The organism is Gemmatimonas aurantiaca (assembly GCF_037190085.1).
Taxonomy (GTDB): Bacteria; Gemmatimonadota; Gemmatimonadetes; order Gemmatimonadales; family Gemmatimonadaceae; genus Gemmatimonas; species Gemmatimonas aurantiaca_A.
The window spans coordinates 402,485-460,155 of record NZ_JBBCJO010000012.1 but is presented as its reverse complement, the minus strand read 5'-3'; the positions used below and the strand labels follow the sequence as shown (position 1 = coordinate 460,155).

The window sequence follows — 57,671 nt, the reverse complement described above, 5'->3', positions numbered from 1 at the left end:
GGCCATTGCCGGGATTCCGGGGCTCGCCGGTTTCTTCTCGAAGGACGAGATCCTCTGGTATGCCTTCTCGAGCGCATCGGGGGGCGCCCCATGGTTGTGGGGACTCGCCGCGCTGACGGCCCTGATGACCGCCTTCTACATGACGCGACTGCTGTGGCTCACCTTCTTCGGTGCTTCACGCATGAGCCACGAGGTGGAGCATCATGTGCACGAGTCGCCGTTGTCCATGACCGGTGTGCTCATGCTGCTGGCGCTGCTGTCGGTGGTGGGCGGATACATCGCACTGCCACATTTCCTCGAGCCGCAGCTGCCATTGCCCCAGGTGGTGCCGGCGCTCGAACACTACGAACACACCTTGCTTTACGTGTCCATCGCACTGGCACTCGGCGGTGTGGGGCTGGCCGTGTTCATCTACGGCGGACCGGCGTCGCGCGCGGAAGGCCTCGCGCGCACCTTCGCGCCGGTGCACGCGCTGCTGAGCGGCAAGTACTTCGTGGACGAACTCTACGACCGTCTGCTCGGGCGGCCACTGGTGTGGATCTCGGAGAACGTGCTGCTCAAGGGCGGCGACCGCATGCTGCTCGACGGCACTCTCAACGGTATGGGCTCGCTGGCGCATCGCACCGCGGCCGTGCTGGGGCGTGTGCAGACCGGCAGTCTGCATGTGTACGGACTGCTGGTGGTGATCGGCCTGGCCGGTGTCGTGCTCTGGAGCTGGCGTCATGTCTGATGCGGCGATGCTGAACTGGGTGCTGTTCCTGCCACTGCTGGGCGCGGCGGGATTGCTGGTCCTGCGGGGGAATGGCGCCGCCGTGCGGATTGCCACCGTCGCGGTGATGACGGTGCAATTCCTGCTGGCCGCCGTGCTGTATGTGCACTTCGACGCCACGGTGGAGGGACTGCAGTTCGCGACCTCGGTGCCGTGGATCGGTGAATGGGGCGTGTCGTACGCCATCGGCATGGATGGACTCAACGTGCTGCTGGTGCTGCTGACGGCGTTCCTGGGGCCGCTGGTGGTGCTGGGCGCCTGGCATTCCATCGAGCGCGACGTGACGCTGTTCCATGTCATGGTGCTGCTGCTGCAGTTCGCCATGATGGGGGCATTCCTGGCCCAGGATCTCTTCCTGTTCTACGTGTTCTGGGAGGCGATGCTCATCCCGATGTTCCTGATCATCGGGATCTGGGGTGGCGCGCGGCGCAGCTATGCCACTGTGAAGTTCGTGTTGTACACCGCCTTCGGCAGCATTCTCATGCTGGCGGCGGTGATCTACCTGGTGCAGGCACTGCGGAATGCCGGGGGGGTGACTTCGTTTGCCTTCACTGACCTGATGCAGGCGCGACTGCCGCTCGATGTGCAGAGTGTGCTGCTGGCGGCGTTCGCGCTGTCATTCGCGATCAAGGTACCGATGGTGCCACTGCATACGTGGCTGCCCGATGCGCATGTGGAGGCCCCGACGCCCGGGTCGGTGATTCTGGCGGGTGTGCTGCTCAAGATGGGCACCTACGGCTTCATCAAGCTCGGGTTCCCGCTCTTCCCCGATGCCACACGGGCGTTCACGCCGGTGCTCATGACGCTGTCCGTCGTGAGCATCGTGTACGGCGCCTGTCTGGCGCTGGTGCAGACCGACATCAAGAAGATCATCGCCTACTCGTCGATCAGTCATCTGGGCTACGTGATGCTGGGGCTGCTCAGTCTCGATCTGGCCGGCATTCAGGGGGCGATCGTGCAGATGGTGAGTCACGGTCTGGTGGCGGCCGGACTCTTCCTGCTGGTCGGCATGGTGTACGAGCGCTGTCATACCCGCGAACTCGCGGCGTATGGTGGCCTGGCGCGTCAGATGCCCGTGTATGCGGTGTTCTTCGTGATCTTCACGCTGGCATCGGTGGGCTTGCCCACCACGAGCGGATTCACGGGCGAATTCATGGTGCTGCTGGGGGCGTTCAACGCGGCCTGGCCACAGCATCTCGATGGCACGTCGTTGCCACTGGTGCTGGCTGTCACCGCGGTGAGCGGTGTGATTCTCGGTGCGCTCTACATGCTGCGGTTTGCCCTGACGTTCCTCTTCGGACCGGCCAGGGCGCCACATCAGCCGCTCACCGATCTCTCGCTGCGTGAGCGCAGCATCCTCGCCATTCTCGTCGTGTCGATCTTTGCTCTCGGGTTGTTCCCCGATGGGGCGCTTCGCAAGACGGAGCTCGCCGCCAGGGCGTTCCAGGTGCGACTGACCACTTCCCAAGCGGGCACCGCGCAAGCAGGTGCCATGCAAGCGGGTACCGCGGTGGATGCCCATGCCAACTAACGACGCGTTGATGGGCATGCTACCCGAGCATCTGCTGCTCGGAGGCATCGTCGCGGGTATCGTCACGGTGTTGCTGCGGCGCGGGCGGACGCTGGCGTTGCCCGTGTCCATCCTGGCCGTGCTGGCGTCGGCGGGCGCGGCCTTCTGGCTCGGGATGAACGGCACCACGGCGGAGCCGTTCCCGGGGCAGTTCGCCGTGACACCTCCGGTGCTGATGGCCAAGGGCATGCTGTTGCTGCTCGCGGTGCCCGTGCTGCTGATGTCACGCACCGAGTTCGAGGAGGGGGAGTTTTCCATCCTGCTGCTCTCGTCGTTGTACGGCCTGAGTCTGTTGCCGTCGGCGACGAGTGCGCTGGTGCTGTTCCTCGGGCTCGAGTTGATGTCGATTCCGGTGTATGCGCTGATCGTGCTGGCGTTCCGGCGTCCGCAGTCGGCGGAATCGGCCCTCAAGTATCTCGTGCTGAGCGGCGCGGCGTCGGCGATGTTCCTGATGGGGATCTCGCTGCTCTATGGCAGCTCGGGATCGATGTCGGCGGGAACGTTCGCGCAGGCATTGAGCGCCACCGATGCGCTGTCGCGAACGGCGGTGGTGCTGGTGATCGTCGCGCTGTTCCTCAAAGGTGCGGTGGTGCCGTTCCACGCCTGGGCCCCCGACACCTATGAAGGCGCGAGCATTCCCGTCACGGCCTACATGGCGACACTGTCCAAGGCGGGCGTGCTGATCGTGGCGTGGCGGTTGTGCGATGGCGCCGAGCTCAGTGGTCCGCTGGTGTCGATCGTGGCGGTGCTGCCGCTGATCTCGATCGTCTGGGGGAACATCACGGCCATCCGGCAGCAGAGTCTCCGCCGGATGATCGCGTATTCGTCCATCGCGCATGCGGGTTACCTGTTCTACGCCTTGCTCGGCCCGTCGGCGGGGCGCCTGGAGTCGATCACGTTCTACCTGGTGGTGTACGCCGCGTCGAATCTGCTGGCGTTCGCCATGGTGCCGAATACCGGCACCGACGAGGAGCGCGACCGGCTGGATCGGTTGAACGGGCTCTTTCACCGCGATCCCCTAGCAGCTTCTCTCATCGCTGTGGCGATGTTGTCGCTGGCCGGGTTACCGCCCCTTCCCGGTTTCACCGCGAAGTTCCTTATTTTTCAGACGGTGGTTGCCGCGGGGTACAGCGCCTACGCTGTCCTCGGTCTCGTCGGCAGCTTCCTGGGGCTGTATTTCTATCTACGGGTCATTCAGCGGATGTTCATGAATACCGGCGAAGGTGTTCGGACCACCGGCACTGGAGAGGCACTTGCCCGCACGGCGGGCGTGCTCTGTCTTCTCGCCATGGCCGCGTTGACCATCGTGCCAGGGTGGGCCTTGGCACGACTCTGAGATACCTGGAGAAGTCGTGACTGCACCACTACAACCGAAGCGCGGCGCCACGTTGCTGAACGACCCCGTCCTCAACAAGGGGACGGCGTTCTCGTTGGCAGAGCGCGACGCATTCGGGTTGCGCGGCTTGCTGCCGCCGCGCGTGATGACTCAGGAAGAGCAGCTCGAACGCATTCTTCCCGGTGTTCGCTCCCGGCCGACGCCGCTCGATCAGTACGCCTACCTCGTGGCACTGCACGACCGCAACGTCACGCTGTTCTACCGCCTCGTGATGGATCATCTCGAGGAGTTCCTGCCGATTCTCTACACCCCCACGGTGGGGCAGGCGTGTGAGGAGTTCGGACGCATCTTCCGGCGCAGCCGCGGGTTGTACATCACCCTGGAAGACCGCGGTCATGTGCGTGAGGTGCTCGCGAACTGGCCCCAGGACGATGTGCGCATGATCGTCGTCACCGATGGTGAGCGCATTCTCGGTCTGGGCGATCTCGGCGCCAATGGCATGGGCATCCCGCTTGGCAAGCTGACGTTGTACACGGCGTGTGCGGGCGTGTCACCGCATCAGTGCCTGCCCATCACCATCGACGTGGGCACGGACAACACGGCGCTGCGCGAGAGCGCGGCGTACATGGGCATGCGTCATCCCCGCATACGCGGCGAGGAGTACGATGCGTTGCTCAACGAGTTCGTGGAGGCCGTGAGGGAAAGTTTTCCGCTGGCCTGTCTGCAGTTCGAGGACTTCGGCAATCACAACGCGTTCATGCTGCTGGACGCGTGGCGCGATCGGACCTGTACGTTCAACGACGACATCCAGGGCACGGCCTCGGTGACACTGGGCGGCCTGCTGTCGGCGGCGCGTCTCACCGGTGTACCGCTGCGAGAGATGCGCCTGATGTTCCTGGGGGCGGGCGAAGCCGGTATCGGCATCGGCGATCTGGTGGTGCAGGAGATGGTGGCCGAGGGATTGTCCGAAGAGGAAGCCCGTCAGCGCTGCTGGTTCATGGATTCGCGCGGACTGGTGGTGGCGTCGCGCACCGATCTCGCGGACCACAAGCGCCGCTATGCCCACGATCATCCGTCGCTGCCTTCATTGCAGGCGGCGGTGGAGGCGATCAAGCCGCACGCACTGATCGGCGTGTCGGGGCAGCCGAGCACGTTCACGCCGGGCGTGCTGGCCGCGATGGCGGCCAACCACGATCGGCCGATCATCATGGCGCTGTCCAATCCCACGTCGAAGGCGGAGTGCACCGCGCGAGAGGCCTACACCGCCACCGACGGACGCGCCGTGTTCGCCAGTGGCAGTCCCTTCGCTCCCGTGACGTATAAGGAGCGCACGCACGTGCCGGGGCAGGGGAACAACGCCTACATCTTCCCGGGTGTCGGTCTGGGCGTGATCGTCGCGGAGTCCTCGCGGGTGACGGACGAGATGTTCGCCGCTGCCGCACGGACGCTGGCCAGCCTCGTGTCGCCCGAGGATCTGGCGATGGGCCGGATCTATCCGAGTCTGTCGCGCATTCGTGAGGTTTCTCGCGCGATTGCGATCGAGGTGGCACGCATCGCCTTCGATCGGGGACTGGCGCGTGCCGAACGCCCGGATGATATCCCGGCGGCGGTGACCGCGGCGATGTACGAGCCCGTGTATCACACGATGATCTGACACAAACGCCGCGCCCGGTGCGAAGCACCGGGCGCGGCGTTTGTGGATGGAAGCCGGAAGGATGTACCCAAAATCCATTGATCTCCTTCCTGGCCAACTCCCTCCTGCTTCCTCTCGAGATTATGACGAGGTGGAGTCGGAGTCATGGCCGAAGGCCCGGCACACCGTTTCTCCCGCTATCCCCGCTGAAAATCGGGTGTGCGTCATCCGGAGAGTCCCGGCGCCACGGCATCACGATTTCAAGAGGAAGCAGGAAGGAGCTGGTCAGGCGGGAGTTCAATAGTCACCGCGGCCGGTATGCTCGTGCGCGTGTGCCAGGTCTTCAGGGGAGTTGATATTCCGGAAGCTCGCCGCCTCATCCGCCATATCGACAATCAGCGGCTGATGCTCCTCCATGAATCGCTGCACCGAACGCCCACCCTTCGCGAGATAGACGTCGAGTTCAGCCGCGAGTGTGCCGCGCCCCAGCAGAAACAGATGCTGCCCGCGTTGCCCATCATGCGGGTATGCGAGTGAACGCCCATACGTCGTCAGTGCGTGCGCAAGTCTGCCCACAAGATCCGGCATCAGAAAGGGCGCGTCACCCGGACAACAGAAGAACCAGGGCGTCCTGACGACCGCGAGAGCGGCCTGCAGCCCACCCAATGGACCGAGATCGGGCGTGTTGTCCACCACGACGGAGTCCCCCCATTGAGCGTAGGTGTCCCGTTCACGATTCGCACTGATCACGATCGTCGAGACCTGCGGCAGCAACCGCTCCCTGACGTGCGCAACGAGGGGACGTCCATGCAGCAGTTGCAGTGGCTTCTCCACACCGCCCATGCGGCGCGCCTGGCCACCGCACAGGATGATGCCGGTGATGTGCGTGGGGGCGGTCATGAGCACATCCATAGAAACATCGATGGACACATCCATGGCGCGCAAATCGTTCGTGATGTATTCGTCAGGGATCGAGAGACATGAGACGCTGCGCGGCCTGCAATGCCAGCGGGTGCAGATCGCCGACATGGGGCCCTTCCAGGAGCACCACGAGCTCGCTCCGCATCGCGACCGGCCAGAATTTCACGAGATGATTCCGTACTTCGTCGACAGCTTCTTCTTCCGGATAGGGCGCGAAGAACTGCGCGATCTGATTCGCCATCCGGATCGTATCAGCGGCCGACATGGACCGTCTCCTCGAGAGAGTCGAACGGCAGTGACGCAGGCGGTGTGAATCGCACGACTTCCAGTGCATCACCCCGCCCGAGGCAGGTCACGAGGGGGATGCCCAGCTGACCGGCCCAGCGCAGCGCGAGATTGGTGGGAGCGCTGACCGAGACCAGTGCCTGGGCGTTGAGCACGGAGGCCTTGTACACCAGCTCATAGCTGCAACGGCTGCTCATGAGCACGAATCCCTGTTCGGTGAGACGATCGGTCCGGGCCAGGGAACCCACCAGCTTGTCGAGAGCGTTGTGGCGACCCACGTCCTCCCGCACGAGCTGTATCGCTCCGTTCAGCGCGCACCACGCGGCGGCGTGCACCGAATGGGTGGCCGCGTTGAGCGGCTGATGTCCGGGCAACGTCCGCAGAGCCAGACGGATCGCGTCATCGTTCACCGATACGACCGTCTGCCATTCCCCGCGGCGTCGATGCAGATCGGCGAGCGATTCGATGCCACAGAGTCCGCAGGCCGTGTTACTGATCAACGTCCGCGCTCCCAACGCCTCACGATCGATGGCTTCGTCGGGGATTTCCACCGAGACCGTGAATTCGTCCAGCAATTCAGCGACGCGGATACCCGTGATACAGGTGACCGAGTCGATCACATGCTCCGTGAGCAGCATGCCGATGGCCAGCTCCTCGAGATCCGATGGCGTGGCCAGCATCACCGTCCACGGCACACCGTTGATGAGGATGGCGACCGGCGCCTCCACGGCGATGCCCCATGTATCGTCGTGCGTCGCTCCCGTGCGATCGATACGGGTGATGGCGCGATGAATCACGCCGGGATGCTCCCCAGGTTCGACCGCATGTTCGGCAATATGTTCGCTAGTCAACCGGACGGACCTCGACTGCGGTGACCTTGTATTCCGGGCAGTTGGTGGCCCAATCGGAGAATTCGGTGGTCACCACGTTCGTCGCCACCGCCGGGTGATGGAAGGTGGTGTACACCACGCCCTCGGGCACACGCTCGGTGACACGGGCGTGCAGGGTGATCGCCCCCTTGCGACTGGCGAGCATCACACCGTCGCCGGTGCCGATGCCACGCACTTCCGCGTCGGACGGATGGATCTCCAGCACGTCTTCGTCGTGCCAGACCGTGTTCGCCGTGCGACGGGTGGCGGTGCCGGCGTTGTATTGCGTGAGCACCCGACCCGTGGTGAGCAGCAGCGGGAAGCGGCGCGTGGAGCGTTCATCGGTGGGGATGTACTGCGTGATGAGAAACCGTCCCTTGCCCCGCACGAATTGCTCTTCGTGCATCACCCGCGTGCCCATCGGATGTTCGGCATTGCAGGGCCACTGCACGCTGCCCACCCGGTCCAGGAGCGCGAAGGACACGCCGGCAAAGGTGGGCGTGAGCGCCGCGATCTCGTCCATGATCTGCGCGGCGTTGTCGTAGTGCATGGGGTACCCCATCGCCGTCGACAGACGGCAGACGACTTCCCACTCCGCCAGCCCCGTGCGTGACGGCATGGCCGGACGAACGCGGTTGATGCGGCGCTCGGCGTTGGTGAACGTGCCATCCTTCTCCAGAAACGCGGTGCCCGGAAGGAACACATGGGCATACTTCGCCGTTTCATTGAGGAAGAGGTCCTGCACGACCACGCAGTCCATGGCTTCCAATGCGTTCCGCACGTGCGTGCTGTCGGGTTCGGATTGTGCGATGTCCTCGCCCTGCACGAACATGCCACGGAACTGCCCCGCCACGGCCGCGGAGAACATGTTGGGAATGCGCATGCCGGGTTCGTCGTCGAGCGCGATCTGCCAGGCGGCTTCGAAACTGCCCCGCACGGCGTCGTCGGCGATGTGCCGGTACCCCGGGAGTTCGTGCGGAAAGGATCCCATGTCGCACGAGCCCTGCACATTGTTCTGTCCGCGCAGGGGATTCACGCCCGTGCCGTCGCGGCCGATCTGGCCCGTGGCCATGGCGAGATTGGCGATCCCCAGCACCATGGTGCTGCCCTGACTGTGCTCCGTCACGCCGAGGCCGTAGTAGATGGCCGAGTTGCCACCGGTGGCGTAAAGACGCGCTGCGGCCCGCAGATCGCCCGCCGGCACGCCGGTGAAGGCCTCGGTGGCTTCCGGTGCGTGTTCCGGACGTGCAATGAACTCGCGCCACTGTGCAAAAGACGCCTCGTCGCAGCGTTCGGCGACAAAGGCTTCGGCGGTCAGTCCTTCCGTGATCACCACGTGCGCCAGGGCATTGATCACGGCCACGTTGGTCCCGGGGCGCAACTGCAGGTGATGGGCCGCGCGGATGTGCGGCGACTGCACCAGGTCGATGCGTCGCGGGTCGATGACGATGAGCCTGGCGCCCTGACGCAGGCGGCGCTTCATGCGGGCGGCGAACACCGGGTGTGCGTCGGTGGGGTTCGCGCCGATCACCATGATCACGTCGGCGCTGGCCACCGACTTGAAGTCCTGCGTGCCAGCCGATGTGCCCAGCGTCTGCTTGAGACCGTAGCCCGTGGGGGAGTGACACACCCGGGCACAGGTGTCGATGTTGTTGTTGCGGAATGCCGCCCGCACCATCTTCTGCACCACGTACACTTCCTCGTTGGTGCAGCGGGACGAGGACACGCCGCCGATGGCTTCACGGCCATGTTCTGCCTGGATGGACTGGAAACGTGACGCTGCAAAGCCGATGGCGTCGTCCCAGCTCACTTCACGCCAGTCGTCGGTGATGCGTTCGCGGATCATCGGACGCAGCATGCGATCGGCATGCGTGGCATATCCCCACGCGAACCGTCCTTTCACGCAGGAGTGTCCTTCGTTGGCACCGCCTTCCGCCGATGGGGTCATGCGGACGACATCGTTGCCCTTGAGCTCCGCGTCGAACGAACAGCCCACGCCACAGTACGCGCAGGTGGTCTTCACCACCCGATCGGGCTGACCGGCGTCGATGATGGTCTTCTCGGTGAGCGTAGCCGTGGGACAGGCCTGTACACAGGCGCCGCAGGACACACACTCCGAGGCGAGAAAGCCCTCGTCCATGCCGGCACTCACCTTGGACCCGAACCCGCGGTCGGTGATGCTCAACGCGAAGGTGCCCTGGATCTCGTCACAGGCCCGCACACAACGCGAGCAGACGATGCACTTGGCCGGATCGAAGGTGAAGTACGGATTCGATTCGTCCTTCTGTTCCGTCAGGTGATTGGCGCCAGCATATCCATAGCGCACCTCGCGCAGGCCGACCACGCCGGCCATGTCCTGCAGCTCACAATCCCCGTTGGCGGCGCAGGTGAGGCAGTCGAGCGGATGATCGGAGATGTAGAGCTCCATCACATTGCGCCGCACACGCGCCACCTGCGGCGTCTGTGTGCGCACCACCATGCCCTGTTCCACGGGCGTCGTGCATGACGCGGGCAGACCTTTGCGGCCCGCGATATCCACCACACAGAGGCGGCAGGATCCGAACGGCTTGAGCGAGTCGGTGGCGCAGAGATGCGCGATATCGATGCCCACCGTCTTCGCGGCCTGCAGGACCGTCTGGCCCGCCGGCACACGAACATCGATGCCGTCGATGGTCAACTGTACGGATGTGGTGTCGACGGCCGAAGCCGCTGACGACGCACCCGCCGCGGACGACGGGAAATCGGTTGCGGGCCTGATCATCGTCCCACCTCCACGGTGACCGATCCGCCGCCGGCAGAAGGCAGCAGGTCGGCGGAGAAGTGCTTCATCACACTGCGCACGGGCATGGGCGTGAGTCCACCCAGCGCGCAGAGCGAGCCGAATTCCATCGTTTCACACAGCTCTTCGAGCACCTGCCACTGCAACCGGGGATTCTCGCGTCGACGCAGACGCTGAATCACCTCCACGCCGCGCGTGGAGCCGATACGACAGGGTGTGCACTTGCCGCACGATTCGTGCGCGCAGAACGCCATCGCGAACTCGGCCTGCGCGGCCATGTCGACGGTGTCGTCGAAGGCCACGATACCACCATGGCCCAGCATCGCACCGATGGCCGCGAAGTGCTCATAGGTGAGTGGGGTGTCCCACTGCGATGCGGGCAGATAGGCGCCCAGCGGACCGCCCACCTGGATGGCGCGCAGCGGCCGTCCGCTGTAGCTGCCACCACCGAAGCGTTCCAGCAGATCGCGCAGCGTGACGCCGAAGCCCAGTTCGACGACGCCGCCCCGTTGCATGTTGCCACCCAGTTGGAACGGCATGGTGCCAGTGGACCGGTCCACGCCGAGTCCGGCGTAGGCGTGCGCACCGCGCGCCAGCACATCGGTGGCGGCCGCGAAGGTGAGCACGTTGTTGATGACCGTGGGGCATCCGAAGAGCCCCGTCAGCGCCGGCAAGGGCGGCTTGGGGCGCACCGTGCCACGTTTGCCTTCGAGACTTTCGAGCAGCGCCGTCTCTTCGCCACAGATGTAGGCGCCACCGCCCATACGCAGCGTGATGTCGAATGTGTGCGCCGTCCCCAGCACGGACGGCCCGAGCACACCGGCCTCGCGCGCGATAGTGAGTGCGCGGCCGAAGATCTGCGCCGCATGCGGATACTCGGAGCGCAGATAGACGAAGCCCCGCGTGGCTCCAACCGCGAGCGCGGCGATCGTCATCCCTTCGATGAGCTGGAAGGGATCGGCCTCCATGAGCAGTCGATCGGCAAACGTACCCGAGTCGCCTTCGTCGGCATTGCAGACGATGTACTTCTGCGGGGCGTTCGCATTGCGCACGGTGTTCCACTTGATGCCGGCGGGAAATGCCGCGCCGCCCCGTCCACGCAGTCCCGATACCGTGACCTCGTCCACGATCGCCTTGGCGTCCATGGTGCACCCCCGCTCGAGACCGGCGAAACCACCAAGCGCGCGATAGTCGCTCAACGACAACGGATCGATGCGGCCGACCCGCGCGAACGTGAGGCGCGTCTGGCCGGCGAACCAGGGCAGGGCGTCCACCACACCGAGGCATTTTGCATGGGTCTGATCGGGGAGACCATCGGCAAAGAGCCCCGCGACATCGTCGACCGTGACATTGGCGAAGCCGATGCGCCCACTCGGCGTGTCGATCTCGACGAGCGGTTCGAGCCAGTACGCTCCGCGCGAGCCGTTCCGCACGATGGTGGCGAGTCCGCTCTGTACGACCTGCGCGTTCATGAGTGCGGCCGCCACTTCGTCGGCACCCACCGAACGTGCGCCGGTGTCGTTGGGCACGAAGATCCGTGTCATGCGGCCGACTCTCCTGCCACCGGCCGCGTGTTGCCGTGCCGACCGGGCAGGGTCTCGAGCAGTTCGTCGAAACGCGCCGGTGTCACGCCGCCCACGATGCGGTCGCCGATGCGAACCGTCGGGCCCAGCGCACAATTCCCGAAGCAGTAACCCGCTTCGAGATGCACATGACCGTCCGCCGTGGTCTCGCCCAGGGGAACGCCCAGCTTCTGCGAGGCATGCGCGGCGAGTTCGCGACATCCCACCGCCTGACACGCTTCCGCCATGCAGAGCTGGATGACGTGATCACCAACCGGCGCTTCACGCAGATCGTGGTAGAAGGTCACCACGCCGTACACCTCGGCGCGGGAGAGATTGAAGGCCTGTGCCACCTGACGGATGGCCTGCGGTGACACGAAGCCCACCGCAGCCTGCACCTGCAGCAGCAGCGGCAACAGGTGTTCGGCATCGGTGGGCGTCTGCGCGAGCAGGTCGGCAATCACCGCCTGCTCGCGAGTGGGATCGATGGTCATGGCCCCTAGCGATAACGCTCCATCAGTTTGTCCAGCGCTCCCTTGCCGGGGCAGAGTGCCTCGTACGGAAGTTCCACCAGGGGCGTGCTCGGGGTGCGCATGAAGTCATGCATGTCCCGTCCGTTCTCATCGACGAACAGCAGGCCGGTGGCGATCTCGTGACGCGCCTGGCAGGCGCGCACGTGGGCGTACGCCGACTCGCGATTGGTGGGATCGTAGTCGGACGCCGTCGCCCGGAGACGCACCGTGCTGCCGTCGTGCAGCGTCACGGCGTGCACGTCCTCGCCCGTCTCCGGCATGGTGATTTCGCGGCGCAGCGGCACGAAGTCGGTGTGCACGGCTTCCACTTCATGCTCGCGGGTGAACGCGTAGCTCTTGGTGGATCCTTCGTGGTCGTTGAAGCTCACGCACGGTGAGATGACGTCCACGATGGCGAAACCCTTGTGCATCAACCCGGCCTTGAGGATGGGCACCAGCTGCTTCTTGTCGCCCGAGAACGAGCGCGCCACGAAGGTGGCGCCCAGGGTGAGCGCGAGCAGCACCGGATCGATGGGCGACTGTTCGTTGGCCTCGCCCTTCTTGGACGTCGAGCCGATGTCGGCGGACGCCGAGAACTGCCCCTTGGTGAGGCCATACACGCCGTTGTTCTCGAGCACGTACAGCATGTTGACGTTGCGCCGGATGGCGTGCGACAACTGTCCGAGCCCGATGGAGAGCGAGTCCCCGTCACCGGAGATACCGATGTACGTGAGTGCCCGGTTGGCTGCGGCCGCGCCCGACGTGACCGACGGCATGCGGCCATGCACGGAGTTGAAGCCGTGCGACTGCTTCATGAAGTACGCCGTGGTCTTGGACGAGCAGCCGATGCCGCTCATCTTGCCCACGCGATGCGGTTCGAGATCCAGCTCCCATCCCGCCTGCACGAGCGCCGCGGTGACGGAATCGTGTCCGCACCCCGCGCACAGCGTGGACATCGCGCCTTCGTAGTCGCGGATGGTGAGCCCCAGACCATTGGTGCGGGAGCTCGGATGTTTGACCGGTGGCTTCGCAATCGAGGTCATGCGGGCACTCCGTTGGAAACAGCGCGGGGGGTGGGCGTCACGGCGGCCTGGCCGTGGGCGCCGACATGCCGGGAGACGGCATCGATGACGACCTTGGCCGTCAACGGCATGCCGCCGTAGTCGAGAATGGAGATCATCGCATCGCGCGGGATGCCGAGCTCGATGGCCAGCAGCGAGCGGAGCTGCGCATCGCGGTTCTGCTCGATCACGAAGGTATGCTCGTGACGCTCGAAGAACTCCAGCACTTCCGCCCCGAACGGGAAGGCGCGGATGCGCATGACATCGACCACGATGCCCTGCGCGGCGAGTTTGTCGGCGGCCTCGCGCACGGCCGCGTCACACCCGCCCAGCGACACCAGTCCGACGGTGGCGCCCTCACGCAGCGTGAAGGCCGGCTTGGGCATCACCGTCGCGGCGTGCTGGAATTTGCGCTTGAGACGGTCCACCAGTTCCAGATAGGCGTCGGAGTCTTCCGTGTACGCGGCGTGCTTGTCGTGACCCGAGCCGCGCACGAAGTACGCGCCCTTGCCGCCTACACCGGGCAGCGTGCGTGCCGCGATGCCGTCGCCATCCACGTCCAGATACCGCGAGAACCGCTGGAGTTTGTCCAGATCTTCCCGGTGCAGGACCTTGCCGCGGTCGGGCCGATAGTTGTCGTCCCAGGTGAAACGCTTCACCATCCAGTCGTTCATGCCGATATCGAGATCCGTCGCCACGAAGACCGGTGTCTGGAATCGTTCGGCGAGGTCGAACGACTGCACGGCCATCTCGAAGGCTTCGCCCGGATTGGCGGGGAAGAGCACGAGATGTTTGGTGTCGCCATGCGAGGCATACGCCAGCGAGATGAGATCGGCCTGCTGCGTGCGCGTGGGCATGCCCGTGGCCGGCCCGCAGCGCTGGATATCGAAGAAGACGGCGGGGATGTCGGTGTAGTACGCGAGTCCGATGAACTCCTGCATCAGGGAGATGCCGGGGCCCGAGGTGTTCGTGAATGCGCGTGCGCCCATCCACCCCGCACCGATGATGATACCGGCGGCCGACAGCTCATCCTCGGCCTGCAGGATGGCGTAGTTGTGCGCGCCGGTTTCCTTGTCCACCCGGAAGCGTTCGCAGAAGGCCTTGAACTGCTCCATCAGCGCGGTGGCCGGCGTGATGGGATACCACGCTCCCACCGTGGCGCCGGCATACACCGCACCCAGCGCGCAGGCGGTGTTGCCGTCGATGAGGATGGAGTCGCTCGTCTTGTCCATCTTTTCGAGATGGAACGGCAGCGGGCAGGTGAAGTGCTCCTTCGCGTACTGATACCCGAGCTGGATGGCCTGGTGATTGGACGTGAGCAGCTTGGGCTTCTTGCCGTACTTCTCCTCGAGCATGCTGCTCACGACGTCCATGTCGATGCCGAGCAGCGCGGCGAGCGAACCGGCGTAGACGATGTTGCGCAGCAGCGTGCGATCGCGGTCACCCTGGAAGTTCTCGACGCACATGCGTCCGAACGGGATGCCGAGGATCGTGATGCCTTCGCGCACCAGATCGGGGTCGAGCGGCCACGACGAGTCGTAGAGCAGGAAACCACCGGGACGCACCGTGGCCACGTCCTTGGCGTAGGTGGCCGGATTGAGTGCCACGACGAGATCCACTTCCGAAGGACGGGCCGTGTAGCCGTCCTTGGAGACGCGGATCTCGTACCACGTGGGCAGTCCCTGGATATTGGAGGGGAAGATGTTCTTCCCCGACACCGGGATGCCCATGCGGAAGATGGCCTGCATCAGCAGACCATTGGCGCTGGCGGAACCGGTTCCGTTGACGGTCCCGATCTTGAAGGCGAAATCGTTGACGCCGCTCATGCGTAGGCCATCCCGGCAACGGGCTTCTTGAGGTCGAAAATGCGCATGTCCCACGCGGCGGTGGGGCAGCGTTCCGCACACAGACCACAGTGCAGGCAGACGTCCTCGTCCTTCACCATGATGCGGTGGGTCTGCGGCAGCGCCGTGGAGACGTAGATCGGTTGTGATTCGTTGAGCGCCGGCGCGGACAGCCGCGTGCGCAACTCGTCGATGGGCGTGCTGTTGGTGGTGATCGTGAGGCAGCTCGTGGGACAGATGTCCACGCAGGCATCACACTCGATACACGCGGATGCGGTGAAATGTGTCTCGATGTCGCAGTTGAGACAGCGTCCCACTTCGAGCGCCGTCTGTTCCGCGGTGAACCCGAGTTCCACTTCGATACTGATGCCGCTGAAGCGCTTGACCAGTTCCTCGTGCTTCATCTTGGCGCGCTTCGCCGTTTCGTAATCGTTGTCGTACGCCCAGCTGTGCATGCCCATCTTGGCGCTGACCAGCGTCATGCCATAGGGCGGACGGTCGTGCACGTCCTGGCCCTGACACTGCAGATCGATGGAGATGGCCGCCTGGTGTCCGTGCGCGACGGCCCAGATGATGTTCTCCGGGCCCCACGCCGCGTCACCGCCGAAGAACACCTGCGGGTGCGTGCTCTGGTGGGTGGTCTTGTCGACTTTGGGCATGCCGCGCCCGTCGAATTCCACGCCGATGTCGCGTTCGATCCAGGGGAAGGCGTTGTCCTGACCGATGGCGAGAATGACCGCGTCACACGGGATGATCGTGGTGCCGGTCACGGTGCTGGTCTGCTTGCCGTTGGTGTCTTCGGTCCAGGCGAGGACTTCGAACTCCATGCCGGTGAGCTTGCCGTTCTCGATCACCATGCGCTTCGGTGCATGATTCTCGATGATCTCGACCTGTTCCTCCTCGGCGTCCTCGAGTTCCCACGGCGACGCTTTGAAGTGCTTGCGACCGCGGCGCGCGACGACCTTCACATCGGTGGCGCCGACGCGCTTGGCCGTGCGGCAGCAATCCATGGCGGTGTTGCCCACGCCGATGATCACCACGCGCGGTTCGATCTTCTCGATGTGACCGAAGTGCACGTTGGCCAGCCACTCGATACCGATGTGCACCTGCGATGGTGCATCCCAGCGGCCGGGAATGTCGAGCTCCTTGCCCTTGGGCGCCCCGGTGCCGACGTAGACCGCATCGTAACCGTCATCGAGCAGCGCTTTCAGGCTGGTGACTTCGGTGCCGTACTGCATGGTGGCACCCATGTCGATGATGTAGCCGCATTCGTCGTCGAGCACCTGCGCCGGCAGGCGGAACGACGGAATGTTGATGCGCATGAGCCCACCGGGCTGCGCATGGCGCTCGTAGATGGTGACGTCGTAGCCGAGTGGGAGCAGGTCGTTGGCGACGGTGAGTGCCGACGGACCAGCGCCCACGAGCGCGACGCGCTTGCCGTTCTTGACGGCCGGTGCGGTGGGGAGGAAGGCCTTGATGTCGTCCCGATGATCGGCCGCGACGCGCTTGAGGCGGCAGATCGCGACGGGTTTTTCTTCGACACGACCGCGCCGACAGGCGGGCTCGCAGGGGCGATCACAGGTACGCCCGAGAATTCCTGGAAAAACGTTCGACTCGCGATTGAGCAGATACGATTCGGTGTATCGACCCTGCGCGATGAGGCGGATGTATCCGGGAACATTGGTGTGGGCCGGACAGGCCCACTGACAGTCTACGACCCGGTGGTAGTATTGCGGGTCGGTGACGTCCGTCGCTGCCATGAGGTGGGACTCCTGAGGGAGAGAGAAGCAGACTCCCGCTAGAGTGTGTCCCGGACCGGGACTCGGCAAGAAGGGTTTGTCCGACACGTTCGGTCGAGCGGATCACAATTCAGGTGTCGATAAATGTCGATTGAAATTATCGGCTTTTCGATACGGCTACCCTACCCTGTTGCACATTTGCTTGGCGGGCGTAAACCTTTGGAAAGTGGGTTACGGTGTCCATTCAAAATTCATTCAAACGACCTCATGCGAACGCCCGGACTCGAACCGGGACCCCGTGAAGGACCAGCTCCTAAGGCTGGCGCGTCTACCAATTTCGCCACGTCCGCGCTGGGCTCGCCAAGCTTCTGCGGGTCCATTCCCCAAGTATAGTCACCACGCCTGGTGACGTGGATCGCCCGATGGGAGCGCTGTTTTTGCCCAGCGGGTGTAGCAGTCCCGGAACACCCCAGAGACCCATTACCGACCTATTCCCGGAGAATCCATGTCTCGCAATCGGACACCAGTGTTCGCGACGATCCTTGCCCTGGCGGCCGCCACGCTGGGCGGCACCACCTTGCAGGCCCAGGCTGGCAGCACACGCGGTCTCATGGTCGGGCTGCAATACTCCGGCGCCTCCGTGAGCGTGAAGGAAGCCGCCGAAGACCTCAAGTTCGGCAGCGGCTTCGGGCTGCATGCCGGGTTCGGCATGTCCGACAACGTGGCGGTGCTCGTCAACTTCGATCGCAATGTGCTCACGCGCCGCGGTGACTCCGACGATGTGACGATCTCCCAGTACGATGCCCTGCTGCGTCTGTACCTGGTGCCGGGCGCGGATTCGCCGGTACGACTCTTCGCCACGGCGGGAGCCACCGGGCGTGCGGCATCGGGGTCCACCGATTTTGACGGCGTCGCTCCCACCGGCGGCGCGGGTGTGCACATCGGTCTGACGCCGAACATCGCGGTCACCGGCAGCGCTCTGTGGACCTTCGGCAACCTGACCCGCCTGCGGGACATCACCGGAGGCAACACGACCAAGGAATCGTTCAAGTCCACCGGTACCCGTGTGCAGGTGGGCGCCTCGCTCTACCTTTTCCGGTAACGCTCCTCCGCTCGGCCGGGTGAGCGGGAAGTCCGACGCTCACCCTCGCCTTGCGGAGTCCCGATGGCCCGATTCGTCCGCCTCTCCCTCGTCTGCCTGCTGGTTTCGGGCGTCTCTCTTGCATTGCCCGCCGGGGCGCAGGGTGCGAAGAAGGTCTACATCTCGGTGGACATGGAGGGCATCAGCGGCGTCAACAGCGACAACCAGACGTCGGCCACCGGCGCCGAGTACGGTCGGGCACGGAAGCTCATGGTGGAGGACGCCAATGCCGCCATTCGCGGGGCATTCGAAGGCGGGGCCACCGATGTGCTGGTGAACGATTCCCATGGCGGTCAGCGGAATCTGCTGCCCGAGGATCTCGATCCGCGGGCGCGACTCATCAGTCACTCGTTCAAGCGGCACGGCATGATGGAGGGACTCGACTCCACCTTCGATGCGGTGCTGTTCGTGGGTTACCACGCCAAAGCCGGCTCCCCACGCGGCGTGTTCGCGCACACGGGTTCCGGTGTCGTGGCCGATCTGCAGGTGAACGGTCTGTCGGTGGGCGAAGGCGGCATGAATGCGATCCTCGCCCGCTGGTATGGGGTGCCGGTGGTGCTGGTGACCGGTGACGATGTCGCCATCGAACAACAGAAGGCCACGGCGCCCGATGTGCGTGGCGTGATCGTGAAGCGGGCGATCAACACGCGGGCCGTGGAGCTGCTTCCGCTCGTGGAAGCGCGACGGAATATCCAGCAGACGGCCCGCGACGCCGTGGCCGGTGCGCGCAAAGGACGCCCCGAGCGCCTCTCGCAGTACACGGTGCGCATGACCTTTCCCAATCCGAACATTCCCGAGGTGGTGACGGCGTTTCGCGAGGTGAAGCTCGTGACGCCCACCACCGTAGAGTTCTCGCGCGAGTCGATGCCCGATGCGTATCGACTCATCCGGGTGCTGTACCGCTTCATCAATCCGGACTGAATCCTGGAGTGAACGGGGGCGGGAGGATGTGAAGCCACACCGCCCCCACGGCAAACGGGGCGCCCGGCGATTGCACCGGACGCCCCGTTCTCATACCCATCCTGTGCCACGGCCGGGCAACTGCCCCGCCGCGGCACACGCGGTCGGTTCACCCGCCCACGCGGATGTTCACCACGCGCTGACCGACGCGCGGATCGAGCGACTGCACGAGCAGGCTCACATAGTCGCCGTCCTTGAGTCCCGAGATCGCGTTCTGCAGATCGGTGACCGAGCGGATGGCGCGCCGCGGTGTCGGATAGAGCACCTCGAGCAGCACATCGCTGCCGGCGGCGATCTTGTCGCGCGCCGGGCCGTCCTGAGATACCTCGGACACCCGCACGCCACGCCCGTTGGTCTTCATGCGCGTGGCCATCTCTTCGGGGAGCGCTTCCACCGAGAGACCGAGCTTGCCGGCGGCCGGGCTCGACGTGCCCGTGGGCTCGGTGGTGTTCACCGCGAGCTGTCCACCCGCTTCGGCGTCCACCAGCTTCACCCGGAACGACTTCTTCGTGCCGAAGCGCACGACTTCCACCGGAATCACATCGCCGATGCGACGCATGCGCACGATGCGCTGGAGCGCGCTCACCCGGTCGACCGGCTTGCCGTCGACGGTGGTGATGACGTCGCCCACTTCGATGCCTGCGGCCTTGGCCGGACCGCCGTCAGGCGGGTTGAAGCCGGCCACCTTCACACCGGCCACCTTCGCCAGTCCGTTGATGCCGGCATCCTCGGGATCGACCCGGGTGACCGACACCCCCATCACCGGCATCCGCACGCGGCCGTCCTTGATCAGCGCATCGGCCACGTTCTTCACCAGCGTGATCGGGATGGCGAAGCCATAGCCGGAATAGAACCCGGTCTGCGACTGGATGGCGCTGTTCAGACCGATGACTTCCCCGCGCAGGTTGACGAGCGGGCCGCCCGAGTTGCCGGGATTGATGGCGGCGTCGGTCTGGATGAAGTCGGAGATGGTGAAGTTGCCCTGGTTGGGCATGCTGAGTTCGGCGCCGCGTCCCTTGGCCGAGATGATGCCGGCGGTCACGGTGAAATCGAGACCGAGCGGGTTGCCGATGGCCAGCACCCAGTCGCCGATCCGCGTGCGTTCGTCATCACCCACGGTGAGCGTGGGCAGTCCCTTGGCGTCGATCTTCACGACCGCGACGTCGGTGGTGGAATCGGCGCCGACCACCCGCGCCTTGAACACCCGTCCGTCGCTGAGCGTGATCGACACCTGATCGGCGTCGGCGACGACGTGGTTGTTGGTGATGATGTAGCCGTCGGCGGAGAGGATGAATCCCGAGCCTTCGCCACGCTGCTGGCGGGGCTGCTGTCCACCGAACTGTTCGAGGAAGTCCTCCATCCCCTGCGGGGGACGCCCGCGGATCTGCGCGCGCGGCCGGGCCGTGCGCGTGGTGTTCACCGCCACCACGGCCGGCGTCACGCGCTCGGCGATGTCGGCGAAGGAGGCGCCGGTTTCGGGGCCCATCGGACCGCGCACGAGCGGTGCGCGAGCTCCGGAGGAATTCTGGGCCCAGCTGATCTTCGTCCAGTCCATGCCGGAGGCGAAGAGCACACCGGCGCCGAAGCTGACCACGGCGGCGGTGGCAAAACGGAAACGTGAGAATCGTGCTGACATGGGTCGTTGCGTTGATGTCTCGGGAACTGCCCTGTGCCACACTGAGACACCGAAGCCCCGTCGGCAGTTTCCGACGGGGCCCGATTATCTGCTGGGGAAATCTGTCATCCGGGCGACAGGTTCGCCCGGATAACCATACAGGTTGCGGTTACTTCTTGTTGTCGTCGACGATTTCGTAGTCGGCCTCGACGACATCATCGGCCTTGGGCTGGGCGGGCTCCCCCTGCGGGGCGGCGCCGGCGTCACCCGGGTTCTGCGCGGCCTGCTGCTGGTAGAACGCCTGGCCGGCTTCGCTGTAGGCCTTGCTCAGCTCTTCCTGAGCCGCCCGGATCTCGTTCACGTCGTCACCGCGCAGAGCCTTGCGGGCTCGCTCGATGGCGGCGTCGATCCGCTCCTTCAGATTGGCCGGGACCTTGTCGCCCCACTCCTTGACGTTCTTTTCGACTTCGTAGGTCTGCGAGTCGAGCCGGTTGCGCAGGTCGATCTGTTCGCGGCGCGCCTTGTCTTCCGAGGCGTTCTTCTCCGCGTCCTTGACCATGCGGTCGATCTCGTTGTCGGACAGACCGCTCGACGCTTCGATGCGGATCTTCTGTTCCTTGCCCGTGGCCTTGTCGCGCGCGGTCACGTGCAGGATGCCGTTGGCGTCGATGTCGAACGTGACTTCGACCTGCGGCATGCCGCGCGGAGCGGGCGGGATGCCCGTGAGCTGGAACTTGCCGATGGTGCGGTTGTACACGGCCAGTTCGCGCTCACCCTGCAGCACGTGGATCTCCACCGTCGTCTGGTTGTCGTCGGCCGTGGAGAAGGTTTCCGCCTTCTTGGTCGGGATGGTCGTGTTGCGCGGGATGAGCACCGTCATCACACCACCCAGCGTTTCGATGCCGAGCGAGAGCGGCGTCACGTCGAGCAGCAGCACGTCCTTCTGCTCGCCGGTGAGCACCGCGCCCTGGATGGCCGCGCCCACGGCGACGACTTCATCCGGGTTCACGCCCTTGTTGGGCTCCTTGCCGAAGAACTCCTTCACCACCTGCTGGATCTTCGGGATGCGCGTCGATCCACCGACGAGGATGACCTCGTCGATCTCCGACGGCTTCATGCCCGCGTCGTCCAGCGCCTTCTTCATGGGCTCGAGCGTGCGCTGGATGAGATCGTCCACCAACTGCTCGAACTTGGCACGCGTGAGCGTGTAGTTGAGGTGCTTCGGGCCGGAGGCGTCGGCGGTGATGAAGGGCAGGTTGATGTCCGTCGTGCTCGCGCTCGACAGCTCCATCTTGGCCTTCTCGCCGGCTTCCTTGAGACGCTGCAGCGCCATCGGATCCTTGGACAGGTCGATGCCCTGATCGCGCTTGAATTCGGCCACGAGCCAGTCGATGACGCGCTGGTCGAAGTCGTCGCCGCCGAGGTGCGTGTCGCCGTTGGTGGACTTCACTTCGAACTGGCGCGTGCCGTCGACGTCGTACAGCTCGAGCACCGAGATGTCGTACGTGCCGCCGCCGAGGTCGAAGACGGCGACCTTCTCGTCCTTCTTCTTGTTCTTGTCGAGACCGTAGGCGAGCGCAGCCGCCGTGGGCTCGTTGATGATGCGCAGCACTTCGAGGCCGGCGATCTTGCCGGCGTCCTTGGTGGCCTGGCGCTGGGCGTCGTTGAAGTACGCCGGCACGGTGATGACGGCCTTGGTCACGGTGTGGCCGAGGTAGTCTTCCGCCGTCTGCTTCATCTTCTGCAGGATCATCGCCGAGATTTCGGGCGGCGTGTACACCTTGCCACCCACCTCGACCGCGGCCACGTCATTGGGGCCGGCGACGATCTTGTACGGGACGCGCGACTGCTCGCTCCGCGCTTCCTCGGCGCGGCGGCCCATGAAGCGCTTGATGGAGAAGATGGTGTTCTGCGGGTTCGTGACGGCCTGACGCTTGGCGATCTGGCCGACGAGGCGCTCGCCATCCTTCGTGAAGCCGACCACCGAGGGGGTCGTACGACCGCCTTCCGCGTTGGGGATGACGACCGGGTCACCACCCTCCAACACCGCGACCACCGAGTTGGTGGTGCCGAGGTCGATACCGATAACTTTTTCAGCCATGGGATCTGGTTGCAGAGTTCGTTCAGAGTGTGGGGCACACGGTGTCCCTGTGGCCCTTCGGTTGTTCGGGAGCTCTATTGGCAAGCGCCGGGCCGGATTTCTCTGCCGGAGCGGCGCATTTGTGCGGGAGAAGGGGCCGCAGTATTCTGTCGCGCAGGCAGGCTGCCATTTTGACCTATCGGAGATGCCATGTTTCCCGTAGCCGACGACAATCCCACCCTGCGAACGCCGGTCATGACGCTGGCGATTCTGCTGGTGACCTGGGGCGTGTGGTTCTTCGTGCAGGGCGCGGGAAGCCCACTGCCGCTGGCCGTGAGCGTGTGCGATCTGGGCTTCGTGCCCGGCGAGATCAGTCGGCAGGCGCCGCTCGGACTCGGGGTGCCCCTGGGCCGCTTCGGCGATCAGGCGCTGGCCTGCGTGGTGGACGATCAGCCGATCAACTGGCTAACCCCGGTGCTGTCGATCTTTCTGCATGGCAGCTGGGGCCATCTCATCGGCAACTCCCTCTATCTCTGGGTGTTCGGCAACAATGTGGAGGACAGCATGGGACGCCTGCGTTTCCTGGCGTTCTACCTGCTGACCGGGGTGATCGCGGCGGCCGCGCACCTGGCCGTCGATCCGCAGTCTCCGGTGCCCACGGTGGGCGCATCCGGTGCCATTTCCGGCATCATGGGCGCGTATCTGGTGATGTATCCGCGTGTCCGGGTGCGGACCTACATCCCGCCGATCTTTCTCATCCGGTTTCCGGCGTGGGCCGTGCTGATTCTGTGGTTCGGCAGCCAGGTCGTGGCGGGTCTGCCGGAGCTTTCCCCTCTGCGTCGTGAGATATCCGGCGGGGTGGCCGTGTGGGCGCACGTGGGAGGCTTCGTGGCCGGCGTGCTGCTCGCGCGCATCTTCGAGAATCCGGAGCTGGTGCGTCGGCGACGCACGGTGAGTGACGCCAAAGTGGTTTGGTCCTGAACCGTTCGGTCTGCGGTGCATTCGCCGGATTTCGTCTCCGTCCTGTAACGAAGGCAGATTCCTGCAGCGTCCCGATGGCGTTCGGGCTCCGGTGACGCAATCGTTACACCACCTGCGGTGAGCCGTGGCACGGACGCGCTTTCATACGCGCGCGGAGCCTGGCCCCGCGGTGATGTGGTTCCTTGCTCCGACTTCAGCCCTCCACTTCGTGAAGCTCTTCTCCAGGGACGAAACTTTCTTCGATCATTTCCGCCAGTTGGCGGTGCATATCGGACAGGCGGCCGCGTTGTTGCGCACCCTGTTCGAGAACCCCGCCAACTCGGCGCAGCTCACGCCCCAGATCAAGAAGGTGGAAACCGATGGCGATGCCATCGTGCAGCTCATCAACCAGCGCATCGACACGAGCTTCGTCACGCCGCTCGATCGCGAGGACATCCATCTCCTCGCCAAGCGTCTCGACAATGTCATCGATCTGATCAATGGGGCCTCCCGGCGGGTGGCGATGTTCCGCGTGACGGCTCCGCGTGACGGCGGGGTGCAGATGGCCGATGTGCTGGTGCGTGCCAGCAAGGAGATCCTGGCGGCGGTGGGCGATGTCACCAAGCGCCAGCGCATGATGGAGCATGGCCGCGCCATCAAACAGCTCGAGGAAGAAGGCGATGCGCTGTACGCGCAGGCGGTGGGAACGCTCTTCGATCGCGAGGAACCGGCCATCGAGGTGCTGAAATGGAAGGAGATCTTCGACGCACTCGAGGAGGCGATCGACGAGTGTGAGGACGTGTCGAACGTCCTCGAGAGTATCGCGCTCAAGAACAGCTGACCCGCGGGACCCGTGGTCACTTTCGTCGTTCTCATCGTCGCCATCGCGCTGGCGTTCGATTTCATCAATGGATTCCACGACTCCGCCAACTCGATCGCCACGATCGTCGGTACGCGGGTCCTGAGTCCTCTGGCCGCCGTGATCTGGGCGGCCGTGTTCAACTTCTCGGCGTTGTTCTTCGTGGGCACCGCCGTGGCCAAGTCGGTGGCGGCCGGTTTCATCGACCTCAACGTGGTCGACGCCAACGTCATCCTGGGCGGATTGCTGGGCGCCATCACGTGGAATCTGATCACCTGGTGGTTCGGTATTCCGTCGAGTTCTTCCCATGCGCTGATCGGGGGGTATGCCGGCGCGGCCGTGGCCAAGGCGGGCTTCGCGGCGCTGCTGTGGGGCAAGAAGTGGATCGAGACGCTGTCGGCGATCGCGCTGTCGCCGATACTGGGGGCGCTCATGGGCTTTCTGCTCATGGTGCTCGTCTTCAATCTCTTCCGGCGGGTGGCGAACGCGCGCGCGGAGAAGGCATTCCGCGTCTTGCAGTTGACCAGTTCCGCACTGCTCTCGCTCGCCCATGGCGGCAATGACGCGCAGAAGACGATGGGGATCATCGTCGGTCTGCTCGTGGCCACGCAGTCGGCCTTCGCCAACGAAACCGGTCTGCTGGCGCATCTGCATGTCACGACACTGGATCACATCCCCATCTGGGTGGAGCTCAGTGCGTACACCATGATCTCCCTGGGAACGCTTTTTGGTGGCTGGCGTATCGTGCATACGATGGGCACGCGCATCACGAAACTGCGTCCGGTGGGTGGATTCTGCGCCGAAACCGGCGGCGCGCTGGTCATTCTGGCGGCGTCGAAGCTGGGTATTCCGGTGAGCACGACGCACACCATCACCGGCGCGATCGTCGGCGTCGGTGCCACCAACCGGCTGTCGGCCGTTCGCTGGGGGTTGGCCGGTCGGATCGTGTGGGCGTGGGTCATCACGATCCCGGCGAGTGCGGTGATGGCCGCGCTGGCGTATCGACTGCTCGCCGCTTTCATTCCGCTCTGATCCCGTCAAGGAGACTCCGGGGCGCATGGCGCTCCGGAGTGTATGGATGGCTTCTGCGACATCGCTGGCACTGCCGTATTTGAACCGCGAACTCTCGTGGCTCGAATTCAACGCGCGCGTCCTCGAGGAAGCGCTCGACGAACGCGTGCCGTTGCTGGAACGACTCAAGTTTCTCGCGATCTTCAGCACGAATCTCGACGAGTTCTACATGGTCCGGCTGGCCGGCCTCCGTCGGAAGGTCACGCTGGGGGCCGCGCAGTACGCGCCCGATCCGCTTTCGCCGGTGGAACAGCTCGAGGCCATCCGTGAACGCGTGAACGAGCTGCTGGTGCGCCGGCGCCATGCGCTCAGGCGGGACCTGTTGCCCGCGCTGGCGCAGCATGGCATCGAGATCGTGTCGATGGATGCGCTCGACGATGCGGAACGCGCCCGACTGGCCGCGTTCTTCGAATCGCAGGTGTTCCCCGTGCTGACGCCACTGGCGGTCGACCCGGGGCACCCGTTCCCCTACATCTCCAACCTCTCGCTGTCTCTCGCGGTGGAAATCCGCGATCCGGAGACGGGGAAGGAGCATTTCGCGCGCGTGAAGGTGCCACGATTGCTCACCCGCTGGGTGAGCACGGGCCACGCGCTGCGGTTCGTGGCGCTGGAAGACGTCATCGGGGCGAATCTGGGATCGCTGTTTCCCGGCATGGAGGTGTTGCGCTGGTACACCTTCCGCATCACGCGGTATTCGGATCTCGATCTCGGACAGATGGATCAGCCCGAGGATCTGCTCGAGACCATCGAGCAGCAGGTGTTTCAGCGGAAGTTCGGTGAAGTGGTGCGCCTCGAAGTGCAGCGGGACATGCCGGAGAGCATCCGCCAGCTGCTCATGGAGGAGCTGAGCGAGACGGAAGCGCAGTACGTGGCGCCGGTGGGTCCGCGCGATGTGCACGATCGGGACGAGCTGCTGGAACTCGGCGATCTGATGCAACTGGCTTCACTCGACATCCCCGAGTTGCGCGATCCGCCGCATACGCCGGTCGTGCCGCCCGCGTTCCGGGATGGCCGCAACATCTTCGACGTGATCCGCGAGCGGGACGTGCTGGTGCATCATCCGTACGAATCGTTCAGTGCTTCCGTGGAGGCGTTTCTCGAAGCGGCCGCGAACGATCCGCAGGTGCTGGCCATCAAGGTCACGCTGTATCGCACCTCGGGCGACACCGCGATCGAACGGGCGCTGACCGAGGCGGCCGAGGCGGGCAAGCAGGTGGCGGTGCTGATCGAACTCCAGGCGCGCTTCGACGAAGCCAACAACATCACCTTCGCGCGCACGATGGAGAATTACGGAATCCATGTGGCGTATGGATTGCCCGGGCTCAAGACGCACGCGAAGACGGTGCTGGTGGTGCGCCGCGACTTCGACGGCATCCGTCGGTACGTGCATCTCGGCACGGGCAACTACAACTCGAAGACGGCCCGCCTCTACACCGATGTGGGGCTGTTCACCTGCAATCCGCTCATCGGCGCCGATCTTTCCGATCTGTTCAATTCGCTGACCGGCGTCTCGCGGCAGAAGCAGTATCGCCGGCTCGTCATCGCGCCGGGCAATCTGCGGGCCCGTACGCTGGAGCTGATCGACCGCGAGGCGGAGCATGCCCGCGCCGGTCGGGGCGGGCGCATCATCGCCAAGATGAACGCGCTGGTGGATCCGGAGATCATCGCCGCCCTGTACCGTGCGTCGCAGGCGGGTGTGGATGTCGATCTGATCGTGCGCGGGATCTGCTGTCTCGTGCCGGGATTGCCGGGCGTGAGCGATCGCATTCGCGTGATCAGCATCATCGGGCGTTTCCTGGAGCATTCGCGCATCGCGCATTTCGCCAACGGCGGCGCTCCCGAGTACTACATCGGATCCGCCGACTGGATGCCACGCAACTTCGATCGTCGGGTGGAGGCGATGACACCCATCGAGGATCCGGCATTGCATCGGGGGATCCAGCTGGTGCTGGAAACCTGCCTCGCCGACAACCGTCAGGCGTGGGAGCTGGGCTCCGACGGAACGTACCGCCGTCGTACGCCCGGAGCGCAACCCGAACGGGCGACCCAGGCGTTGCTGAGCAAGAATCCGTGGGGCACGACGGCGGCAGCCCGCGCGCTCCGCAAACGCGCGCGCGAGTCGTCCTGATCGCGCTTGCGGGGCGCTTTTCTCCGCGCGCTCTTCGCTGTCCGCTATTCGCCCTCGCCGTCGTCGCTGGCGTCGATCTCCATCCCGTCCGATGTGTAGACCGCGACCCGGCGGCCGAGCACGTCCTCGAGCAGTTGTCGCTTGCGGCTGGCGCCCCAGCACTCGAGCCGGACGTTGGTGGCGCCATCGGCTTCGTGAGCCGTCACCCGCAGGGCTTCGGCAGTCCATCGGATGGACAGTGATCCCACGGCACCCACGTGCCCCCGATCGAGACCGTCGGCAAACCGCAGCAGTGCGGAGAGCCTGACGATGCGCTCGCGCAGCGCGCGCTCGAGCTGGCCGAAGCCGCGATGTTTGAGGCGCGGAGGCGCTCCGCGATGGTAGCGGGCGATATGCGCGATGGCGATCTGTTCCGAGGGCGTCATCCCCAGCAATTCGGCGTGGGAGATGAGATGGAACGAATGTTTGTGGTGCTTTTCGTAGTTGATGTGGTAACCCACATCGTGCAGCAGAGCGGCATCGGCCAGCATGCGACGGTCGTCGACGGTCAGATCGAGCCGCCCCGCCAGTGCATCGAAGAGCTGCATGGCCAGACGCTGGACCTGACGGGCATGCGGCTCCTCATAGTGGCAGCGTTCGGCGAATTCGCGCACCGAGCGTTCGCGGGCCGTGCCGGGATCCGCCACCACCGGGGTGACGCGCGCGGCCTCGAGCAGCAGTCCTTCACGGATACCGTACCCGGACGTCAGCATGTCACGGGGGTCGAAACGGGCGAGCACCTCGGCGGCCACGGCGAGACCGGCCACGATGATGTCCGAGCGCGCGGGATTGAGTCCCGCCACCCGTTGGCGCTCTTCACTGTTCAGACGCTGCAGCCAGTCGAGCACATGTTCCAGCTCCACGCGCGTGACGCGTGTCCCATGGGGAGAACGCACCGACACCCGCTGACGGGCGAGCACCATGCCGGCGAGATTCGTGAACGTGCCGCCGGAGCCGATCACCTGCGCGCCGCGCCAGTCCTTCACGGGCAGGGCTCTCTTGATGCCGTCCCGCACGTGGGCCCGCAGCGCACGGACGCGCCGGGGCCGCACCGTCGGGGTGAGAAACCGTTCGGTGAGACGCACGGCTCCAAAAGGCAGCGACGCGACACGTTCGATGAGTCCGTCCTTGGCCAGCACCAGTTCCAGTGAGCCGCCGCCGATGTCCATGATGACGGTGCGGCCGGCGCCCAGCTCGAAGTGGGCGAGCGCACTGCGGAAGCAGAGCAGGGCTTCCTCCTCGCCGCTCAGCACGCGCACGGGATGTCCCGTGGATGCGGTCACCCGGGAGGTGAAGTCCTCGGCGTTCTCTGCATCACGCACGGCGCTGGTGGCGACGATCTCGATACGGGCCGCGCCGAGCTGCGCGGACAGCGTGGTCATGCGCTGGACCGCCGACACGGCGGCGTCCATCGCCTCGGGGGAGAGCCGCCTCGTGGCTTCGATGCCTTCGCCGAGGCGCGGCATGGCCTTCATTTCGTCGATGACGCGGATCTGTCCGACCGGCGACACGTCGGCGATGATCTGTCGCACCGAATTCGACCCGATGTCGATGGCGGCGATGCGGATGTCACCAGTGGAAAGTGGTGCGCCGGTCATGATGGGTCGGATGGCGGAAGCGGCGTGTGTGGCATGGGATGATCGTCGTGCGGAAGATCGTACCGATGGCGGATCTGCTTGCCCTCCGCAAGATAGACGGCGTTCTCTCCGATGTTGGTGGCGAGATCGGCGATCCGTTCGAGATTGCGGCTCACGAGCAGCAGCTCGAGAGCCACGGGAATGAGTCGCGGATCGGCGGTCATGTCCGCGGAGAGTCGGCGGTAGATCGCCCCGTGCAGGGCATCCACCTCGTCGTCGGCCTTGCCCACCGCGCGCCCGAGGGTGCCGTCTTCCCGGATGAAGGCGTCGAGCGCGTCACTCAGCATGGCGCGGGCGCGGCGGGCCATCTCGGGCAGTGCGGGAAGAGCCGGCGCCGGCCCGCGCAGGGCGGCCAGGCGCACGGTGGCCTCGGCGATGTTCACGGCATGGTCGCCCACCCGCTCGAGATCGCTGGACACCTTGATGGCTCCCACGAGAAAGCGGAGATCACGCGCCATGGGTTGCTGCAGGGCCAGCATGGCGATGGCCCGTTCCTCGGCTTCCACTTCGAGGCGATCGAGGATCTCGTCGGCGTCGATGACGGCGTCCGCCTTGTCGGCATCACGTTCGAGCACCGCTTCCATGGCCAGATGCACGAGCGATTCGGCCCGTTCGGACATGTCGAGCAACTGCTGCGTGAGCGCGGCCAGATCGTCGTGGAAGTGGCGGTAACCAGGGGACATCTGCGGCATCAGCCGAATCTCCCGGTGATGAACGCCTCGGTGCGGGAATCCGCCGGGCGGGTGAAAAGACGGGTGGAAGGACCTTCTTCGACGAGAACCCCGTCCACCAGGAGCGCGGTGCGGTCGGCCACACGCGCGGCCTGATGGAGATTGTGCGTCACGATCACGATGGTGAGTTCCTGCCGCAGTTCATACACCAGTTCCTCGACCCGTTGTGTGCCCTGCGGGTCGAGGGCACTGGTGGGTTCGTCGAGCAACAGGACTTCGGGGTCGTTGGCCAGTGCGCGCGCGATGCAGAGACGTTGCTGCTGTCCGCCCGAGAGCTGACGGGCATCCTGCCGGAGACGATCGGCCACCTCGTCCCACAGCGCGGCCCGGCGCAAGGCGTGCTCCACGACATCGTCGAGGGCACGTCCGCGCAACTGCCGGTTGAGTTGCGGTCCGTAGGCGACGTTGTCGCGAATGGAGCGGGGAAAGGGATTCGATCGCTGAAAGACCATGCCCACCCGCTGGCGCAGCACGCTGGTGTCGATGTGCGAGGCGTACAGATCCTCATCGCCGAGGCGGATGGTGCCGGCGTGACGCACCCCAGGCAGGCCGTCGTTGAGACGATTGATCGCGCGCAGCAGGGTGCTCTTTCCGGATCCCGATGGTCCGATCAATGCGGTCACCGAGCGGGCGGGCACCTGCAGCTCCACGTTGTGGAGGGCCGGTGTGGCGCCGAACCAGGCGGAGAACCGGGCCACGGTGAGCGCCGCCGTGCTTTCGAGCGACACCACGCGGGAAGCCCCGGAGGGCGTGGTGCGTTCACTCATCCGAACCGTCCGGTCACGTACGCTTCGGCGCGCGAATCCCGTGGTGTGGTGAAGAGCTGACGCGTGGGCGCACATTCGGCGATGAGCCCGTCGAGCAACACGGCGGTGGTGTCGGAGATGCGTGCGGCCTGCTGCATGTTGTGTGTCACGAGGAGCATCGTGACGCTGCCGCGCAGATCGTAGAGCAGTTCTTCCACCCGTTGTGTGGCGATGGGATCGAGCGAGGCGGTGGGTTCGTCCAGGAGCAGAACATCGGGGCGCACGGCCAGTGCCCGGGCGATGCAGAGTCGCTGCTGCTGTCCCCCGGACAGGATCATGGGGTTGCCGAACAACCGGTCGGCCACCTCCCGCCAGAGACCGGCCCGCACGAGTGCATCTTCGACGGCGTGTTCGAGGTCTCTTTTGAGGACCGATGGATGATTCACGCGCACGCCGGCCGCGACGTTGTCGAAAATCGACTGCGTGACAAAAGGGGTCGGATGCTGAAACACCATGCCGATACGGCGACGCAGAGCGGTCACGTCCACGTCGTCCGCATAGACATCGGTACCGGCGGTGGTGTCGGCCGCGTGGTGGGCATCGGTCCCGGTATCCGTCCTGCTATCGGTCAGCGTGATGCGTCCGCGCACCCAGGCTCCGGTATCGCGTTCGTGCAGCCGGTTGATGCAGCGCAGCACCGTGGACTTTCCGCAGCCCGAGGGGCCGATGAGTGCGGTGACACGCCCCGCTTCCGCGGTGAGCGCCATGCCATACAGCACATTGCGCGAGGCGAAGCCGGCACTGAGCCGTTCGAGACGGACGGTCGGCGGCGATGAGGCCATGGTGAGCTCAGCCATCCGTCGCCTTGGTGCCCCGCATCGTGGCGAACAGGCGCGCGCGTGCATGGAGCACCCCACGCGAGGCGAGCCCGATGCCGGCCACGAGCAGCAGCAACAGGAGTGCGCCCGCCCACGCCTGTCCGCGCCACTCTTCGTATGGACTCTGCGCGTAGGTGTAGATCTGCAACGGCAGTGCAGCGATGGGGCGCGTGGGATCGACCGACCAGAAGGGATTGCCGAACGCGGTGAAGAGCAGAGGGGCCGTCTCACCGGCCACACGGGCCAGTGCCACGAAGATCGCCGTGATCACGCCGGGCATGGCGGTGCGCAGCACGATGCTGAGCGCCGTACGCCACTGACTGAAGCCCAGCGCAAGCGCGGCCTCGGCCAGCGAGGGCGGCACCAGCCGCACCATCTCCTCGGTGGCGCGGGTGACGAGCGGTACGACCAGCAGACCCAAAGCCACACCACCCGCCCATGCGGAGAAGTGGCCGGCGGGGCGCACGATGAGTTCCCACGCCACGATGCCCATCACGATGGACGGAAGTCCGCCGAGCACATCGGCCAGCAGACGCACGAGGCGTGCGAACCGGGTGATGCGATGTTCGGCGAGATAGAGTCCCGCGCCGATGCCGATCGGGACGGCGATGGTCAGCGCGATGACCACCAGCAGCGCGGAGCCGACGATGCCATTGGCCACACCGCCACCACGCACGCCTGGTGGTGCGGGAACGGCGGTGAGGAATGTGGGGGTGATCTGCCCGATGCCGTTCACGATCAGATGTCCCACGATCATGAGCAGCGGCAGCAGGGCGATGAGGCCGGCGCCCCACGTGCAGATGGTCATGACGACAGCTTGCCGGCGGCGTCTGGCGCTCATGGGGCAACGCCCGGTGGCATGGGTAACCCGTCGGTGGCAGTGTCTTCCCGCGCCACACGCGCAACGAGCAATCGCGCAAGCAGATTGACCAGCAGCGTCACGGTCAGCAGCAGCAGGGCCACCGCCATGAGCGCCGACAGATGCAGCGGGTCGGAGGCTTCCGCGAATTCATTCGCCAGCATGGCCGCCATGGTGTAGGCGGGCGCGAAGAGCGAGTCGGGAATGGTGTGCCGGTTTCCGATGACCATGGTGACGGCCATGGTTTCTCCGAGTGCCCGACCGAGCCCGAGGATGATGCCGCCGAACAGTCCCGTGCGCGCCGCCGGCAATACGGCATCGCGGATCATCTCCCACCGCGTGGCGCCGAGGGCGAGTGCCGCTTCACGCTGGGCGCGCGGAACCGCGAGGATCACATCGCGACTCACGCTGGCGATGTACGGTAGCACCATGATGGCCAGAATCAGGGCCGCGGCCAGCAGACTCGGGCCATAGGCGGGTCCGGAAAAACCCGGCATCCACCCGAGATGTGCCATGCTCCACGGCATGATGGAGCGGCGCAGCAGCGGCACCAGCACGAAGATGCCCCAGAGTCCGTACACCACCGAGGGAATGGCCGCGAGCAGATTCACCAGGAAGGCCAGCGGCTCCCGCAGCGCACGCGGCGCGATTTCGGTGGCCAGCAATGCCACCCCGATGCCCAGCGGGGCCGCGATGGCGAGGGCGAAGGCCGACGAGACGAGGGTGCCCACGATCAACGGCGCCGCGCCGAAACGGTGCTGCGGGACATCCCATGTGGACTGCGTCAGCAACGGTCCTATCGCCGACGACAGCGTGGGCCACGCGCCAGCGAACAGCACGATGGCAAGCAACGCCAGAACCGCCGGAATGGCCGCGGCGCAGATGGTGATGGTAGCCTGGTAGATCCGGTCGGCGGTGCGGGAGGGCATCACCTCAAAGTTAGGGGTGTGCCGCCGGTGGTGAGAGGAGTGCCTCCGCCTGATCGACCACGCGCGCGGCGGCCTCGGTGGGCAGTGGCACGTACCCCAACGTCGAGGCGATATCGCCGTTCTCGAGCAGGGCCCAGCGCAGGAATGCGCCCAGCTGCTGCGACTTCACCGCGCCGATGGCATCGGGCGCGACCAGCATCCAGGTGAACGATGCGATGGGATAGGATTGTGCACCCGGAGCGTCCACCAGCGAGACACGCAGATCCGTGGCCGCCCGGCTGTTGGACACGAGCCGGTCGAGCACACTGGTGGCGGCCGTGGCGATCTCGAATGGCATGGGCGACACGAAACGTCCGGCCTGGTTGCGGATATGGGCCACCGGCAAACGGTTCTGCCGCGCATAGACCACTTCGAGATACCCGATGGCACCGGGCATCTGCTTCACCTGGCCGGCCACGCCCTCGTTGCCCTTGCCGCCCAGTCCCACCGGCCAGGGCACCTCCTTGCCGCGTCCCGGCCCCGCGGCCCACGCCGGGCTCACCGTCGTGAGATAGTCGCTGAAGATGTACGAGGTGCCGCTGCCGTCGGCCCGATGCACCACGAGAATGTCCGACGCGGGGAGCGTGACGCGGGGATTGAGCGCGACCAACCGGTCATCGTTCCATCGGGTGAGCTTGCCGAGGAAGATGTCGGCAATCACGTCGGCGCTGAGATTCAGCGGACGGGTGAGGCCGGGCAGGTTGTACGTGATGGCGACGGCGCCGACGACCGTGGGAATGTGCAGAATGCGCATGCCGGCCGCGGCGAGTTCCGCGTCGGTCATGGGCACATCGGTGGCGCCAAAATCCACCGTGCGGGCCACCACTTGCCGGATGCCGGCACCGGAGCCGATCGACTGATAGTTGATGCGGGTATTCGCGTACTGCGCGTATTCGTTGAACCAGCGCGCGTAGAGCGGATAGGGGAAGGTGGCACCGGCCCCCGTGATGTCCACGCGGGTGGAGGTCATCACGTTCCCGGTTCCACCGGAATCGGTCACGCCATTGCGCGGGCCGGAGCTGTTGCGATTGCCGGCGCCGGCGTGGTCGCCGGCGCACGCACCGAGCACGATCGCCGCGGCGGTCACTGCGGTGACCATCATCGCGCTGATGCCTGAAGCATGGCGTCGCGGGAACGCGCGCCGTACACGCCTGTCGGAGAGACTTCCGGAATTCACGTCAGATACGGTTGGCAAATCCCATGAATTTGAAACGTCCATCCCGTTCGATCACGCTGCCGAAGAGATTACCCTCGAGTGTGGGCTTTCCGGGTGCCGCGAAACGCACTTCACAGCGCGTGTGCAGCAGATTCGCGCCGGCGGTATCGGGCGCGGTCGGACAATGCAGCCTGCTCACCGTGATGGTGCTGCCGCCCAGCCGGTTGACGAGCTGTCGTGCACCCTTGTCGGAGGACGCGAGAATCTGTCCCCAGAGCAGTTCGGGCGGGGCTTCGTAGGGCGGCCGGCTCATCGGCGATTCGGGATAGTACAGCCAGGCAAATTCCTGCCGGTTGAGCACCATCGCATTCAGGTCGGTGGTGTCGTGTGTGCTCACCGCGTGCGCGAGACGCGCCACCAGTGCTTCCATGGACGGACTGGCGTGCTGCAGCGTATCGACCGCAGGCAGGTCGACACGGAATCGACGCAGGTGTTCCTCCACCGGCAGAATGGAATCGACCACACCACCGGCGGCCACCACGTCACGGATGTGCGCGGCCTGCTCCGCGGCCGCCTGGTCGGCGGGGGAACGTTCGGGAGAGGTGCAGGCAGCGCAGGCCAGGATCAGGAGCGCCCGGCAACCGGCGCCGATGTGCGAGGCACGGAGAGAAAGACCGAAGGACTGCATCGGGAGATTCATCGGAGAGTGGCTGTGCGAACGGCCGGCGCCCGCAGTCGGGCACCGGCCGTTCGGACATCATGAAGCTATCAGTTCGTCGTCAGTTGCGTGCGTAGCTCGTCCAGTTGGCCCACCACTTCGTGCCGCCGGGCGCCGCGGCACCACGGTACGCCGTCGGCGTGATGAAGGTGCCGGCACGCGCCGCGATACGCGGATCGTTCGCGAAGCTGGAGAGGCCACCGGTGGCGATCGGCGAGCCGCTCGCGGGCGACCAGTCGAAGTTCGCGACCGTGGTGGTGGCCGAGCCCGTCGGCAGCGCCGCGAAGAGGCTGGCCGCCGTCACGGAGGCCGCGGCGACTTCGTTGGTCTGGCCACGCGCGGTGAATGCCGATTCCTGGCCGAAGTTCGTGCCGGTCGGGTCGAAGATCACCCCGTTGTTCTGCGAACCGTTCTCCGCGAGGTAGTTGCTCTTGAAGATGAGCGAGTCCACCTGGAAGCGGTTGTTGGTGGTGGAGTCGCGCATGGAGATGGCCTGACGCGGCCAGCGCGCGATGACACCGTTGATGTAGTAGCCGCCCGTGCCGCGACGGAGCACCATGCCCACGCCACCCTGCGTTGGCGTGGTCTGCGTGCCGCCGACACCGATGACGGTGTAGTTGGCGAACACGTTCATGGTCCAGAGGCCGTCCGCCGCGCCCGAGCTCTGGGCGTTGCCGCCGGAGGGCGCCGTGCAACCGCCACCGTTGCAGCCGTCCACTTCGAAGCCCTGCGGGTCGGCCGACACCGCGCCGGCACCGGCACGCGGCGTGATGTAGGTGGACTGGAAGGCGATCAGGAACTGATTGCGGCCGCGATAGCCTTCCGACGTGTCGAAGTGGTCGTCACCCGACTCGTAGGAAACGAGGTACTTGCCATCGACCGTGCCGCCGAACCACTCGAACGAGTCGTCGAGACCGGCCACCGACTGCAGGTATTCGAACGTCGTGCCGCTACCCACCGCGGCGAACGTGAACGAGTTCAGTTCGGCGTCGGGCAGCGTGGCATAACCGGCGAACTCCACACGTACATACCGCAGTGTGCCGCTGTTGTCGGCATCGTTCGTGCCGCCCGTGTACACCACGCCGGCCGGGTTGGCGCCCACCACGGAGCCATCGGAGCCTTCGACGATGATGTTGCCCGTGCGGTTGTTGCGCGCGTTGCCGACGATGATCAGACCGCCCCAGTCACCGGGCGAGCGGTTGCCCGCACTGCGCTGCGACGTCATGACGATCGGCGCGCTTTCGGTGCCGTTGGCCACGATACGGGCGCCACGCAGGACGAAGAGTGCCGAGCCGAGCGCGGTGGTGTCACCGACGATCCTGGTGCCGGCGTTCACGGTGAGCGTCGCGCCGCTGTTGACGTACACGAAGCCGCGGAGGACCCAGGTCGTGTCGGCCGTGAGCGTGCGGTTGGCCGCGATGGAGCCGCTCAGCGTCACCGTCGGATTCGGCGTGACCGCGTACGCCACCGACGCCGTCGCCGTTCCACCGGCCGTCACGTTCGCCGGCGAGCCCGTGACCGTACCGGCATACCGCACGTTGTTGCTCGTCACGGTGGCCGCGGCCACCGTGTAGCTGCCTGTCGCGACGGTGGCCGTCGTGGTGGCGGTGAGCGTCCTGTTGTAGCTGTTCGGACCGGTGACCGTCACGGCGCCATTCACGCCGCTCGGCAGACCCGTCACGTTGACCGTCAGCGTGCCGGTGGTCGGCGCGGCGGCGGTGTAGGTCACGGTCACGGTGGCGGAGCCACCCGCGGTCACCGTGGCCGGCGAACCGGACACGGTCGCGTTGTAGGTGACGCTGCTGGCGGTCACCGAGGCGGCGGTGACGGTGTAGCTGCCGGGCTGCGCCGTCGACACCGTGGTCGAAGCGGTGGCAGTCTGCGAGAAGCCGTTCGGCCCCGCGATGGTCACCGACGCGTTCGTGCCAGCGGGAAGACCGCCCACGTTGACGGCCAGTGTGCCGGTGGTCGGCCCCGTCGGCGTCTTGTCATCGTCGCTGCAGGCTGCGAGAGCGCACATGGCCAGGAAGGCCACCGCCATCGCGCGGAGGCGCACGAAAGAAGTCATCTGCATGTCGAGAGAGTGAGTGAAAGGTGGTGGATGGGGAGGACCATCCACGGCACCCGAAAGAAGGCCAGACATTGTGCCGTCAACGTCATGGCCCGGTCACGGTTGTGTCACCGTGCCGGGCCATGACGTCGATTCGGTGATCGGGCGCACTGTGGGGTGATCGGGCGCGGCGCCACGATCACCACGAGGCGATCACCGCGAGGCGATCACCGGTATCCGCTTACTGACGCCAGGAGAAGCCCATCGAGTACGTGCGGCCTGCGTTGTAGCCTTCGCGCTCGAGATTGCCCTGCATGAAGCGATAGCGCGCATCGAGCAGGTTGCGGGCGTCCACACGACCGGTGAGGCTGCCCCACACGGGGAAACGCAACGACAGGTCGACCACGTGACGCGGCACCTCGACGATGTTCGGCAGCGGCAGCACGCCGGCCGCGTAGATGCGCTCGCCCACCACGTTGTACAGCACGGTGGCGTTCGTGCTGCCACTGAGATTGGAGTACGACAGGCCGGCGTTCACCACGTACGGCGCCTGACCCACGAGGCGGCGCGTCTTGTCGGTGACCGTGAGCCCCTGCAGCGTGTCGAGATCCACCGAGGAGCGCATCAGCGTCACATTGCTGAACGCGGTGAACGGCGCCGCCCATTCACCCAGCATGGCCAATGACTTCCGGGCCTCGAGTTCGACACCGAGGTTCACGGCCTGCACAGCGTTCTGGAAGCGTGCCTGGTAGGCGCCCGACGTGGCCGACTCCACGCGTTCGATCGGCCGATCGAAACGCTTCGCGAACACGCCGATGCTGAACACCTCGCCCGGCGTGGGGAAGGCTTCCCAGCGCAGGTCGTAGTTGTCGATCAGCGAGCGGACCAGCTTGTCGTTGCCCGTGACGGACACCCCGCCGAGCACGTCGCGGAACGTGACCGGGGCGAGTTCACGATATTCCGGACGGGCCAGTGTGCGCGTGATGCCGAACCGCAGATTCTGGTTGTCCGTCAGGCGCGTGTTGAGCAGCAACGACGGCAGCACGTCGGTGTTGTCGAGCCTGGCCTCGGCGGTGAACCCGCCCTGCGTGCTGGATGCGACATCGATGTTGGCCTGCTCGACGCGGGCGCCCGCGATGATACGCACGCGGCTGCCGAGACCCCAATCGGTCATGAGATAGCCGGCGGTGGTCCGGTCAGTGGCCGTGTACGAACCGGCCTGACCGATGGGTTGCACGTTGATCTCCGAGCAGGTGTCGCAGGCCCGGCCGGCACCGAAGATCACGTCCGGCGTCTGGGTGCGGACGCTTTCGTCGGCCCGTGACAGGAACGCGTAGATCGGCGCCTGCGCCGAACGGTCGGTGGACCGGATGTACGCGCCGAACTTGACGACATTCTGATTCGCGATCGCGCCGATGTTCAGCGTGTGATCGAACTGCGCGGTGGTGTTGTTTTCCTGCAGGTCGAAGTACAGGCGGCGCGCGCCATCGAGCGACGACAGCAGCGAGTACTTGCCGTTGCCGTCCCGCGAGTAGACGATGTCGGAGCGGTCCGGCTCCTTGCGCGACGTGTTGGCATAGGTGGCCGACCACGCCGTCTTGTTGCGCTCACCGAGCTGGTGTTCACCCTGCAGGTTGGCCGTGGCCACGCCACGTTCCACGTATCGCAGCGTGGTGCGGGCGATGCTGTCGGCGAGATTCTCGTCGAAACCGCGATCGGTGCGGGCTTCGTTGTCGGCGCTGCGGGTGGCCGTCGTGTTGAGCGAGAAGCGATTGCCCTTGCCCACGATGGTCGAGAAGTTCGCGATGCCACCCCACTGGATGCTGGAACGCCCCGTCTGGCCTTCCACCTGGGTGAGCGGCACCACGGTGTTGTTCGGGCCCTGATTGCCCACCGCGAAACGTTCGTTGGCGCGCACTTCCTCCGAGTAGCCGTAGTTGGCACTCAGCACATAGCCGATGTGACGGCCGAGGATGGTGTTGCCACCGGTGGAGGCACCGAACGATCCATTGAGGCCGCCATTCTGCATGCGGGCATTCCAGACGTTGCGCTGCTGCAGCGCCATCTGGTTGTACGCCGTCTGCGGAATGTTGGACATGAAGTTCGCCTGCGAGATCGCGTCGGGAATGCGGCGCGCGCTGGAGGCCAGGCCGAAGAGCTCACCGCCGGCGCGCGGCGCCATGGGCAGGGTGTGGCCGTACACCAGGCTGTTGCCGCCGAACGACGTCGAGTAGTTGATCTGCCGACGCGCCGGGAATTCCCGTGTGCGGATGTTCACATTGGCGCCGGCGAAGTCGCCGGGCTGGTCGGGGGTGAACGTCTTGCTGGTGGTGACGTCCTGCAGCAGACCGGCCGGAAAGAGATCGAGCGGCACGACCTTGCGCTCGGGCTCGGGGCTCGGAATGCGCGCGCCATTGAGCGAAGCGGTGGTGTAGCGCTCACCGAGTCCGCGCACCTGCAGGTACTTGCCGTCCTGCACCGTCACGCCGCTCACGCGCTGCGCCGCCTGGGCGGCATCGCTGTCGGGGCTGCGGGCGATCTGTTCGGCCGTGATGGCGTTCACCACGTTGGTGGCGTTCTTCTGCTGATTGAGCGCTTCGGAGACCGTGCCCTTTTCCTTCGTGGCCGTCACACTCACCGCGGCCAGCTGCACGTCCGCGTTGGCGAGGGAGACGTCCTGTTCGATGGTGCCATTGGCCGGCACGATCAGGCCGGTGATGGTCTTGGGGCCGTAGCCGATGCGGCGGACCTGCAGGGTCACGGTGCCCGCGGGAATGCGGACGATGGTGTAGCGACCGTCGACGCCTGACTGGATCCCGAGTCCGGTGCCGACCACCTGGATCTGGGCGGCCGTGATACCCTGGCCGGTGGCCGCGTCGACGATACGGCCGGTGATGCGACCCGTCTGGGCGTCAGCGCCCTGAGCCCGGAGCGGCGAAGGGGCGACAAGCGAAGGGACGACAGTGGAAACGACGGCGGCCGTGATCGCCAGCGTCAGATGACGCGCAACACGGTGCAGTGCGTAGACCTTGGTCCGCATGAGAGTACGTGGAGACAGAGGAGACAGAGGAGACAGGCGGCACGGTCGGTCGACCACTGCCGGATGCCTCAAAACTCCGTGACCCAGGTTTCGAATAGCGCACAACCATGCAACGAATGTGTCACAGCAGGGTGGGCGGGCAGGTCCGGCGACTGACACCCGACGCTGGATTGGGACGAAGCGCGCTCCTCACATTTCTGACGAATTGCGTCTGGTGCAGGCGTGGCGGGTGTTGTATAGTCGCGACCGTATGACGCCCCCCGATCCGACCCTGCATCGACGCCGCGTGGCGTCTCCACCGCCCACGGACCCTCAGACCCGTGCCGAAGCCCTCTCCGTCGCGGCCAAGGCCCTCCGATCGGCGGAGCACGTCTGCGTGCTGACGGGCGCCGGCATTTCCGCGGAGAGTGGCATCCCCACGTTCCGGGAGGCGCAGACGGGGCTCTGGGCCCGGTTTTCCGCACAGGAGCTGGCCACCCCCCAGGCGTTCGCCCAGCACCCGTCCCGGGTGTGGCAGTGGTATGCCATGCGGCGGGCCATGATCCGCGCGGCCCAGCCCAATCCGGGGCATGCGGCGCTGCTCAATCTCGCGCTGCGGGTGGCGCACTGTACCATCGTCACCCAGAACGTGGACGATCTGCACGAGCGGTCGGGCGTGCGCGATCCCATCCGCCTGCATGGTTCGCTCATGCACATCCGCTGCAGCGGCGGCTGTCCGGGCAGTGTGCCGGCGCCGGAAGAGGCCTCCACGGAAGTGCCCCGTTGCCCGACCTGCGGCGCACTCATGCGTCCGGATGTGGTGTGGTTCGGGGAGTCGCTACCGATGGGGCCCTTTGGCGCGGCGCGTGATGCGGCGGTGGCCTGCGACGTGTTCCTTTCCGTGGGGACCTCCAACATCGTCGAACCAGCGGCTTCGCTGCCGTGGATCGCGGCCACGCACGGCGCCACGGTGATCGTGGTCAATCCGTCCATGGAAGGACAGCGCAAGGGCCCGTCCATTCTGCCCATCGAAGGGCCGGCCGGTGTGATGCTGCCGCGGCTCATTGCCGAGGCCTTCGCGGGCCGCCGGCCGAGGCGGCAGGCGGAGTAACACAGGGCCGCGCGGGGCCGGTCGGAGTAACGGCGCCTCCGGGGAGGTTTGGAGACGGACCGGATCGGCGAGTTGGGGGCGAACTACGGGCGTTGAGTGGCCGCCTGCGGCGGCGATACCGGCAGGATGAACAGCGGGATGAACTGCAGGATACCAGCGGGATGAATGTTGGTTCCTCGAGTGGCAGGTGCCTGAACTTGCCGGTACGTTGACGTGATCGAACCGACCGACGAGGCGTGAGGAATATGGGCGAGTACAAGTACGAGTTGATCGTCTACTGGAGTGCAGAGGACGCGGCGTTCGTCGTCGATGTGCCAGAGCTACCCGGATGCATGGCGCATGGCCCGACCCCGACGGCGGCCGTCAGTGAGGCGCAAATGGCGATCGCACTCTGGATCGACGTGGCCCGCGAATCGGGTCGTGTGGTGCCGGAGCCAAAGGGCCGCCGGCTTCTCTTGGCGTAGCGTCGCCCGCCGGTACCGCGCCTGCGGGGCGTCCTCGTTCAGCCCGGCAAGCCCGCTCGTTGCTCCGCGTCGAACCGGGGCAACCACGCCTGAATGGTGGTCCCCACATTCACGGTACTCTCGGCCCGGACGCGTCCTCCGTGGGCTTCGGCGAGATGCCGCACGATGGACAAGCCCAGCCCGGTGCCGCCGGCCTCACGCGAACGCGCGGGGTCGGCCCGGTAGAATCGCTCGAAGATGCGCGGCAGATGTTCGGCGCCGATGCCCACGCCGGTGTCGCGCACACCGATCCATGTGCCACCGTCTCCTGGGGTGGCCACGAGGGTCACGCGGCCCGTCGAGGTATGACGCAGCGCATTCTCCGCGAGGTTGCTCAGGATCTGCCGGGCCGCGGTAGGATCGGCATAGATCCGCTCGGCGCCCGGCGCGATCTCGGTGTCGAGCACCACGCCCTTGTTCCGCGCGGGGAGCTGCAGAGGCGCCAGGATCTCCGTGGCCAGGGAGGCCATGTCGAGATCGATCGGATTGGGCAACCAGCCGCCCGATTCGATCCGCGAGAGATCGAGCAGGTCGTCCACGATGCGCTGCATGCGACGCACACTGGCGTCCATCATCTGCAGAAACTCCCCGCGCAATTCGGCCGGCAACTGTTCGTCCTGCAACGTCTCCACGAATCCACCGATCACGGTGAGTGGGGTGCGCAGTTCGTGTGACACGTTCGCGACAAAGTCACGTCGCACGGCCTCGAGTCGCCGCACCGGCGTGAGATCGTACAACGCGAGCACCGCGCCCCCGTCGGGCAGCGGGCGCGCGGTGAGGGAGAGGGTGCGATCGTCGACGCGCACTTCTCCCGGCGCCACATCCGTTCCGGAGAGCGCCGACGCCAGCGCATCCCGGAGCGTGCGATCCCGTGGGAGATAATCGGCAGGGAAGGGCACCGCCTCCTTGAGACGCAGCAATTGTCGCGCGGTACCGTTGATGCGCACGACACGCTGGCGCTCGTCCACCGCCACGACCCCTTCGTTCAGCGATTCGGTGAGCGCCACAAGCAGCGCCTCCTCAGCCTGCAGCAACTGCAGGCGGGCGTCGAGCTGTTCGGCCAGTCGGCGCAGTGCGTCGGCCAGGTCGCCCACTTCACCACCCGCAATGGTGTGCGACGGGCGCTGGGTGAGATCGCCGGCCGCGAGTCCACGCGCCACGTCGCGTAGTTCCTCGATGGGCCGTGCCACCGGACGCGCGAGCACCTGCGCCAGGACGACACCCACCAGCAGCGCGGCAATGCCGGCAATGACGATGTCGCGGCGGATGGCCGCCAGCATCTCGTCGGTGGCCTGCGATGCGGTGGACGAAGGCACCGCCGGCCCTTCGGCGCGGACACGCTCGGTGACCCGTCGCTCCACGGCCACCAGCACGATCGCCATCAGCACCGTCGCGACGACGAAGGCGTTGAGGACGATGCGCTGCGTGAGTTTCACGTGAACAGGTGGGCGTGAAGACGAAGATCGATGCGGACCGCGCGCCCGGTCACACGAGGCGCGGCGCGCTCGCCCGCAGGCGATATCCGAAGCCGCGCACGGTCTCGATCAACTCCCCGGCCGCGCCCAGCTTCGACCGCAGACGCTGCACGTGCATGTCCACCGTGCGTGTCTGGATGTCGGGCGCCGCTTCCCACACGGTTTCGAGCAGATGCCCGCGGCCCTGCACACGGCCGCGTCGTTCGGCCAGGGTGAGCAGCAGTTTGAACTCGGTGGGCGTGAGTTCCACGTCCTGTCCGTCCACCTTCACCGTCATGGCCGCCCGATCGATGTGCAGCGGACCGATGACCAGCGTATCGGCGCTCACCGGTGTGGCTGAACCGGTGCGCCGCAGAATCGCGCCGACCCGGAGCACCAACTCCGCCGGCGAGAACGGCTTGGTGAGATAGTCGTCGGCGCCCAGTGAAAGTCCGCGGATGCGATCGGGTTCCTCGCGTCGGGCGGTGAGCATCAGGACGGCAACGTCGCGGGTGCTGTCGTCGGTGCGGAGTTGTTCGAGCACATCGAAGCCCGACATGCCGGGCAGCATGAGATCGAGCACGATGAGCGACGGACGTTCCCGTCTCGCCACTTCCAGCGCGTCGGGGCCGGAGGCGGCGGTGGCCACCCGATAGCCCGCCTTGGCCAGATGGTAGGCGACGAGGGCGACGATTTCGGGTTCATCGTCGACGACGAGAATGCGGTCTGTGGCTGGCGGAGCGGGGTTCATGCAGGGGTCAGGTCGAACCGGACACGGCCGGGGACGCCGAGGAGGTTGCGATCACCGCCGCACGCTGCAGCAATCGTCGCTGGATCTTGGCGACGATCATCTCGATCGCGACGGTGTTGCTTCCCCCTCGGGGGACGATCACATCCGCGTAACGCTTGCTGGGCTCCACGAACTGGAGATGCATGGGTTGCACGGTCGTGAGATACTGGTCGAGCACCGACTCCAGCGACCGCCCGCGCACCGCCGTATCGCGGCGAATGCGCCGGATGAGGCGGATGTCGGGATCGGCATCCACAAAGACCTTCACTTCACACTGGGCCCGGATGTTCGCGTCGGCAAGCAGCAGGATGCCGTCGATCACCACCACATCCGCGGGTTCGATCCGTCTGGTATACGCACTGCGGGAGTGCGTGGCGAACTCGTAGTGCGGCATGTCCACCGCCTCGCCACCGGCGAGCGTCGCGATGTGCTCGGACAGCAATTCCACATCGAACGCGTCGGGGTGGTCCCAGTTCACCTGATGCAGTTGCTCCAGTGTGAGGTGCCGGAAATCGCGGTAGTACGCGTCCATCTCGATGAACGCGACCGAGGCGCCGGGAAGCGCTTCGGCCACTTTGCGCGCCACCGTGGACTTTCCGGAGCCGGTGCCTCCCGCAATGCCGATGATGAGCGGTTTCATGTACGGACCTGCGGGATCGTGCGTGACACAGCAACCAACCTGCCCAGGCGTCGTGTCCGGATCGCCACGACCGTGTAACGACCCTGTATCGGCGATCCGGTACCGATGTATGCCATCCCGAAAGTTCGCGGACGGGCCGGGGGCCCGGCAAGCGTGGCAGGGTACCCGGGTCATCTGCCCCTCCAAAGGGCGGGGAGGAGCGACTAGCATTCCCCTATGGAACAACTGCCTGCAGGTCTCCAATGCGTGGTCCGCCGACGGTCGGCGCTCCTGGCCCTGGCGACGACCCTGGGCGCGATCGCCCCCGCCGCGCTCCCGTCTCCCGCCGGCGCCCAGACCAAGGTGGATCTGGTCATCGCCTCCACCACCGATGTGCACGGTCGCCTGCGTGGCTGGGACTACTACGCCGGCGCGCCCGACCCTACGCACTCGCTGGCGTCCGCGGCCACGATCATCGACTCGGTCCGTGGCGCCAATCCCGGACGGGTGGTGCTGGTGGAGGCCGGTGACATTCTGCAGGGCAACCCGCTGACGTATGTGGCCGCGCGGGTGGCGCCTCCACCGGTGCATCCGGTGATCGCCGCCATGAACGTGATGCGCTACGACGCGGCCGTGCTGGGCAATCACGAATTCAACTACGGCGTGCCGTTGCTGAAACGCGCCATCGCCCAGGCCGGATTCCCGTTCGTGGCCGCGAACGTGCACTACACCGATGGCCGCCGGTTCGTCGCCCCACTGGCCATGGTGACACGGGCCGGTGTGCGTATCGCCATCGTAGGCGGGACCACCCCCGGATCGATGGTGTGGGACCGCGACAATCTGCAGCAGGCCGGTGTGACGGTGTCCGACATCGTCCCCGCCGTGAAGGCCTCGGTGGCCGAGGCGCGACGTCGCAAGGCCGACGTCGTCGTCGTGCTGCTGCACTCGGGACTGGGGGAGCCGGCCACGTACGACAGCGTGGCCACCGGCTTGCCGTCGGAGAATGTGGCGGGACGCATCCCGCGGGAGATCCCGGGCGTGGACGTGGTGGTGTTCGGCCACTCCCATCGGGAAGTGGTGGACACCACCATCGGCGGCGCGCTGGTGATGCAGCCGCGGAACTGGGCCGGTTCGGTGGGAGTGGGCACCCTCACGCTGGAAAAGACCAAGGGCAAGTGGACCGTGGTCGCCAAGCGCGGGGAACGGGTGCTGGTCACGGGACACAAGGAGTCACCCGCGATCCTGGCCGCGTTCGCGCGGACACACGAGACCGCCCGCACCTGGGTGCAGACGGTGGTGGGCCGCACGTCGGTGGCATGGCGGTCCGACAGTGCGCGGGTGACCGATGTGCCGCTCATGGATCTGGTGGCCGAGGTGATGCGACGCGAAACCAAGTCGGATCTCGCCGCGGTGTCGGTGTTCTCACTGGACGCCACGTTGCCGGCCGGTGACATCACGCGGGCCATGATCGCGCGGCTCTATCCGTACGACAATACGCTGCGGGCCGTGCGGGTCACGGGGGCGCAGATCCGGGCCTACCTCGAGCACTCGGCGCGTTACTACCGCTCCCTGGGCCCGGACGGGCAGCCTCCCGCCAATGGGATCATCGATCCGGCGGTGGCTGGCTACAACTTCGACATGCTGGCCGGTGTCGACTACGTGCTCGACCTGCGGCAGCCCGTGGGACAGCGCGTGACGCGCCTGCAGTATCAGGGGCGCGACGTGCAGCCCGGCGATACGTTCACCATGGCGGTGAACAATTACCGGCAGTCGGGCGGCGGTGCGTACGCGATGCTGGCCGATGCGCCCGTGATCTACGAGCGGGACACCGATATCCGTCAACTCGTCATCGCGGAAATCGAGCGGGTGAAGCAGATCGAGCCGGCCCAGTACTTCACGGCCAACTGGACCATCGAGCCGGCCGCGGCGCGCGAAGCCATCATGCGTGAGCAGCAGCGTGGGCGCCGCGCCGAGGCCACAGGTCGGGCCTCCGCATCGACCGTCAGCACCACACCCGGTCAGCGGACGTTGCGTGTCATCGCGATGAGCGATTTTCACGCGCAACTGGCGCCCCGTGTCGAGGGCGGCAGCCCCATGGGTGGTGCCGTGGCGCTGTCCGCCGCCTTGCGCAAGGCGCAGGGGGAGTGTGTCGCGCCGGCCTGTGAGAACGTCATCATCGATGCCGGCGATCTGTTCACTGGCACGCCGGCATCCGACTGGGATTCGGGACGGCCCACGGTGGGCGTGGTGAACCGGTTCGATATCGCCGCGGGGGCACTGGGCAATCACGAGTTCGATCTGGGCCAGGACACCCTGCGCGTGCGTCTGCGGGAGCTCCGCTACCGGGTGCTCGGCGCCAATGTCCGTGGCCCCGATGGGCAGATGCCTTCGTGGCTGCGCGCCGACACGATGGTGCAGCGCGGCGGCATCCGCATCGGCATCGTGGGCGCGGCGGGCACGCACACGTCGACCAGCGCCAGTCGCCGCAAGGTGGAGGGGCTGACCTTCCTCGATCCGCTTCCGGTGTATCGGGAGCGGGCCCGCGCGCTGCGCGCGGCCGGCGCGCAGGTGATCATCTTCGTCGTTCATGACGGGGGACGGTGCGAGCGCGATCGGCCCACGGTGTGTGAAGGGGAGGGCATCGCGCTGGGACGGCGTGTCGCGGCGCTGGGCGCCGAACGTCCCGATGTGTACGTGATGGGACACGCGCACGTGAACCTCGCGTTCGACTTCGATGGCATGCCGGCCGTGGAGCCTACGTCGAGCGGACGCGGCATCGTCGTGGTCGATCTGCCGGTGGGTGGCGGTGCGGCGCGCACGGAAATCCGTCCCGTGCGCGGCAATGTGACGGAGGGCGCCGAGCCGTCGGTGGATTCCATCGTGCGGGTGGCATCGGCGCGCTCGGAGGCCAAGGAACAGCAGCCCGTGGCCACCATCGCCGCCGATCTGCGTCGCACGGGCAATCAGTATCCCCTCGGCAACCTCATCGCCGATGCCGTGCGTACCATCGGTGCCGGCGATATCGGCATGATGAACAACGGCGGCATTCGTGTGGACGTGCGGGCGGGACCGATCGCGTTCGGAGGGGTGCATCGGATCAGTCCCTTCGGGAACATGCTGGTGCGCATGCGCGTCCGTGGCCGCGATCTCAAACCCATGATGGAGCGCACGTTCGCGCGCAACGCGCCCGACGCGCACGTGAGCGGATTGCTCATCGAATACGATGCGACCAAGCCCGACGGGCAGCGTATCACGCGTCTGACCGCAGCCAACGGTGCCGCGATCGTTCCCGATCGCATCTACAGCGTGGTCATGAACGATTTCATGATCGACGATCTCTATCTGGATCTGCAGAAGACGGCGGTTTCGGTGGAATACCTGCCCATCCAGGACAGCGATGCCCTGGCCGAGTATCTGCGACGTCAACCGCAGCCGGTGCAGGCCGATAGCACCGTGCGTATCCGTTCCGTTTCACCGGGTGCCCGCTGATGACCGATACCATCGATACGACCGGCCGGGAGATCCGCGCCTTCGTGAACGAACGCGGCGTGAGCGTTCCATCGGGTTCGGTCGCGCTCGACGCCGTGCGGGCATTGCGAGCGGATCTGGCCGCGGAAATCGAGGCCGGAACGGCGCAGCTCACCGACAGTCGCGGACTGCCCGTGGCGGCGCAGGAGCCACTCGTGAATGGCGCGATTTATCGCGTTGTTCCGGTACGGCAGCGGGTGGGTGCGGACGACGCGGGCGTTCCGACATGAGTCTATCAGACATAAACATCGACGACACCACGCTGGCGGAGCTGATCCGCCGGTTGCCCAAGGCCGAGTTGCACTGTCATCTGGATGGATCGCTGCGGTCGTCCACATTGATGGAACTGTCGGCCGCACGCGGCATCACGCTGCCGGCGGCCACACCCGACGCGCTGGCATCGTGGATGCGCGTGGACGATGCGCGCAATCTCGAAGAATATCTGGCCCGGTTCGACGTCACACTGGCCGTCATGCAGACCGTCGCCGAACTGGAGCGCGTGGCCTACGAGTTCGTCGTCGATGCCGCGCTGGACGGAGTGCGATACATCGAGGCCCGTTTCTGCCCGGCACTCAACACGCGGGAAGGGCTGCGTGTGGACGAGGTGATGGACGCGGTGTTGCGGGGGCTTTCCCGGGGCGAACGCGAATCGGGCACGGTGGCCCGCGTGATCGTCTGTGCGCTGCGCAGTTTCCCGTGGCCACATGCGATGGAGATGGCCGAGTTGGCGGTGGCGTACCGGGACCGCGGGGTGGTGGCATTCGATCTGGCGGGTGGCGAGTTGGGCAATCCGGCGCATGTGCATGCCCAGGCTTTCGATTTTGCGCGCAATGCCAATCTGGCCGTCACGGTGCACGCGGGCGAAGGTGATGGCGCGACTTCGATTGCCGAGGCGGTCCATCGCTGCGCCACCGATCGTATCGGGCATGGAACCCGTCTGCAGGAAGATGCGACGCTCGAATCGTATGTGGTCGATCGCCGCATCCCCCTGGAAGTATGTCCGACCAGCAACGTGCAGACGCGGGTCGCGCACACGTTCGCGGAGCATCCGTTGGCGCGGTATGTGGCGCTCGGCGCCGTGGTGACCATCAATACCGACAACCGGCTCATGAGCGGGGTGTCGTTGAGCGACGAATTCCGGCACTGCGTGACGCAGCTGCGTTTCGATGCCGGCACGATCGCATCGCTGGCCCTCAATGCCTTCGATGCGTCTTTTCTGCCGTGGGCCGATCGTCAGCGATTGCGTCGTGACGCTGTGCGCGATCTCGACCTGTGGATGCAGAATGCGTCGTCCGTCTTCGTTGCGCATCCGACCGCGTCCCAGGGAGTCGGTGCATGAATGCCCGTGTGTTCGAAACGGCGCTGCACGAATCCCGTCCGCCAGCCATGGGCGCGGGCGCGGCGCGTATCGCGGCCGACTACATCCGCCAGCGTGCCGGCGACGCGATGTCGCACCCGCTGCGGCCTCCGGTGTGTGGTATCGTGCTCGGTTCGGGGCTTGGCGGCCTGGCCGAACATATCGTGGACGCGGTGCGCATTCCGTTCTCGCACATCCCGGGATTCCCCACGGCGACGGTGGCGGGACACGCGGGGCAGTTGCTGGTGGGCACGCTGGCCGATCGGCCCGTGGTCGCGCTGGCAGGGCGTTTCCACATGTACGAGGGGCACGATGCGGCACTCGCCGCGTTCCCCGTGCGTGTGCTGCATGCGCTGGGCGCGCCGGTGTACATCGCGTCGAACGCGGCCGGCGGTGTGCGTCGCACGTTCGAACCGGGGGATCTGATGCTGATCGCCGATCACATGAATCTCATGTACCGCAATCCGCTCATTGGCCGTCCCGAGCCCGGCGACGAGCGTTTCCCCGACATGTCCGATCCCTACGACCGGGGACTGCGCGCGCTCATGCGCACTGCGGCGCAGCAGGTGGGGGTGCCGCTGCACGAGGGCGTGTACTGCGGACTGCTGGGCCCCACCTACGAAACGCCCGCGGAGGTGCGCATGCTCGAGCGGCTGGGTGTGGATGCGGTGGGCATGTCGACGGTGCCCGAAGTGATCGTCGCCCGCGCCGTGGGCATGCGTGCGGTTGCCGTTTCCTGCATCACCAACAAGGCGGCCGGTCTTTCGCATCAGGCATTGTCACATGCCGAAGTCATGGACGCGGGCCGCGCCGTGGCGGGGCGCTTCGAGTCGCTGATCACGGAGTTCGTGCGGCGGCTGCCGGATGGGGGCTGACGGGCTCGCGTGGGAGACTCTCACTTGGGGAGCGCTGGCCAGATTGTGTGGGCGCCCTGCGGGCGCGATACCCGCAGGATGAACAGCGGGATAAAAGCAGGATAAAAGCAGGATAGTCCTATGCCGGGAGCAGGTGATGTCGCGTGTCGGACAGGCAGTTTTTTGAATTGAACTGCGGGAGAAGAACGGGCCCAACCGCGCGACGGTTGTCTCCGTAGTTCATTTCAAAAAATCCACCTGTCCCCAGCGCGATGTCCTCGTCGCCCGCACGGGACAAATCCTGCTTTTATCCGGCTATTCATCCTGCGGGTATCGCCGCCGCAGGCGGCCCCGCACAGCCAGTAGATCACCTCGAGTCTATGGGGATCCGACTACCGCCCCGTCTGCGTATGCGGCAAACTGGCCAGCCGCCGCTTGAAGGCCTGAAAGGCCGGTGAATCGCGCGTGAGGGACTTGAGAATCACCGGGTCGATCTTCTCGATCTCCTTTTCGGTGGCTTCGATGCGGCTCTCCTCCACCGGATGTGACGAGAAGAACCCTTCCACCCCCGAGGGATTGCGCTGGCGCTCGGCGAGCAGGATGCGGAACATGCTCGGCATGCCCCGCGGGTCGATACCCGCCCGCGTCACGTACTTCACGCCATAACGATCGGCTTCGGCTTCGTCATCACGGCTGAACTTCGCAAAGCCCGCCTGCGCCAGGACCTGCACACCCGCGCCGGCGGCACCCTGACAGAAGGACGGTGCCAGAATGCAGCCGATGCTGAGTCCGGCGTTGGCCCGCTGCGCGGCGGCCATCTGCTTCATGCTGTGACGCTGCGTGACGTGCGCGATTTCATGACCGATCACGCCGGCCAGTTCGGACATGTTGGTGGTCTTCTCGATCAGCCCACGATTGACGTAGATGTGACCACCGGGCACGGCGAACGCGTTGATGTCGCTCTGATCCACGACGTTGAAGCGCCAGGTCAGACTCCGGTCGTCCACCACGCGCGCGATGGAATCGCCGAGCACGTTGATGTACCGCACGACTTCGGGATCGCGGACCATGGGCAGTTCGCGCTCGACCTGCTGCGCGTAGTCGTTGCCCATGGCCACTTCCTGACTCGTGTTGGGCACACAGGCTCCGAACAGCAGCACGATGGCGGCCAGTGACGTGCCGGCCAGACGTGCTCCAAGGCGTCTCGAGAGGACCATATGATTGCGCCGTACGTTCATGCGGTTGTGGAAGCGGTCGGGTCTGCAGATACTTGCTGGTACCTACCGGTACTCACAGGTGCTGGCAGATACTACCCGGATCGCCATCGTTTGCGCCGTACTGCCATGCCTCCGCCAGCTCCAACCCGGACGTCGTGAAGCTACTGACCCTTGCCCGTGATCTGCAGCGCCGAAAGGGCCGCGAGCGCCAGCAGCGTTTCGTGGCCGAGGGCGTGCGCGCGGTGGAGACCCTGCTGGCATCGCCCCTGGCGATCACCGGCATGCTGGCCAGTCCCGATGGCGCGTCGGACGCCCGTCGTGCGCGTCTCCTGACCGAGGCGCGGGCGCGGGGGATTCCCGTGCTGGAGGTCACGGAGAGCGAACTGCTGAGCGCGGCCGATACGGAGTCCCCGCAGGGCGTGCTGGCGGTGGCGGAGATCCCCACCCGTCGCCTGCCGGACCCCATGCCGCGCCAGGCCCGTCTGCTCATCCTGGACGCCCTGCAGGACCCCGGAAACGTGGGTACCGTCATCAGGACCGCGGCGGCGCTGGAAGTCACCGCCACGATCGCCCTGCCTGGCACGGTGGACCTCTGGAACGCCAAGGTCGTGCGGGGCAGCATGGGCGCCCTGTTCCAGCATCCGGCACTGGCGATGTCCTGGGCGGAGTGCGCCGCGGCCCTTGCCGCTCAGGGATTCGGGATCCTCGCGGCCGACACGGACGGCCAGCCCCTGGAGGAGATGCTCCGCGCGGGCATTCCCGATCGTGTGGCGCTCGTCGTGAGCAATGAAGGGGCAGGGCTGTCGCCCGAGGTGGCGAGCGCCGTCACCCGCCGGGTGGCCATCGCCATGGCCCCCGAAGTGGAATCGCTCAATGTGGGCGTGGCCACCGGCATCCTGCTGCATGGTCTGCGGGAAGGACAACGCGGAGAACCCGTGGCGACCGGCCCCTCTGGTTCGTCCTGAACACATGGTCGCCGATATCGATTACACCGGTCCGCTCACGGCAGGATTGCTCCACGCACTCCCGTTGTTCGATCAGCTGCTCATCCTGGTGCCCGTCTTCGTTCTGGGCGCCGCGATCGGCTCGTTCCTGAACGTCTGCATTTCGCGCTGGCCGCTGGAGCTGAGCGTGGTGCGGCCCCGTTCACGCTGCCCGCGCTGCGAACGGCCTATCCAGTGGCACGAGAACATTCCGTTGGTGAGCTGGCTGCTGCTGCGCGGCAAATGCCGCGGATGTGCGCTGCCCATCTCCATGCAATATCCCCTGGTGGAGTTGCTCGTGGGACTGGGCTGGGTGGCCAGTGTGTACGCCTTCGGCATGTCCTTCGAAGCCGTGCGGGTGGCGGTGTTCGGCACCATCCTCTTCGGCATCGCGGTGACCGATGCGAAGCACTACCTCATTCCGGATGGATTCACCGTCTCCGGTCTCGTGCTGATGCTGGGGTTCGCCATCGCGAACTTCTTCCTGCAGGAGTCCACCCGTTTTGCCTCCGCCTGGCCGGCCATTCTGGGCGCCTGCGTGGGCGCGGGTGCCATCACGCTGATCGGATGGCTCGCCGAGGTCGTGATGAAACGCGAAGCCATGGGGTTCGGTGATACCACACTGATGGCGGTGGTGGGCGCCGCCGTGGGCGCCGAACGCTCGCTGCTCACCATCATCGTGGGGGCATTCGTGGGCGCCGTGGTGTTTCTCGTGATCGTCGGACCCATCGTGAAGATCCGCAGTGCGCGTCGCAATGAACCCTTTGCCTTCCCCGATGTACCATTCGGGGTATTCCTTGCGCCGGCCGCGATGCTGGTCTTGCTTTGGGGTGATGCGCTGATCACGTGGTACATGCAGCGCGCGTTCCCCGCCTGAGGCCTCTCCCGGTCGTATCCAGGCCGTACCCGAGCTGTATTCCGAGCCGTATCCACGTCGTACCCGCGGTTGCCCATGTCGTCGAAAACGTCTTCGTCCTTCCCGTTCCCGCGTCTCCGGATGCCGGGTGGCCATGCGACACGTGCCCGCCGGCTTCTCGCCGCGTCGTTGACCGCGTCGCTGACCGCACTGGCCCTCTCGGCCTGCGGTGACAAACCCGCCGGGGATGGCCCCTATGCCGATCTCGTCGCGAAGTACGTGCCGCGCATCGAGCAGGAAATGAGACTGCCGTTCAAGACGCCGCCCAAGCTCGAAATGCGCTCACGCGACGAGGTCGCGAAATTCGTCCGGCATCAGCTGGAAAGTGAACGCGGACAGCAGCAGATCGCGGGGCAGGAAGGTGTCTATCGCATTCTCGGACTCATTCCCGACACGCTGCAACTCGCGCCGCTGCTGCAGCGCCTGCTCGAGGAGCAGATCGTGGGATACTACGATCCGGCCACCAAGGTGCTGTACGTCGTGGAAGGGGCGCCCACCGCGCTGATCGATCAGACCGTGGCGCACGAACTCGTGCATGCGCTGCAGGACCAGTACGTGAAGATCGATTCCATTCAGGCGCAGGCCGACGACGCCGATCGACAGGTGGCCGCGCAGGCCGTGCTCGAAGGGCAGGCGGTGTTCATGCAACTCCGCGTGGATCCCAATGCGAGCCCGATGCTCAAGATGCCCGGTGGATGGGATCGTATCCGCGATCTGATCCGTGACGGCTCGGTCGGCATGCCGGTGTTCGCGTCGGCGCCGCGCACGGTGCGCGAGGGGTTGTTGTTCCCCTATCTCGGTGGCGCGGACTTCGTGCGCCGGTTCATCAACCAGCGTCCCGAGAAGGAACTGCTCACCGACCTGCCGGTGAGCACGAAGCAGATCCTGAGCGATGCGGCGTATTTCACCGCGACGCCCGCCGAGCGTGATGTGCCGGTGACGGTCACGCTCCCGGCTCCGCGAGCGGGAACGGTGGTGTTCACCAACACGTTCGGTGAATTCGAAACGCGGCTGGCCCTGTCGCAGCACATCAGGAACGACGACCTCGCGCGCCGCGCCGCCGGTGGCTGGGACGGCGACCGGTTCGCGCTCGTGCGCACCGCCGATGGCGACGCCCTGGTGTGGGCGTCTGTATGGGACTCGGCGGTCGATGCAGCCGACTTCCTCGATGTCATGGGCGACGCCGCACGCCGTCGGTATGAACTGGGCAAGCCCACCATCGCGCCCGGAGCAACCACCCGGCGCATCGACGCGCCCGCCACGCCCAGGCGGGCCGCCCGTACGGTGACCCTGCAGTTGGAACAGGTGAACGGCAAGCCCGTAGTGCTGTTCATGGACTACCCCGCCCGTTCCGCCGCACCGATCGATCCGGTGCGCATCACCGTCCAGCGTTGACGTGGTGGGCACACGGTGGTGACATCGCCCACGGTTCCTGACCAGTCGGTTCCCCAGGAGCTTCCGGTCGCGCTGCGGATCACACCCGACGACGAGATCCGTCGCGTTCGTCTGGTGCAGATGAAGCGGGTGGCCATCATCATGTTGGTGGCCGTGGCCGTGCTGTTTCTGATCGCACGGATGCTGGAGGCGCGATACACCTGGCTCGGGTTCGTGCGCGCCTTCGCCGAGGCAGCCATGGTGGGCGGGATCGCCGACTGGTTCGCGGTGACGGCACTGTTTCGTCATCCGCTCGGGTTGCCGATTCCGCACACGGCCATCGTGCCGGCACGCAAGGACCGCATCGGCACGGCTCTGGGCAACTTCGTGCAGCGCAATTTTCTCACGCGCGAAGTGGTAGCCGAGAAACTCGTCGCCATGCGCCTGGGTGAACGCGCCGCCGAGTGGCTGGCCCGACCGGAGAACAGTCGACGTCTCGCGCGTGCGGCCGCGCATGGATTGTCCGGTGCCGCCAACGTCATGCGCGATGAAGACGTGCAGACGCTGGTGGACAAGGGTATCGTCGCGCGTCTCCGGCGCATGCAGGCGGCGCCGCTCGCGGCCAAGGCGTTCGAACTGCTCACGGTCGACGGACGGCATCAGGCGCTGCTCGATGATGCCCTGCGTCTCGCCGCGCGGTTTCTCGACGAGAACGAGACCATGATCCGCGAGCGGATCAAGCAGGAGAGTCCGTGGTGGGTGCCCGGCGCCGTCGAGAGCAAACTGGGCGACAAGATCGTGACCGGCGTGGAGAAGACGCTCGTGGCCGTGGCCGCCGATCCGCAGCATCCCCTGCGCAAGCGGTATGATGAGGCGGTGGAGCGTTTTGTGGTCAATCTCCGCGAGAATCCCGAAACGATCGCACGGGCGGAGCAGATCAAACTCGATCTGCTCGATCATCCAAGTGTCGCGGAGTTCTCACGCGAGGTCTGGAACGATGTGAAGGAGCGCATCGCATCGTACGCCGAGCGTCTGGCCGACGAAGCGGAACACGAACCCGATCAGGTCGAGCGCTGGCTCACCGGTCTTGGACAGAAGGTGCTGCAGGATCCGACGCTGGCCGCCAAGGTCAACGGCTGGATCGTGGAGCTGGTGACCTATTCGGTGGAGCAGGCCCGCGAAGAAGTCGCGCGCCTGATCGCCTCCACCGTGGCGGCCTGGGACGCCACCGCGACCTCCCGGAAGATCGAACTACAGATCGGCCGAGATCTGCAGTTCATTCGTATCAACGGGACGATCGTGGGTGGTCTGGTTGGGCTCGCGTTGTACTCGATCGGATTGCTGATCTGACGGCCGGGCCGGCGCATCGTCATGCGCACCATCGCGTGGCGCCGCATCGGCCGGATGCATGTCCGGATGCGGCAGCAGCGCCAGGTGCAGCACTTCATCCATGGCGCTGGCGAACGTGAACGCCATCTTCGCCCGCACTTCCTGCGGCACGTCCCGCACGTCCTTTTCGTTCCCCTTGGGAAGGATCACTTCCCGAAGACCGGCCCGATAAGCGGCCAACACCTTCTCCTTCACCCCGCCGATCTCGAGGACCCTGCCACGCAGCGTGACTTCACCCGTGAGGGCGAGATCACGGCGCACCGGGCGACGCGACAGCGCACTCGCCAGCGCCAGCGTGACGGCAATGCCGGCCGACGGGCCGTCCTTGGGAATCGAACCGGCAGGGAAATGCAGATGCAGATCGGCATCGCGGAATTCCCGGTCGGCGATTCCCAGTGACCGGGCGCGCGAACGTACGAACGAATACGCCGCATCCACCGATTCCCGCATCACGTCGCCGAGCTGTCCGGTGACGGTGAGTTTCCCGCCGCCCGGCATGCGCAACGCCTCGATGGTCATCAGTTCGCCACCGGTATTGGTCCATGCGAGACCGGTGACGGCGCCGATCTCCGGCTCCTTCTCGGCTTCTTCCATGGGGAAACGCGGCGCGCCGAGCATCTCTTCCGTGCGCACGGCATCGATCTCCCAGGCACTGTCGTCACCGTCGGCCTTCGCCCGCGCCCGCTTGCGCATGATGGACGCGATCGAACGTTCGAACGTCCGCAGGCCGGCTTCGCGCGAGTACCGGCTGGTGATGAACCCCAGCACACTCTCCGGGATGTGGAGATCCGTGTCCTCGAGACCATGGTCGGCCAGCAGACGCGGAATGAGATAACGCTGCGCGATCTCCACCTTCTCCTCGATGGTGTAGCCCGCGATGCGGATCACTTCCATGCGATCGCGCAACGGGCCGGGAATGTCGAAGAGATTGTTGGCCGTACAGATGAACAGCACGCTCGAGAGATCGAACGGCAGATTGAGATAGTGATCGACGAAGGTGCTGTTCTGCGACGGATCGAGCACTTCCAGCATGGCCGCCGTGGGATCGCCGCCGGTGCCGCCCGAGCTCATCTTGTCGATC

Annotated in this window: 46 protein-coding genes and 1 tRNA gene (2 of these 47 running past the window's edge); 20 read left to right on the top strand and 27 right to left on the bottom strand. The window is 65.9% G+C overall.

What is annotated here, in order from left to right:
* The 4 genes in view from nuoL to WG208_RS16535 are tightly spaced (at most 16 nt apart) and all read left to right on the top strand, a layout consistent with a single transcriptional unit that may run on beyond the window.
* On the top strand, window positions 1-730 hold the 3' end of the coding sequence (gene nuoL, locus WG208_RS16550) for an NADH-quinone oxidoreductase subunit L (RefSeq protein WP_337172486.1). 1,169 nt of this gene lie to the left of the window's left edge; only the last 730 of its 1,899 coding nucleotides appear in the window; the start codon falls outside the window, past its left edge; it ends in the stop codon at window positions 728-730.
* Window positions 723-2,300: an NADH-quinone oxidoreductase subunit M gene (locus tag WG208_RS16545; protein ID WP_337172485.1), complete on the top strand. Its 1,578-nt coding sequence runs from the start codon at window positions 723-725 to the stop codon at window positions 2,298-2,300. Before nuoL ends, WG208_RS16545 begins: the two co-directional genes overlap by 8 nt.
* Window positions 2,290-3,675, top strand: a complete 1,386-nt coding sequence (locus WG208_RS16540) for an NADH-quinone oxidoreductase subunit N (RefSeq protein WP_337172484.1) — start codon at window positions 2,290-2,292, stop codon at window positions 3,673-3,675. Before WG208_RS16545 ends, WG208_RS16540 begins: the two co-directional genes overlap by 11 nt.
* 16 nt (window positions 3,676-3,691) lie before the next feature.
* Complete coding sequence (locus WG208_RS16535) at window positions 3,692-5,329, top strand: NAD-dependent malic enzyme (RefSeq protein WP_337172483.1); 1,638 nt, start codon at window positions 3,692-3,694, stop codon at window positions 5,327-5,329.
* A 276-nt stretch (window positions 5,330-5,605) separates the two neighbouring features.
* Here the strand turns inward: WG208_RS16535 and mobA are convergent, their stop codons facing one another.
* The 10 genes from mobA to WG208_RS16485 form a co-directional block, all read right to left on the bottom strand.
* The gene (gene mobA / locus WG208_RS16530) at window positions 5,606-6,208 is read right to left on the bottom strand and encodes a molybdenum cofactor guanylyltransferase MobA (RefSeq protein WP_337172482.1); all 603 of its coding nucleotides are present in this window, start codon (window positions 6,206-6,208) and stop codon (window positions 5,606-5,608) included.
* 64 nt (window positions 6,209-6,272) lie between these two features.
* Complete coding sequence (locus tag WG208_RS16525) at window positions 6,273-6,494, bottom strand: formate dehydrogenase subunit delta (RefSeq protein ID WP_337172481.1); 222 nt, start codon at window positions 6,492-6,494, stop codon at window positions 6,273-6,275.
* The gene (gene fdhD / locus WG208_RS16520) at window positions 6,481-7,311 is read right to left on the bottom strand and encodes a formate dehydrogenase accessory sulfurtransferase FdhD (RefSeq protein ID WP_337172480.1); all 831 of its coding nucleotides are present in this window, start codon (window positions 7,309-7,311) and stop codon (window positions 6,481-6,483) included. The genes WG208_RS16525 and fdhD overlap by 14 nt, the downstream gene beginning before the upstream one ends.
* A 46-nt stretch (window positions 7,312-7,357) precedes the next feature.
* Window positions 7,358-10,144 carry a formate dehydrogenase subunit alpha gene (fdhF, locus tag WG208_RS16515; protein WP_337172479.1) on the bottom strand — a complete coding sequence of 929 codons (2,787 nt, stop codon included), beginning with the start codon at window positions 10,142-10,144 and terminating at the stop codon, window positions 7,358-7,360.
* Window positions 10,141-11,706 (bottom strand): NADH-ubiquinone oxidoreductase-F iron-sulfur binding region domain-containing protein, encoded by a 1,566-nt coding sequence (locus WG208_RS16510; protein ID WP_337172478.1) that lies wholly within the window; start codon window positions 11,704-11,706, stop codon window positions 10,141-10,143. The genes fdhF and WG208_RS16510 overlap by 4 nt, the downstream gene beginning before the upstream one ends.
* Window positions 11,703-12,218 (bottom strand): NAD(P)H-dependent oxidoreductase subunit E, encoded by a 516-nt coding sequence (locus tag WG208_RS16505; protein WP_337172477.1) that lies wholly within the window; start codon window positions 12,216-12,218, stop codon window positions 11,703-11,705. Before WG208_RS16505 ends, WG208_RS16510 begins: the two co-directional genes overlap by 4 nt.
* Before the next feature lie 5 nt (window positions 12,219-12,223).
* The gene (locus WG208_RS16500; RefSeq protein ID WP_337172476.1) at window positions 12,224-13,279 is read right to left on the bottom strand and encodes a 2-oxoacid:ferredoxin oxidoreductase subunit beta; all 1,056 of its coding nucleotides are present in this window, start codon (window positions 13,277-13,279) and stop codon (window positions 12,224-12,226) included.
* Window positions 13,276-15,123: a 2-oxoacid:acceptor oxidoreductase subunit alpha gene (locus WG208_RS16495; RefSeq protein WP_337172475.1), complete on the bottom strand. Its 1,848-nt coding sequence runs from the start codon at window positions 15,121-15,123 to the stop codon at window positions 13,276-13,278. Before WG208_RS16495 ends, WG208_RS16500 begins: the two co-directional genes overlap by 4 nt.
* A complete protein-coding gene (locus WG208_RS16490) occupies window positions 15,120-16,901 on the bottom strand; it encodes an FAD-dependent oxidoreductase (RefSeq protein ID WP_337172474.1) in 1,782 nt (593 codons plus the stop codon). The genes WG208_RS16495 and WG208_RS16490 overlap by 4 nt, the downstream gene beginning before the upstream one ends.
* 247 nt (window positions 16,902-17,148) lie before the next feature.
* Window positions 17,149-17,230, bottom strand: a tRNA-Leu gene (locus WG208_RS16485).
* A gap of 155 nt (window positions 17,231-17,385) precedes the next feature.
* Between WG208_RS16485 and WG208_RS16480 the strand changes: the two genes are divergently transcribed.
* Both WG208_RS16480 and WG208_RS16475 read left to right on the top strand, forming a co-directional pair.
* A complete protein-coding gene (locus WG208_RS16480; RefSeq protein ID WP_337172473.1) occupies window positions 17,386-17,982 on the top strand; it encodes an outer membrane beta-barrel protein in 597 nt (198 codons plus the stop codon).
* 63 nt (window positions 17,983-18,045) lie between these two features.
* Window positions 18,046-18,942, top strand: coding sequence for a M55 family metallopeptidase (locus tag WG208_RS16475; protein WP_337172472.1), 897 nt, complete (start codon window positions 18,046-18,048; stop codon window positions 18,940-18,942).
* Between the two features lie 148 nt (window positions 18,943-19,090).
* On the opposite strand, the gene WG208_RS16470 is transcribed toward WG208_RS16475, so the two are convergent.
* Complete coding sequence (locus WG208_RS16470) at window positions 19,091-20,617, bottom strand: trypsin-like peptidase domain-containing protein (RefSeq protein WP_337172471.1); 1,527 nt, start codon at window positions 20,615-20,617, stop codon at window positions 19,091-19,093.
* Between the two features lie 148 nt (window positions 20,618-20,765).
* Window positions 20,766-22,697: a molecular chaperone DnaK gene (dnaK, locus tag WG208_RS16465; protein ID WP_337172470.1), complete on the bottom strand. Its 1,932-nt coding sequence runs from the start codon at window positions 22,695-22,697 to the stop codon at window positions 20,766-20,768.
* A gap of 189 nt (window positions 22,698-22,886) precedes the next feature.
* Here dnaK and WG208_RS16460 point away from each other — a divergent pair, with 189 nt between their 5' ends.
* The 4 genes from WG208_RS16460 (at window position 22,887) to ppk1 (ending at window position 27,694) form a co-directional block, all read left to right on the top strand.
* Window positions 22,887-23,657, top strand: coding sequence for a rhomboid family intramembrane serine protease (locus WG208_RS16460; protein ID WP_337172469.1), 771 nt, complete (start codon window positions 22,887-22,889; stop codon window positions 23,655-23,657).
* Window positions 23,658-23,865: 208 nt separating this feature from the next.
* The gene (locus WG208_RS16455) at window positions 23,866-24,477 is read left to right on the top strand and encodes a DUF47 family protein (protein ID WP_337172468.1); all 612 of its coding nucleotides are present in this window, start codon (window positions 23,866-23,868) and stop codon (window positions 24,475-24,477) included.
* A 12-nt stretch (window positions 24,478-24,489) separates the two neighbouring features.
* The gene (locus WG208_RS16450; RefSeq protein WP_337172467.1) at window positions 24,490-25,527 is read left to right on the top strand and encodes an inorganic phosphate transporter; all 1,038 of its coding nucleotides are present in this window, start codon (window positions 24,490-24,492) and stop codon (window positions 25,525-25,527) included.
* A 46-nt stretch (window positions 25,528-25,573) separates the two neighbouring features.
* Entirely contained in the window at window positions 25,574-27,694 is a 2,121-nt protein-coding gene (gene ppk1 / locus WG208_RS16445) for a polyphosphate kinase 1 (protein WP_337172466.1), read from the top strand.
* Between the two features lie 44 nt (window positions 27,695-27,738).
* Here ppk1 and WG208_RS16440 read toward each other — a convergent pair whose 3' ends face one another.
* From WG208_RS16440 to WG208_RS16395, 10 genes are all read right to left on the bottom strand, one after another.
* Complete coding sequence (locus tag WG208_RS16440) at window positions 27,739-29,331, bottom strand: Ppx/GppA phosphatase family protein (RefSeq protein ID WP_337172465.1); 1,593 nt, start codon at window positions 29,329-29,331, stop codon at window positions 27,739-27,741.
* The gene (gene phoU / locus WG208_RS16435) at window positions 29,328-30,062 is read right to left on the bottom strand and encodes a phosphate signaling complex protein PhoU (protein WP_337172464.1); all 735 of its coding nucleotides are present in this window, start codon (window positions 30,060-30,062) and stop codon (window positions 29,328-29,330) included. Before phoU ends, WG208_RS16440 begins: the two co-directional genes overlap by 4 nt.
* Entirely contained in the window at window positions 30,062-30,868 is an 807-nt protein-coding gene (pstB, locus tag WG208_RS16430) for a phosphate ABC transporter ATP-binding protein PstB (protein ID WP_337172463.1), read from the bottom strand. The genes phoU and pstB overlap by 1 nt, the downstream gene beginning before the upstream one ends.
* Window positions 30,865-31,689: a phosphate ABC transporter ATP-binding protein gene (locus WG208_RS16425; RefSeq protein ID WP_337172462.1), complete on the bottom strand. Its 825-nt coding sequence runs from the start codon at window positions 31,687-31,689 to the stop codon at window positions 30,865-30,867. Before WG208_RS16425 ends, pstB begins: the two co-directional genes overlap by 4 nt.
* A 7-nt stretch (window positions 31,690-31,696) precedes the next feature.
* Window positions 31,697-32,533 (bottom strand): phosphate ABC transporter permease PstA, encoded by an 837-nt coding sequence (gene pstA, locus WG208_RS16420; protein ID WP_337172461.1) that lies wholly within the window; start codon window positions 32,531-32,533, stop codon window positions 31,697-31,699.
* Between the two features lie 29 nt (window positions 32,534-32,562).
* A complete protein-coding gene (gene pstC, locus WG208_RS16415) occupies window positions 32,563-33,513 on the bottom strand; it encodes a phosphate ABC transporter permease subunit PstC (protein WP_337172460.1) in 951 nt (316 codons plus the stop codon).
* A gap of 10 nt (window positions 33,514-33,523) precedes the next feature.
* Window positions 33,524-34,654: a phosphate ABC transporter substrate-binding protein PstS gene (gene pstS / locus WG208_RS16410; RefSeq protein ID WP_337172459.1), complete on the bottom strand. Its 1,131-nt coding sequence runs from the start codon at window positions 34,652-34,654 to the stop codon at window positions 33,524-33,526.
* Window positions 34,655-34,730: 76 nt separating this feature from the next.
* Window positions 34,731-35,408 carry a hypothetical protein gene (locus WG208_RS16405; protein WP_337172458.1) on the bottom strand — a complete coding sequence of 226 codons (678 nt, stop codon included), beginning with the start codon at window positions 35,406-35,408 and terminating at the stop codon, window positions 34,731-34,733.
* Between the two features lie 79 nt (window positions 35,409-35,487).
* Window positions 35,488-37,494 carry a hypothetical protein gene (locus tag WG208_RS16400; protein WP_337172457.1) on the bottom strand — a complete coding sequence of 669 codons (2,007 nt, stop codon included), beginning with the start codon at window positions 37,492-37,494 and terminating at the stop codon, window positions 35,488-35,490.
* Between the two features lie 223 nt (window positions 37,495-37,717).
* Window positions 37,718-40,516 carry a carboxypeptidase-like regulatory domain-containing protein gene (locus WG208_RS16395; RefSeq protein ID WP_337172456.1) on the bottom strand — a complete coding sequence of 933 codons (2,799 nt, stop codon included), beginning with the start codon at window positions 40,514-40,516 and terminating at the stop codon, window positions 37,718-37,720.
* Window positions 40,517-40,802: 286 nt separating this feature from the next.
* Here WG208_RS16395 and WG208_RS16390 point away from each other — a divergent pair, with 286 nt between their 5' ends.
* Complete coding sequence (locus WG208_RS16390) at window positions 40,803-41,606, top strand: NAD-dependent deacylase (RefSeq protein ID WP_337172455.1); 804 nt, start codon at window positions 40,803-40,805, stop codon at window positions 41,604-41,606.
* A 245-nt stretch (window positions 41,607-41,851) separates the two neighbouring features.
* Window positions 41,852-42,070: a type II toxin-antitoxin system HicB family antitoxin gene (locus WG208_RS16385; RefSeq protein ID WP_337172454.1), complete on the top strand. Its 219-nt coding sequence runs from the start codon at window positions 41,852-41,854 to the stop codon at window positions 42,068-42,070.
* A 38-nt stretch (window positions 42,071-42,108) separates the two neighbouring features.
* On the opposite strand, the gene WG208_RS16380 is transcribed toward WG208_RS16385, so the two are convergent.
* From WG208_RS16380 to udk, 3 genes are read right to left on the bottom strand one after another with little or no spacing between them, the layout of a single operon-like run.
* Entirely contained in the window at window positions 42,109-43,545 is a 1,437-nt protein-coding gene (locus WG208_RS16380; RefSeq protein WP_337172453.1) for an ATP-binding protein, read from the bottom strand.
* A 49-nt stretch (window positions 43,546-43,594) separates the two neighbouring features.
* Window positions 43,595-44,314: a response regulator transcription factor gene (locus WG208_RS16375; protein WP_337172452.1), complete on the bottom strand. Its 720-nt coding sequence runs from the start codon at window positions 44,312-44,314 to the stop codon at window positions 43,595-43,597.
* A gap of 7 nt (window positions 44,315-44,321) precedes the next feature.
* Window positions 44,322-44,993, bottom strand: coding sequence for a uridine kinase (gene udk / locus WG208_RS16370; protein ID WP_337172451.1), 672 nt, complete (start codon window positions 44,991-44,993; stop codon window positions 44,322-44,324).
* Between the two features lie 216 nt (window positions 44,994-45,209).
* On the opposite strand from udk, the gene WG208_RS16365 reads away from it, so the two are divergent.
* Genes WG208_RS16365 through WG208_RS16350 form a run of 4 tightly spaced genes read left to right on the top strand, consistent with a single transcriptional unit; the run spans window position 45,210 to window position 50,732 of the window.
* Window positions 45,210-48,461, top strand: a complete 3,252-nt coding sequence (locus WG208_RS16365; RefSeq protein ID WP_337172450.1) for a 5'-nucleotidase C-terminal domain-containing protein — start codon at window positions 45,210-45,212, stop codon at window positions 48,459-48,461.
* Window positions 48,461-48,730 carry a hypothetical protein gene (locus WG208_RS16360; protein ID WP_337172449.1) on the top strand — a complete coding sequence of 90 codons (270 nt, stop codon included), beginning with the start codon at window positions 48,461-48,463 and terminating at the stop codon, window positions 48,728-48,730. Before WG208_RS16365 ends, WG208_RS16360 begins: the two co-directional genes overlap by 1 nt.
* A complete protein-coding gene (gene add / locus WG208_RS16355) occupies window positions 48,727-49,839 on the top strand; it encodes an adenosine deaminase (protein ID WP_337172448.1) in 1,113 nt (370 codons plus the stop codon). Before WG208_RS16360 ends, add begins: the two co-directional genes overlap by 4 nt.
* Window positions 49,836-50,732 (top strand): purine-nucleoside phosphorylase, encoded by an 897-nt coding sequence (locus WG208_RS16350; RefSeq protein WP_337172447.1) that lies wholly within the window; start codon window positions 49,836-49,838, stop codon window positions 50,730-50,732. Before add ends, WG208_RS16350 begins: the two co-directional genes overlap by 4 nt.
* A 371-nt stretch (window positions 50,733-51,103) precedes the next feature.
* Here the strand turns inward: WG208_RS16350 and WG208_RS16345 are convergent, their stop codons facing one another.
* Window positions 51,104-51,928, bottom strand: coding sequence for a M48 family metallopeptidase (locus tag WG208_RS16345; RefSeq protein ID WP_337172446.1), 825 nt, complete (start codon window positions 51,926-51,928; stop codon window positions 51,104-51,106).
* Window positions 51,929-52,083: 155 nt separating this feature from the next.
* Here WG208_RS16345 and WG208_RS16340 point away from each other — a divergent pair, with 155 nt between their 5' ends.
* The 4 genes from WG208_RS16340 to WG208_RS16325 all read left to right on the top strand — a co-directional run bounded on the left by WG208_RS16340 (window position 52,084) and on the right by WG208_RS16325 (window position 56,551).
* The gene (locus WG208_RS16340; protein WP_337172445.1) at window positions 52,084-52,893 is read left to right on the top strand and encodes an RNA methyltransferase; all 810 of its coding nucleotides are present in this window, start codon (window positions 52,084-52,086) and stop codon (window positions 52,891-52,893) included.
* 4 nt (window positions 52,894-52,897) lie between these two features.
* Entirely contained in the window at window positions 52,898-53,788 is an 891-nt protein-coding gene (locus WG208_RS16335) for a prepilin peptidase (protein WP_337172444.1), read from the top strand.
* Between the two features lie 75 nt (window positions 53,789-53,863).
* The gene (locus tag WG208_RS16330; RefSeq protein ID WP_337172443.1) at window positions 53,864-55,222 is read left to right on the top strand and encodes a hypothetical protein; all 1,359 of its coding nucleotides are present in this window, start codon (window positions 53,864-53,866) and stop codon (window positions 55,220-55,222) included.
* A gap of 18 nt (window positions 55,223-55,240) precedes the next feature.
* On the top strand, window positions 55,241-56,551 hold the full coding sequence (locus WG208_RS16325) for a DUF445 domain-containing protein (protein ID WP_337172442.1): 1,311 nt from the start codon (window positions 55,241-55,243) through the stop codon (window positions 56,549-56,551).
* Here WG208_RS16325 and lon read toward each other — a convergent pair.
* Window positions 56,453-57,671, bottom strand: partial view of an endopeptidase La gene (lon, locus tag WG208_RS16320; protein WP_337172441.1) — the 3' end only. It continues 1,310 nt past the right edge of the window; only the last 1,219 of its 2,529 coding nucleotides appear in the window; its start codon lies beyond the right edge, outside the window; the stop codon is at window positions 56,453-56,455. The two genes, WG208_RS16325 and lon, sit on opposite strands and share 99 nt — an antisense overlap.

Bases quoted from the DNA above. Each gene is read 5' to 3' on its own strand.
- WG208_RS16545 (WP_337172485.1), top strand. From the start codon at position 723: ATGTCTGATGCGGCGATGCTGAACTGGGTGCTGTTCCTGCCACTGCTG.
- WG208_RS16540 (WP_337172484.1), top strand. From the start codon at position 2,290: ATGCCAACTAACGACGCGTTGATGGGCATGCTACCCGAGCATCTGCTG.
- mobA (WP_337172482.1), bottom strand. From the start codon at position 6,208: ATGACCGCCCCCACGCACATCACCGGCATCATCCTGTGCGGTGGCCAG.
- WG208_RS16525 (WP_337172481.1), bottom strand. From the start codon at position 6,494: ATGTCGGCCGCTGATACGATCCGGATGGCGAATCAGATCGCGCAGTTC.
- fdhF (WP_337172479.1), bottom strand. From the start codon at position 10,144: ATGATCAGGCCCGCAACCGATTTCCCGTCGTCCGCGGCGGGTGCGTCG.
- WG208_RS16510 (WP_337172478.1), bottom strand. From the start codon at position 11,706: ATGACACGGATCTTCGTGCCCAACGACACCGGCGCACGTTCGGTGGGT.
- WG208_RS16505 (WP_337172477.1), bottom strand. From the start codon at position 12,218: ATGACCATCGATCCCACTCGCGAGCAGGCGGTGATTGCCGACCTGCTC.
- WG208_RS16500 (WP_337172476.1), bottom strand. From the start codon at position 13,279: ATGACCTCGATTGCGAAGCCACCGGTCAAACATCCGAGCTCCCGCACC.
- WG208_RS16495 (WP_337172475.1), bottom strand. From the start codon at position 15,123: ATGAGCGGCGTCAACGATTTCGCCTTCAAGATCGGGACCGTCAACGGA.
- WG208_RS16490 (WP_337172474.1), bottom strand. From the start codon at position 16,901: ATGGCAGCGACGGACGTCACCGACCCGCAATACTACCACCGGGTCGTA.
- WG208_RS16480 (WP_337172473.1), top strand. From the start codon at position 17,386: ATGTCTCGCAATCGGACACCAGTGTTCGCGACGATCCTTGCCCTGGCG.
- WG208_RS16475 (WP_337172472.1), top strand. From the start codon at position 18,046: ATGGCCCGATTCGTCCGCCTCTCCCTCGTCTGCCTGCTGGTTTCGGGC.
- WG208_RS16470 (WP_337172471.1), bottom strand. From the start codon at position 20,617: ATGTCAGCACGATTCTCACGTTTCCGTTTTGCCACCGCCGCCGTGGTC.
- dnaK (WP_337172470.1), bottom strand. From the start codon at position 22,697: ATGGCTGAAAAAGTTATCGGTATCGACCTCGGCACCACCAACTCGGTG.
- WG208_RS16460 (WP_337172469.1), top strand. From the start codon at position 22,887: ATGTTTCCCGTAGCCGACGACAATCCCACCCTGCGAACGCCGGTCATG.
- ppk1 (WP_337172466.1), top strand. From the start codon at position 25,574: ATGGCTTCTGCGACATCGCTGGCACTGCCGTATTTGAACCGCGAACTC.
- WG208_RS16440 (WP_337172465.1), bottom strand. From the start codon at position 29,331: ATGACCGGCGCACCACTTTCCACTGGTGACATCCGCATCGCCGCCATC.
- phoU (WP_337172464.1), bottom strand. From the start codon at position 30,062: ATGCCGCAGATGTCCCCTGGTTACCGCCACTTCCACGACGATCTGGCC.
- pstB (WP_337172463.1), bottom strand. From the start codon at position 30,868: ATGAGTGAACGCACCACGCCCTCCGGGGCTTCCCGCGTGGTGTCGCTC.
- WG208_RS16425 (WP_337172462.1), bottom strand. From the start codon at position 31,689: ATGGCCTCATCGCCGCCGACCGTCCGTCTCGAACGGCTCAGTGCCGGC.
- pstA (WP_337172461.1), bottom strand. From the start codon at position 32,533: ATGACCATCTGCACGTGGGGCGCCGGCCTCATCGCCCTGCTGCCGCTG.
- pstC (WP_337172460.1), bottom strand. From the start codon at position 33,513: ATGCCCTCCCGCACCGCCGACCGGATCTACCAGGCTACCATCACCATC.
- pstS (WP_337172459.1), bottom strand. From the start codon at position 34,654: ATGATGGTCACCGCAGTGACCGCCGCGGCGATCGTGCTCGGTGCGTGC.
- WG208_RS16405 (WP_337172458.1), bottom strand. From the start codon at position 35,408: ATGAATCTCCCGATGCAGTCCTTCGGTCTTTCTCTCCGTGCCTCGCAC.
- WG208_RS16400 (WP_337172457.1), bottom strand. From the start codon at position 37,494: ATGACTTCTTTCGTGCGCCTCCGCGCGATGGCGGTGGCCTTCCTGGCC.
- WG208_RS16395 (WP_337172456.1), bottom strand. From the start codon at position 40,516: ATGCGGACCAAGGTCTACGCACTGCACCGTGTTGCGCGTCATCTGACG.
- WG208_RS16385 (WP_337172454.1), top strand. From the start codon at position 41,852: ATGGGCGAGTACAAGTACGAGTTGATCGTCTACTGGAGTGCAGAGGAC.
- WG208_RS16375 (WP_337172452.1), bottom strand. From the start codon at position 44,314: ATGAACCCCGCTCCGCCAGCCACAGACCGCATTCTCGTCGTCGACGAT.
- udk (WP_337172451.1), bottom strand. From the start codon at position 44,993: ATGAAACCGCTCATCATCGGCATTGCGGGAGGCACCGGCTCCGGAAAG.
- WG208_RS16365 (WP_337172450.1), top strand. From the start codon at position 45,210: ATGGAACAACTGCCTGCAGGTCTCCAATGCGTGGTCCGCCGACGGTCG.
- WG208_RS16360 (WP_337172449.1), top strand. From the start codon at position 48,461: ATGACCGATACCATCGATACGACCGGCCGGGAGATCCGCGCCTTCGTG.
- add (WP_337172448.1), top strand. From the start codon at position 48,727: ATGAGTCTATCAGACATAAACATCGACGACACCACGCTGGCGGAGCTG.
- WG208_RS16350 (WP_337172447.1), top strand. From the start codon at position 49,836: ATGAATGCCCGTGTGTTCGAAACGGCGCTGCACGAATCCCGTCCGCCA.
- WG208_RS16345 (WP_337172446.1), bottom strand. From the start codon at position 51,928: ATGGTCCTCTCGAGACGCCTTGGAGCACGTCTGGCCGGCACGTCACTG.
- WG208_RS16335 (WP_337172444.1), top strand. From the start codon at position 52,898: ATGGTCGCCGATATCGATTACACCGGTCCGCTCACGGCAGGATTGCTC.
- WG208_RS16330 (WP_337172443.1), top strand. From the start codon at position 53,864: ATGTCGTCGAAAACGTCTTCGTCCTTCCCGTTCCCGCGTCTCCGGATG.